This is a genomic window from Deltaproteobacteria bacterium (assembly GCA_016875395.1).
Classification (GTDB): domain Bacteria; phylum Myxococcota_A; class UBA9160; order UBA9160; family UBA6930; genus VGRF01.
The window spans coordinates 1-51,168 of sequence record VGRF01000032.1 but is presented as its reverse complement, the minus strand read 5'-3'; the positions used below and the strand labels follow the sequence as shown (position 1 = coordinate 51,168).

The window sequence follows — 51,168 nt, the reverse complement described above, 5'->3', positions numbered from 1 at the left end:
TGCAGGCCCTTGGTGAACGCGAAACGCGGCAGACCGAGATTCGTCCAGCTCATGCTCGCCCTCGTCGTGTGAGGCGCGAGTATGCACGCGTCAGTCCGCGCGCGACGAGCTCAGGGCGAGACTTGCGGCTTGCCGGGTGTGCCGAGGAGCCCGAGCAGGCGCTTCTCGTTGCTTTTCGTGCCTTCGAGGCCCGTCGGGCCGTAGGCGCTCACGACGACGAACACGGTATTCGCGTCGGGCACTTGCAGCGAGTAGCTGAACACGCCGTTCGAGGCCGTGGGCATGCCGACGTCGAGCGTGGTCTGGTAGGAGCCCGCGGCATTGCCCACGTACACCTTGAAGCCGGCCACGGTCGTCGGATCGGCGTGCTGCCAGCGCAGCAGCTCGCTGCGTGCGCTCGCGGCGGACGCAAGCGCAATCGTGAGTGCGAGTGCGGCGAGCCGCCGCGGCCACTTGTTACGGGCTGAGGTCATTCGAGCACCAAGAAGTACCAGCTCTTCGAGGCGGGTACTTCGTCGAGGGTGGCGGTTTGAGCGTCCCATTGGAAGTCGCCGTTCGCGTTGTCGCTGCCCGTGCTCTCGACGCTCGTCGCCGAGAAGCCGCTCTTGCGCACGAAGAGCAGCTCGGCGTGGCCGTCGTCGTCCACGTCCACGAGCCCGCGCCACTTCGTCTTCTTCTTCGCGATCAGCGCGATGCCTTGCGTGGGCGCGTTCATGCCGTCGACGAGCCAGACGTCCACGCGCCGCTTCTTGCCCGACTTCATCGACCAGGCGAGGTCGTCGTCGCCGTCGCCGTCCACGTCGCCCGCGCCCATCAGCAGCGCGCCGGCGCGCGGGCTCGGCAGGCTGAACACGGCGATCGGATCGGCGCCCATCATCTGCCAGGCTTCGAGCGTGTTGCCGCTCGCGGCGTGCCACACGAGATCGGGGAAGCCATCGCCATCGAGGTCCGCCACCGCGCCGAGTCGCGCCCCCGCCGGTGCGGGATCGACGGGAAGCACGGCGCTCTGCCCGCCCGCGTTCAGCGTCCACAGCACGCTGTCGCCGGTGTTGTCCGCGTGGAAGAGGATGTCCGCGAGGCCGTCATCCGAGAAGTCGCGGAGCGCCGCAACGCGGTGACTCGACGGCTGATTCGGGAGCGCGATCAGCGAGTGGTTCGAGCCGTTCATTCGCCAGATCTCGTTGTCGCCGGTGGTGGCGTTGCGCCAGAGCACGTCCGCCTGCCCGTCTCCGTCCACGTCGGCATAGCCGGCCGGTCGCAAGCCAGGGTCAGAAGGCGACCCGACGACCTGCCAAACCCGGGTGCCGTCGGACTTGACCAGCAGCGCCGAGAGCTCGCCCGTCGTCACGTTGTACGCGAGCGCATCGGATACGCCGTCGCCGTCGATGTCGCCCGCCGTGTTGCCACCGCCGCCGGGCGGAGGCGGCGGCGGAGCGGTGGAGACGAAGTTCACCTGATCCGAAGGCACGGACGGCGTGCCCATGCGTCCAGTCGAGTCGAAGGCGGCGATGCGCACGAGCACGCGGTCGCCGACCTGCCCCGACACGCGGGTCGAAGTGCCGGTGACGCGCGAGACCTCGACGTAGGCGCCGCCGTTGCGAGAGACCTGCACGGCGTAGCCAGCGACCGGGCCGGTGGCGGCGCTCCACGACGTCCCGAAGGAGCTGCCCGTGACATCGAGCCCCGCGCTCGCAGTGGCTGCGAACGTCGCCAGCAGCGCGAGCGCGCTCTTCGCGATGTGACTCCGCAGCTCCATCGGCACCTCCGAGTGCAGGTGCAGTTTCGGAACTGTTGGGACCACCCCCCGTGACGAGCCTCACCCGCCACGAGTTTTCCTTCGCGGCGAGGGAATTGAACGAGTGACTGCGTGTGTGACGCGCGTCGCATCCGAATCAGGCGCGCAGGGTCTGCGAGCCGCCTTCTGTGCGCCGTCTCACGCGCAGCGCCTCGAACGAGGCGAGCGTGTCTCGGTACGTCTCCGCGAGGGGCCGCAGCGAGACGCCGAGCTCCGCGAGGGCGCCGTCGTTCGGCAGGGGCCGCATGCGCGTCGCGTACTCCATCGCCTCGCGCGAGATCAGCGAAGCGATGGGCCGCACGCGCCGCGCGAGGTCGAGTGCGGAGCCCGCGCCCCGTAACAACCACGCAGGTGCGCGCAGGCGCGGCACCGCCCTTCCTAATAATGGCTCGAGCGCCGCGACCAACTCGTCCCAGCTGTGGAACTGGCCCCCGACCACGAAGCGCCCCGCCCGCTGCGTCTCCACGAGGCGCACGCAGAAGAGCGCGAGATCGCGCGCGTCGACCGAAGCCAGGCCGCCGCTCGTCGCGAGCGTGGTGTGCGTGAAGCCTCGGAACGCGCGCACGGCTTCACTCAGCGCGAGCGGCGCGCCGGGCTCGGCGAAGGCGAGGCCCGGATCGTCCGGCCCGATCAGTCCGCTCGGGTAGACGATCGCGAGCGGCGCGCCCGCGTCCTGGAGTGCGCGCGCGGCGCGCTCGGCCTCGCACTTGGCGAGCGCGTAGCCCGCTGTGCCCGCGCGCACCGCGCTCGCGGCGCTCGGATCGGGGCCCGGCAGCGACCAGATCGCGGTCAGGCTCGATACGTACACGGCGTGCGCGAGCCCGAGCTCGCGCGCGCCGCCGAGCACGCACGCCGTGCCCGCGACGTTCTCGCGCAGGAGACGCGTGGCGTCGCGCGGATCGAGCGACACGGCAGCGGCTGCGTGGACGACCGCGTCGCAGCCCGCGAGCGCGGCGCGCACTGCCGCGCGATCCGTCATGTCGCCCGCCGCGACCTCGACGCGCGCGCCCGCGAACAGGCGCTCGGCCTTCGCGGGCGTGCGCGCGAGCACGCGCACCTCGTGACCGCGCGCGAGGGCACAGCGCGCGATGTGAGAGCCCGCGAAGCCGGTCGCGCCCGTGACGAGCAGCTTCATCGCGCACCCGCGCGCGCGAGCGTCGCGGCGAGCGCGCGCGCGCCCGCGGCGAACTCCTCCTCGGGCGCGAGCAGACTCGCGACGAGGTGAGTGCACGACTCGTCGCCGCCGAGCTCGAACAGCGAGCCGGGATGGATCAGCACGTCGACCTCGAGCGCCGCGAGCGCGAGCGCCTCGTCGGCGCGGTCGCCCGCGACGCGCACGATCGCCGCCCATCCCGCTTCCGCGGGCAGGACGCAGGCGTTCGGCGCAGCGCGCAGCGCCTCGCACAGCGCGGCACGGTTCGCAGCGACCCGCGCGCCGATCGCGGCCCGAATCTCGTCGCGCCGCGCGAACAGTGCGGGAAGCATTCGCGCAACCAGGGGCGACACCGAGAGATAGGCGTCCGCAGCGAACTCGAGCTTCGCGAGCGCGGCCTCGCGCAGGCGCGGCGGTCCGTCCACCGCGATCCAGGCCACCTTCAGCTGCGCCACCCCCAGCACCTTCGACGCGCCCGACAGCACGCAGGTCAGCGCCTCGGGCTCCGCGCACGCGAGCGCGCTCGTCGGCGCCGGCGCCGAGTCCGCGAACACCTCGTCCGAGAGCAGCGCGAGCTCACGCTCTGCGCAGACTGCGCGCAAGCTCGCGAGATCAGCGGGCGCAACGAGCGAGCCCGTCGGGTTGTGCGGATGGATCGCCACGAGTGCGCGGCTGCGTGCGCTCAGCGTGCTCGCGAGGCCGTCGAGATCGAGCGGCCAGCGCGCTTCGCCCGCGCGCGGCGTGACGAGGCGGTAGCGCGCGGTGCGCAGCCCCTCGAGCTCGGCGAGATGCTCGAACAGCGGGTACCCAGGAGTGGGCAAGTGCACCGTGTCGCCTGGATCTGCGAGCACGCGAAACAGATGCGCGTAACCCTCGCTCGTGCCGGCCGTGAGCACGATCTGCTCCGCACCGATGCGCGCGCCCTGCCCGCGGTGGTACGCCGCGATCGCCTCGCGCGCCGCGAGATCGCCGCGCGGATCGGGCGCGTAGGCGCGCGTCTGCGGCTCGCGCGCGACACCCGCGAGTGCCTCCGCGAGCAGCGCGCCGGGCAGCGGGAGCGAGGCGGGGTTCGCGTTCGTGAGGTCGTAGAGCGTGCGGCCTTCTGCGCGCAGCGCGGCGGCGCGCGCGGCATGTGGGCTCAGCGTGAGGTCCCAGTCGGCGCGCGCGGCGAACATGCGCGCAACGTCGCGCGGCCCGCGCTGCGCCTCAAGCGTGTGTGCGAAGTTGTCGCGGTATGCCGCTGCCGCAGTTGTTGCGAACCGAGCGCCTCCTGCTGCTCCGCTGGCGCGCGAGCGATCGCGCGCCGTTCGCCGCGCTCGGCGCCGACCCGCGCGTGATGAAGCATCTCGGCACGCTCATGACCCGCGCCGAGAGCGACGCCCTCGCGGCTCGCATCGAGGCGCACTTCGCCTCGCACGATTTCGGCCTGTGGGCGCTCGAGGCGCCCGGCGACGTCGCGTTCGCGGGCTTCGTCGGCCTCGCGCACGCGCGCTTCCCGGCCGCGTTCAACCCGAGCGTCGAGATCGGCTGGCGCCTCGCGCCCGAGTACCAAGGCCGCGGCTATGCGAGCGAAGCCGCGCGCGAGGTGCTGCGCTTCGGCTTCGAGCAGCTCGGGCTCGGGGAGATCCTCGCGTTCACGACCGCGACGAACCTGGCCTCACAGCGGGTGATGGAGCGCATCGGCATGCAGCGCGATTGCGCGGGCGACTTCGAGCACCCCGCGCTGCCGGCGGGCGACGCGCTGCGAGCGCACGTGCTCTATCGAGCGCGGCCGTGACTCAGGGCTGAGCGGGCGTACTCGGCGCTGCGATCGCGTCGATGGGCGACTCGAACGCGATGAATAGCACGCATGCGTCCGCGCTCTTGCACGTTGCGAGGTGGGCCAAGCGCGCGGGTCCGTAGGCGTAGCTCCAGGCGCGCAGCGTGGCGGGCGCTTGGCCCTCGTACTCGACCTCGAGCTCGCCGGCGACGAGCACGATGTGCTCCGCCGAGGTGTGGATGTGCCGAGCCAACGTGATCCCGGGCTGAACGCGCAGGAAGACATCGGATCGTCCCGCCGCGGGATCGCCCTCCAAGACGCTGACATCACAGCCTTCGGGGAACACCGGCGGACAGGCGCCCCACTGCAGAGCCGCGTCGGTGTGATCGCGGACGAAGGCTTGGCGCGGAGCCTCTGCGAAGGCGGCGCCAGCGGCACCGAACAGTAGGAACGCCAGCAACGGCACGCGGGTCATCGAGATCTCCTCGGTTTGTTAGGACTCGAACGCCTGATCGATACGCTTGAAGCGGCGTTGAATGAACTCGCGCGCCTCGGCGTGGGGGAACAAGTAGAGCTGGTTGCGCTTGATGCCGTCGACGACGAGCTCGCCGACGCTCTCGACCGCGATCAGGCGCCCTGCCATCTGCGACTCGTCCACGTCGGGATAGTTCTGCTTCTCGGGGCCGCCGTAGTCGCGCTGCCGGTTGCGGCCCGAGGCATCGATGTTGGTCTTCACGCGCATCGGGCACAGCACCGATGCCCCGACGCCGTGCTCGCGCAGCTCGCGGTGCAGCACTTCCATGAGCGCGACGACACCGTACTTCGCGACGCAGTACGCGCCGAGCCCGACGTTCGGGACCATGCCGGCGAACGACGCGGTCGCGGCGATGTGGCCGCCCTCGCCCTGCTCCACGATGCGCTGCGCGAACGATTCGACGCCGTGGATCACGCCCCAGAGATCGACATCGATCACCCAGCGCCAGTCGTCGTGGGTCATGTTCGTGACGGGGCCGCTCACCGCGACGCCCGCGTTCAAGAACACGATGTGCACCGCGCCCATCTTCGAGAACGCGGCGTCGGCGAGCGCCTCCACGGATTTGCGCGAGGACACGTCGCACACGACGCCCTCGGCTGCGACGCCGAGCGCGCGGATCTTCTCCACCGAAGCAGTGAGCGCCTTCTCCTCGATGTCCGCGAGCACGATGCGCGTGCCCTCGCGCGCGAGCGCCTGCGCCGTCGCGAAGCCGATCCCGCTCGCGCCGCCCGTAATCACCGCCACCCGGTTGCGTAGCTGCTCCATGTCGCCTCCTCGCCCGCGAGCGTATGCCACTCGCGCCGCGATGCGCGGGTCTGCCCGGTGCTGCACCGCGGGGATTCGGGCCGCGATACGTTCGCGCCCCATGCGCGAAGGCCTGCTCGTTCTCGGCGATCACCTCCCGAACCCGCACACCGGGGTCAAGACGACCGCCGCGCAGCGGCATCGCCAGATCGTGGAGCTGGCAGTGCGCTGCGAGGCGCTGGGCTTCGACTCGGTGTGGCTCGGCGAGCACCACCTCTGCGACTACATCCTCTCGTCGCCGCCGGTCGTGCTCGCTGCGATCGCGGAGCGCACGACGCGCATGCGGCTGGGCACGGGGGTCACACTGCTCGGCTCGCTCGATCCCGTCCGCGCGGCGGAGGATTACGCCACGGTGGACGTGCTCTCGAACGGGCGCGTCGAGGTGGTCGCGGGCCGCGGCGTGCTGCGCCGCACGTACAGCGACTTCGGCTTCGATCCCGACCAGTCGCGCGAGCTCTACGACGAGAACGTCGCGCTGCTGCTGGCGGCGTGGACCGGCGAGCCCGCGCAGCTCGAGGCGAAGCACCGCCCCTCACTGCGCGACGTGACGGTGCATCCGCGCCCGGTGCAGCGTCCGCACCCGCCGCTCTGGATCGGCGGTGGTAGCTCGTTCGGTTCGATCGACCTCGCGGCGCGCCTCGGGCTGCCCCTCATGCTGCCGAGCGTGCTCGCACCGCCCGCCGCGTTCGCGCCGTACGTCGCGCGCTATCGCGAACAGTTCGTCGCGAACGGGCCGGGCCGCGAGAAGCCTGTGGTCGGCGCGTGCAGTCACGTGCACGTCGCACGCGATTCGCAGACGGCGCGTGCGCGCTGGCGCCCGTTTCACCTGCAGTACATCACCTGGGTGACGCAGGTGCTGATCCCGTGGGGCGGCGTGAACCTCGCGCAGCGTGAGCAGCGCTCCACGCCGCCGCCGACCGCGGCGCCCGACTACGACGCGCTGCTGCGCGGGCCCTCGGTCTGCGGCAGCCCCGCGGAGGTCGCCGATCGCATCGGCGAGATGCGCGACGCGCTCGGGCTCGACGTGCACATCGCGATGTTCGACCACGGCGGCATCGACGACGACACGCTCGCCGACGCGACCGAGTTGTTCGGGGTGAAGGTGATTCCCGAAGTGACGCGCGGCTGAACAACGCTACCAACGCGCGCATCTGCCGGAGGATCTCGCATGGCCCGCGTCGTGAAGCTCGGCATCAAGCGCCCCGTCACGCAGCCGCTGCTGCCCGACCCTGCGCCGCGCGAGGAGAAGTACACGCTAATCTCGGTGGACGATCACCTGATGGAGCCGCCGCACACCTTCGAGGGCCGGCTGCCCAACAAGTTCGCCGACCAGGCGCCGCAGGTGGTGGAGACCGAGGAAGGTCACGAGGTTTGGGTTTTCGAGGACACGCCCTACTTCCAGGTCGGCTTCATGTGCGTCGCGGGCCGCGCCAAGGAAGATCAGCGCTACGAGCCCGCGCGCTTCGACGAGATCCGTCCCGGCGCGTTCGACGCGAAAGCGCGCGTGAAGGACATGGACATCAACGGCGTGTACGCCTCGGTGAACTACCCGTCGGGTGTCACGGGCTTCGGCGGCACGCTCTTCGCGGAGGCGAAGGATCCCGCGCTCGGCCACGCTTGCATCGAGGCGTGGAACGACTGGATCCACGAGGAGTGGGCCACGCCCTTCCCCGCGCGCTTCATTCCGCTCGCGATCACGAACCTGCGCGACCCCGAGCGCGGCGCCGCCGAGATTCGGCGCAACGCGAAGCGCGGCTTCAAGGCCGTGACGATTCCGGAGCAGCCGCACAACCAGGGCCTGCCGTCGGTCTTCCAGCCGCACTGGGAGCCGATCGTGCGTGCGTGCGCCGAGACGGAGACGGTGCTCTCGCTGCACGTCGGCAGCTCTGGCTTCGGCAAGATGCCGCCCGGTGCGCCCATGCTCGAGCTCGGCGCGACGAAGTTCGGGCCGATGGCGATCGACACCTGCGCCGAGTGGCTGTGGAGCGGCTGGCCCGCGCGGTACCCCACGCTGAAGATCGCGATCGCCGAGTCCGGCATCGGCTGGGTCGCGATGCTCGCCGACCGCCTCGACAACATCATGGCGCGCTCGGGCTACGGCGCGGGCTGGCCCGACCGGCACAACACGCCCTCGCAGGTGTTACGGCGCAACTTCTGGTTCTGCATGATCGACGACCCCTCGACGATCTCGACGCTCGAGCACGTCGGCATCGACCACGTCGTGGCCGAGAGCGACTACCCGCACGGCGACGGCACCTGGCCGGACACGCAGGCCGTGATGGAGCGCATGCTCGGGAAGCTCCCGAAGGAATGGATCCGCAAGATCACCCACGAGAACGCGGCGAAGCTGTATCGGCACCCGCTGCCACACGTGTGCAAGCCGTGAGTCATTAGGGGCGCCGTGATCGAGACACGGCGCCTCCGCTTGCGCCCGTGGCGCGAGGACGATCGCGAGGCGCTGATCGCGCTGTGCGTCGATCCCGAAGTGATGTGGGACTACGGCGGCCCCATCTCCCGAGCGGCAGCCGAGCAGAAGCTCGCGCGCTACGTCGCGTCGTTCTCGGACCGCGGCTTTACGCGCTGGCTCGTGGAGTCGCCCGCGCGCGAGTTCCTCGGATACGTGGGCGTGCTCGAGCATGGCGCTGAGCACGCGCTCGGTGCGCACTTTGACATCGGTTGGCGGCTCGCACGCAAGGCTTGGGGTCACGGGTTCGCCAGCGAAGCGGCGGCCGCGTCGCTCGCGGATTTCTTCGCGCGCATCGGCGCGCGCGAGGTGCTCGCCTACACCGGTCCCGACAACGCGCGCTCGCAAGCCGTGATGGCGCGCCTCCACATGCGCCGCGACTCCGCTCGCGACTACATCACGCACGACGCGAAGCTGGGTGCAGTGCCGAGCCTCGTGTGGGTCGCTGTCGCGCCGCGTTAGCTCGTCCGCACGCTCCCGTCGTCCTTCGCCGCCTGCTGCTGCGCGCGCCGCCGCTCGCCCGCGCGCTTCAGCGCTTCGATTCGCTCCGCGTCGACGCGCGCGTAGCGCTGCTTCCACGCCTCGTCCTCGCTCCAGCGCAGCGGCGTCTGCACCGTCGTGCGCGGGAGGCGCGCGCTCTCGAGCAGATCGAGCGCGTAGCCGACGATCGTGCGCTGCATCGCCGCGTCGTAAGGGCGGCCGCACGGGCTGCCGAGCGGGAAGTCGCTAAACAGGAAGCGCGCGACGCCGCACTCTTCCACGATGTCGTGCGCGCTGCCGATCACCACGGTGGGGATGCCGTTCGCTTCGAGGTGGCGGCTGACCAGACTCACGGTCTGGTGGCAGACGGGTCAAAGCGGCACGAGGAGCGCGACGTCGACCGCGTCTTCGCGGCAGCGCTTCAGCACCTCCGGTGCGTCCTGCTCGATCGTGCGCCGCTGTGAGTAGTCGGTGGGCACGCCGTGGAAGCGCGGCGCGAGCGCGCCGATTCGTCCCGCAGCGACGTACTCGGCGAGGCGCCGCAGCGGAACGTACGACTCCACGTCGCGCGTGTGCGTCGCCTCCTTGTCCCAGGCGAGATCGTCCGTGAACAGGCGCTCCGGCGGGGTTGCGGTCGCGCCCGACCACACCTGCTTGCCGCCGCGCAGCACGCCGTCGACGGGCTTCCACTCGCGCCACGGGCTCGCGGTCGTAACAACCGCGACGCGGCTTTCGGCGAGCGGCTTCGCGAGGCGCGCGAACGGCGCGTCGACGTTGCGCGCCCACACGTACGGCTTCGCATAGCCCTGCGCGGCGTAGAACTCGCGCGTGCGATCGATGTAGCTGACGAAACTGCGGTGCGTGATCCCGGCCATTCCGCTCTCCCGATGCGCGGAGGCTATCGCGCCCGCATCATGCGCTGCAGAGGAGACTCCATGCGCATTCACCACACCGCGATCTCGACGCCGAACCTCGACCGCCTCGTCGACTTCTACGAGCGCGTCTTCCACTTCAAGCGCGTCCACGGCATGGGCTGGCCGCGCGGCGTGAAGTCGATCAACGCCGTGCTCGGGCTCCCGGACTCTGCGGCCCGCGCGGCGATGCTGCGCAGCGGCGACTCGATGCTGGAGCTGTTCGAGTTCGCGCAGCCGGCGCCGACGCCGCAGAACCAGAACCGGCCCGTCAGCGATCACGGCTATACGCACATCTGCCTGCTCGTGGACGACGTGGACCAGGAGCAAGCCCGCTGCGAGGCGCTCGGCATGAAGTTCCACTGCCCCGCGCAGAAGACGGACGAGCTGTGGTTCGCGTACGGCCGCGATCCCGACGGCAACGTGATCGAGCTGCTGAAGGTGCTGAAGCCCGAGCACCCGATGGCGATTCGCGCGCAGTGAGCGTCGTCCTCGTCACCGGCGCGAGCACCGGCATCGGTCGCGCCGCGGCGCTCGCGCTCGCGCGCCGCGGGCATCGCGTGGTGGCGACGATGCGCGCCTTCGCGCGCGGTGAACAGCTGCGCGAGAGCGCGCAGCGCGAGTCGCTGCCGGTCTCGCTCGCGCAGCTCGATGTGACCGACGACGCGTCGGTCGCGCGCGCGATTGCCGACGCGATCGCGGCGCACGGCCGCATCGATGCGCTCGTCGCGAACGCGGGCTTCCACGCGGGTGCGGCGTTCGAGGAGACGCCGCTCGCGACGTTCCGCGCGCTCTACGAGACGAACGTGCTCGGCATCGTGCGCTGCGCGCAGGCCGTGCTGCCGCATTTTCGCGCGCGCGGCAGCGGCGCGGTCGTTGCGGTGACGTCCCAATCGGGGCGCATCGTGCACCCCACGAACGCGGCCTACTCGGCCTCCAAGTTCGCAGCGGAAGCCGCGCTCGAAGCGCTCGCCCTCGAGCTGGCGCCGCTCGGGATTCGCGTCGCGATCGTGGAGCCCGGACTCACGTTCACCGCGGCGCAGGAAAAGTCGACGCCGTGGCCGCGCGGCACGAGTTATCAGGGGCTGTATGCGCGCACTGGCGCCGTCTTCACTCGCGATGCCGAGGTGGGCTCGAGCGCGGAGCTCGTGGGCGAAGTGGTGGCCGACGCCGTGGAGTCGCGCGAGGCGCGGCTGCGTTGGCCAGTCGGCCGCGACGCCGCGCGCAATCTCGCGGGACGAGCCGCACTCTCGGACGACGAGTGGGTGCGGCTGCATGCGGAGCCTGACGCCGAGCGCTTCCTCGCGCGCTGGCGAACGGTGATGGGTGACCGCGACTAGCGCGCGATACGCAACGCAGTAGCCGAGCGCCAGCCAGCATTCCTGGAGCGCGCAGCCCCCGCGCATGCGCGCTGCGCGCAACTCACACACGGCCTTCGGCGCGCTCCCTCACATCGCGCCGCGACGCCCCCACCGATGTCTTGGCCATGCCGCACACGATGTGCGGCGCACCGCCAGGAGGGCGTCATGCGACGCATCGCTCGCTTCGTCTCCGTGCTCGCACTCGCGAGCGCACTGCTCGCACCGGCCAGGAGCGGCGCGCTGACGCTGCAAGATCTGAACGCCGGCGCGAGCTTCACCACGACCGGGGGAGAGCTCACGTTCGAGTTCGCCGCGGGCAGCATCGGATTGTCGGGCACGCTGCCCGTCGATCTCTCGCAGTACACCGTCGTGCCCACCGCGACGGGCTTCATCGTAAGCGGGCCGCTCGCAGTGATCGGGCCCGCTGCGTTCGGCGGCGTGTCGCTCGCTTATCAGGTCAGTGCGGGCGCGGGACTCGCGCTGAACGCGGCGACGCTGCAGACGAGTGGGATCGCATTCGGTCCAGGCGCCATCGCGATCGCAACGACCGGCATGTCGAACGGCGCGAACCTCGGGGTGCTGCTCACTCAGGCGGGGGGCACGGGCTCGAACGCGAACGCAAGCTTCGTCGCGACGCAGTTGCTGAGCACACTCGCCGGGCTGCAGCTGTTCGGGATGACGCCGGGCGACGTCGCGGGCTTCGGCTCGGTCCAGCACGGCTTCAGCTGGGTCGCTCTGCCCGAGCCGGGCGTGATGTTGTTACTGGCTGCGGGCCTCGGCGGACTCGCGCTGTTCGCGCGGCGCCTGCGCGCCGCGTAGCTCAGGAGATCCGCGCCGCGCGCTGCACGAGCACGTCGATCGCGACGCCGTGGGGGCACGCGCTCGCGCACGGCGTGCCGTCGCAGCCGAGGCACGCGCCGAGGTTCCCCGCCTCGGCGCGTGCTTCGCTCGCGAGCTCGGGCGCGCCGTAGTCCTCGGCGTACATGCGTAGCCGCAGTGCGTCGGGGATCGAGACGCCGAGCGGGCACGCACTCGCGCAGTCGCTGCAGCCGTACCGGCACTGCGTGGTCTCGCTGCGCTTCGCGTAGCGCCGTAACAACGCGGCGTCTTCAGCGTGAAGCGCCGTGAACCCCGAAGCTCCGAGAAACTCGTCGAGCTGCGCCGTGCTGCTCATCGTGACCACGAGCGCATCGGCGAGCCCGCTCGCGAGCACCCAGCGGAAGGCGGCCTGCGCGAAGGTGGCGCCGCCGCGCTCGTACGGGCGCATGTCGTTGAGGCGTGCCCCGCGCAGCGTCTTCATCGCGACGACGCCGATGCCGCTCGCCTTCGCCTTCTTCAGCACGCGCGGCAGCTCGGGCTGCGTCGCGATGAAGTCGAAGCTGCCCGTGAAGCGCTCGTAGAACGCGGGGTCTTGCCCGAAGTTGAACGCGACGAGCAGGACGTCGACGAGCTTCTCCGCCACTGCGAGGTCGAGGCACTCGACGAGGTTCCCGCCGTGGCCCGAGATGCCGGTGAAGCGGATCTTGCCCGCCTGCTTCGCGCGAGACGCGAACTCGAACCACTCCTCGTTGCGCAGCCGATCCGTGCCGTTCACGGCGTGGTTGAAGAAGACCTCGACGCGATCCGTGCGCAGCCGCGCGAGGCTCGCATCGAGCGACGCCATCAGCTCCGCGCGCGACGTGTGCGCGCCGCCGTGAGTCTTCGTCGCGAGCACCACCTCGTCGCGCCGCCCCGCGAGCGCGCGGCCGAGCGTCGACTCGGACTCGCTGCCTGCGTAGCTCTCCGCCGTGTCGTAGTAGGTGATGCCGCGCGCGAGCGCGTGCTGCACGAGCGCAACGTCGCCCGAGAGGCGCGAGGCGCCGAAGCCGATGTCAGGGATCAGGAGCCCCGTTCGCCCTAGCGGGACTTTGCGACGCACCTGCGGCGCGAGCGGCGGCTGCGCTGCGCCCGCCGCGTCGACGCCGAGCGTCGCGACGAGAGGGACTGCACCGAGTGCGGCGCTGCGGAAGAGGAATTCGCGGCGGTCGTACATGCAGGCGGCCTCCTCGATGGAGGCACTCTGACCCGCGTGGGCGCGCGCTGCAAACCAAGGCGCCCTCCGACTACAACCCGACGTGCTTCGCCAGCTCCTCGCGGTGATGCGCGGCATCGCCGAACAGGAGCTCGCTCGCCTTCGCGCGCTTGAAGTAGAGATGCGGCGCGGCTTCCCACGTGAAGCCCATGCCGCCGTGGATCTGGATGTTGTCGGCGGCAGCGCGGAAGTACACCTCGCTGCAGTAGGCCTTCGCGAGCGCGGCGGCCTCCACGAAGTCGGGCTCGTTCGAGGCGTAGCTGAAGAGCGCGTTGTAAGCGGCGCTCTTCGCCATCTCCACGTTCACGAGCATCTCGGCGAGCTTGTGCTTGATGCCCTGGTAGCTGCCGATCGGGCGGCCGAATTGGAGACGCGTCTTCGCGTATTCCGTGCCCATGTCGAGGACCTTCTGCGCGCCGCCCACCTGCTCCGCCGCGAGCGCCGAGCACACCAGCGCGAGCACGCGCCCCAAGTTCGCGGTCTGGTCGCCGCTCGAGATGCGCGTCGCCGGCGTGTTCGCGAACGACACGCGCGCGAGCTTGCGCGTGAGGTCGAGCGGCGGGATCGCGCTGCGCGTCACGCCCGCGGAGTTCGCGTCGACACGCAGCAGCTCGAGCCCCGCGTCGGTGCGCGCCACCACGAGCAGCACGTTCGCGACGTGGCCGTCGAGCACGAGCGTCTTCTCGCCCGTGAGCGTCACGGTCGCGCCCGAGCCGCTGGCCCGCAGCGTGACGCCGGCGAGGTCCCAGCGCCCGTTCGGCTCGGCGTGCGCCACCGACGCGATGCACGCGCCCGACGCGATCTTCGGCAGCAGCTCCTTTTGCGCCACCTCGTTCGCGCAGGTGAGCAGCGCGCTCGCCGCGAACACCGACGTGCCGAGATACGGCGCGCACAGGAGCGAGCGCCCTATCTCTTCCATCGCGATCAGCAGCTCGACCGCGCCGAAGCCGGCGCCGCCGTGCTGCTCGGGAATGATCAGCCCCACGAGGCCGAGCTCTTCCGCGAGCTGTTTCCAGACCTCAGGGTCGTAGCCCCGCTCGCTCGTCATCGTCGCGCGCACGGCCTTCTCGTCCGAACGCTTGTCGAGAAACGCGCGCACCGTCTTGCGCAGCTCTTGGTGCTCGTCGGTGAAAACGAAATCCGCAGGCATGACAACGTCCTTTTCGAACTCCGCTCGGCTTCGCCTCGCTGCGCGCGGCCTGCACGGCTTCGCCGTGCTGGACCGCTTGCGCTTCACGAGCCGCGTTCGGTCGCGGCGGAGTGGTTTGCTCTTTCAGTGAGGTTTGAGGTTCGCGTGGGAAGCTCCGCGCTCGTCACGAGCGCGGGATGTCCTTCCACGGCACGTCCTTGTCGACGCGCGGGTCGCCCGGCAGGCCCAGCACGCGCTCGCCGAGGATGTTTTTCATGATCTCGCTCGTGCCGCCTTCGATCGAGTTCGCGCGCGAGCGCAGGAACATGTACTTCGCGGCGGACTCGAGCGAGCGCGACTCGAAGCCGCTCTGGCGCAGCTGGTAGCCGGCCTCGAACGCGAGCGCGTCCTGGCCGAGCACGTCCATCGCGAGCTCCCACATGTGCTTGTTGATGTCGGCCTGCGCGAGCTTCATCACCGAGCCCTCCGGGCCCGGGTTGCCCTGCTTCTGCGCCGCGCGCGCGCGCTGCGAGGTGATCCGTAACAACTCGTTGTCCATGTACGAGCGCGTCACGCGATCGCGCAGCATCGCCTCCTGCGCCGGCGAGAGCGCGCCGGCCTTGCGGTCCTTCCACAGCTTCACGAGCTGCGCCGAGCCCGCGCCTTTGCGCTTGGCGCCGCCGCCGCCGATCGCGACGCGCTCGTTCATCAGCGTCGTGATCGCGACGCGCCAGCCCTGGCCTTCCTTGCCGAGCATGTTCTCGTGCGGGATGCGCACGTTGTCGAAGAACACTTCGTTGAACTCGGCCTCGGCGGTGATCTGGTAGAGCGGGCGCACCGTCACCCCGGGGGTCTTCATGTCGAGGATGAAGTACGAGAGGCCGTCGTGCTTCGGCACGTCGGGGTTCGTGCGCACGACGAGCATGCCCCAGCTCGAGAGGTGCGCGACCGAGGTCCACACCTTCTGGCCGTTCACGACCCAGTGGTCGCCGTCGCTAACCGCGCGCGACGCGAGGCCCGCGACGTCCGAGCCCGCGCTCGGCTCGCTGAACATCTGACACCAGATGTCCTCGCCCGAGAAGATGCGCGGCAGGTGGTACTTCTTCTGCTTCTCGCTCCCGTAGGTGAGCACCGTCGGCATGCCCATGCCGATGCCGATCGTTCCCGCCGGCGGGTCGTGGTGCACGACCTTGGAGTGCTTCTGGATCTCGTCGAGCACCGTGAGCTGTTGCTTCGGGCTGATGCCGAGGCCGCCGTGGCCCTCGGGGAAGTGAACCAGCGCGAGGCCGTGCTCGAACTGCTTGCGCCGGAACGTGATCGAGTCGGTGCGCTCGGGATGCGCTTCCGCGAGCAGCTTGCGCACGCGCGCACGCAGCTCGGCTTCGTCCATCTCGCGTAGATCGGCCATCGGCGGCTCCTTCGGAAAAGACGCCGATTCTACGCGGGTGCGCGCCGAATTTCGCGGGCCGTGCCGGGGAATCTGGCCCTGCTCAGCGCCCGCCCAGCTGATCGCGCACGGCCGCGAGCAGCTCGGCCGCGCGGAAGGGTTTGCGCAGCAGCTCCGTGCGCGACGGCAGCTCCGCGAGCTCGCCCGGGTGCCCCGAGAGCAACACGGCCCGCAGCGCGGGGCGCTTCTCGCGGAGCGCCTTCACCAACTCGATCCCGTTCATGCTCGGCATCACGACATCCGAGACCACGAGGTCGATTGCACCCGCGCCGCCGAGCGCGAGCGCCTCGATGCCATCCGCCGCGAGCGTGACGCTGTAGCCGGCCTCGACCAGCGTCGCGTTCACGATGGCGCGCACGTCCGGCCGATCTTCCGCGACGAGGATTCGCTCGCCGCGTCCATTCCCGAGTGATTCCTGCGGCGAGGGCACGATGCTGACGGCGCGCGCGGCGAGCGGAAAATCGAGCGTGAAGCGCGTGCCGGCGCCCGGCTCCGAAGTGACGTGAATCTCGCCGCCGAGGCTCGTCACCACGGAGTAGACCACGAAGAGCCCGAGGCCCGCGCCGAAGCCCGGCGGCTTCGTCGTGAAGAACGGCTCGAAGATGCGTTCGCGCGTGGCCGGGTCGATGCCCGCGCCGTTGTCGTGCACCACCAACGTGACGCGCTCACCGCGCGCCACGGTGGCGATGCGCAGCGTTCCGCCCGCGCGCATCGCATCGCGCGCGTTGGCCGCGAGGTTCACGAGCACTTGCTCGAGCTCGCCGGGGTTGGCGCGAATCGGCGCCGTGCTGGGGCTCAGCTCGAGGAGCAAGCTGCAGCTCTCACCGACGAGCGTGCGCAGCATGCGCTCGTTGTCGCGCACGATCGCGTTCACGTCGATCGACGCGCGCGCTCCTTGCGCGGGCCGGGCGAGCGAGACGAGGCGGCGGGTAATCGCCGCGCTCTGGTCCGTGGCGCGCAGGATTTCCGCAACCGCCGCCTCCGCGGCTGGCTCGCCCCGTGCGCGCTCCGCCAAGGCCTCCGCGTAGCCGGAGATCACCATCAGCGAGTTGTTCACGTCGTGCGCCATCCCGCTCGCGAGCTGCCCGACCGCCTGCATCTTCTGGGAGTGGCGCAGCTGCTCCTCGAGCTCGACGCGCTGGGTGACGTCCCGCGCCACCACCAGAGTTCGCGTCTGGCCGTCCACGACCACGCGCGTGAGCGAGGCCTCGAACCACATCACCGCGCCGCGGGAGGCGAGCCAGCGCAGCGGGCCCACGCGCACGGAGGACTGCCCTGCGAGCTGCGCCACGGCCGCGACCAGCGCCGCCCGATCATCGCGGTGGATACGGCGGAACGCCGCGACGCCGATCCGGTCGGCGGGCAAGCCCTCGGCCCGCCCCGTGCTGTAGAGGATCCGCCCTTGCCCATCGAGCTCCGCGATCAGGTCGGGGCCGTAGTCCGCGATCGCGCGGTAGCGCCGCTCGCTATCCGCGCCGTCGCGCTGCGTGGCGTTGCGCAGCGTCTCGTAGGCGGCGACCAGCGCAGCCATCGCGAGCACGAACACCACCGCGCCGCGCATCGCGGACGAGATCGCGATCTCGGGGTCGATCGCGATCGGCGGCGCAATGCCGGCCGAGCGCGCGCCATAACAAGCAGCCGCGACGGCGATCGTCGCGAGCGCGAAGCCGACCGCGTGGCGCACCCCGAGCGTCGCGCCCGCGAGCGCTGACGCGAAGATCAGGTAGTAGAGCGACGAGACGAGCACGCCTCCGGTCAGCGCGGCCACCGAAAATGCCGCGATCCAGATCACCCCCGAAAGCGACACAGCGGCGAGGCGCCAGCGCCCGCTGCTGCGCACGATCAGCGGAGGGCCGCACATCGCCAGCGCCGTCACGCTGCACACGGCGGCCGACTGCCAGATCCCCCAAGCGGCCTGCATGGCCGCGATCACGAGCGCGATCGCCGCCGCGATCCCCGAGGCTGCGACGACGAGGAGCGCGCGCCGCATCTCGTCGCGATCGCGAATCGAGGGGTGGAGGAACCAGTGGAGGGTCGCGCGCATGGGGCGACTCTAGTCCAAGCGTGATTGCGGGACGCGGTTGTCAGGCGCCCAAGACGACGTGCGGGCGCGTGAGCACGAATGGCGGTGGGCCAGGTGCCATGAATGCGTCCCCGTCGGCGCGTGCGCGGGCGTTTGGCGCGCGCAGGCCGGCCTCATCGTCGAACCAGAGCAGTGCGACGCCGTCGTAGGCCGGCGCGCGCCCGCCCGCATAACCGCCGAGGCGAGCGTGAGACTGCACGTAGCGGCGCACGGCGGGCGGGGCCGCGACGAGCGGCGCATGTACCTCGCGCCAGTGCTGCTGAAACGCTTCGGGTGTTAGACCCGGTTTGCGCGTGAGGAACGAGATCAGCTTGAGTGCGCCAGCGCTCTCGGGGCCGTCCTTCGCCACGAACTCGTCGGCGAGCACGACCTTCATCGCGGGCACGTCGAGAAAGTGCGGCTCGTCGTCCCGCACCGCGCGGTACTCCGCGCTCGGCGCGAGCCTGCGCATTGCGTCTACGTCATCGAACCACGCCTCGGCGACTCCATCGAAAGCAGGCTCGCCCATCGCGTAGCTCTCGGGTGCGACGTGATTCTGCACGTAACGCCGCAGCCCCTCCTGGCGCACGACGATCTCCGCATGCTGCGTGCGCCAGTGGCGCTGAGACTGCTCCACGCTCACGCCGGGCTTTCGCTTGAGGCAAGCGATCAGCTTGACCATCGCAGGCTCCCTAACAGCTCAACGCCCTTCGGGCCGGTACAGCTTGATCGGCCGCGGCGTGGTGATCCATTCGCCCTGCCGGCTCCACGGCCTCCCCGCGAACGCGCCGCCATCCACGACCTGTGCGTGGCCCGTCACGAAGCTCGACTCGTCGCTCGCGAGCCAGAGCGCCGCGCGCGCGATGTCCTCCGGATCGCCGATGCGCCCGATCGGCTGATTCTTGCCGAGCGCCTTCTTCATCTTCGCGAGCCCGTCGTCCGTGACTTTGGTGGAGCCCGCGGCGAGCGGCGTCGCGATCACGCCGGGACAGATGCAGTTCACGCGGATGCCGTGCTCACCCAGCTCGAGCGCCACCGACTTCGTCAGGTGGATCACCGCCGCCTTCGCGACGCTGTAGAGATGCGGCGAGTGCCCGGTCTGGAGGCCGGCGACGGATGCGGTGCTGAGGATCGAGCCGCTGCGCTGTCGCTTCATCACGGGCGCCGCGTGCTTGATGCCGAGAAAGACGCCCTTCACGAGCACGTCGAAGGTGATGTCGAAGTCTTCGACGCTCGTTTGCTCGATCGGGCCGAGCGCGCCGCCGAATCCGGCGTTGTTGTAGATGACGTCGAGGCGACCCCAGCGCGCGACCACGTCGTCGACCGCGCCCTTCACGTCTGCCTCGCGCGTTACGTCCACTTTGCGGAACACGGCTGCGCCGCCGAGCTCCTTCGCGAGCGCTTCGCCGCGCTCGCGCTGCATGTCCGCGATCAGCACGCGCGCGCCCTCTTCGGCGAACACGCGCACGCTCGCGGCGCCGATGCCGCTCGCGCCGCCCGTGATGATGGCGGTGCGTCCCTCGAGTCGTTTCATGGGCGCGCCTCCGCGAGCAGGACGCCCGCCTGTGTGAGTGCATCGATCTCGCTCGCGCTCGCGCCCAGCCAGTCCGCGAGCACCGCGGCGTTGTCTTCTCCGCGGTAGCGCGCGGTGCCAGCGACACCGCTCGCTGCGTTCGAGAAGCGATAGGGCGACTGCACCACGCGCCGTTCGCCGCCCGCGCGATCGTCCACGAGCGCAGCCGTGCCGCGGGCGCGCGCCGTCGGCGAGTCGAAGGCCTGCGCGACGGAGCGCACGTCGCCCCACGGAATCGCGACGCGATCGAGCTCGGCGGTCAGGGCTTCGCGCGTCGCGAAGCCCGCGTAGAACTTCGCAGCCGCCTCGCGCCGCGCGCGAATCTTCTCCGCGAGCGGCGCGCCTTCGGGCGTGGGATCGACGACGCCGCACTTCGCGGTGAGCACGCGCCACAGGTTGCGGAACTCGCCCGTCACGAGGATCGGCCCGCCGGGCGCGTCCCACACTTCGCCGCCGCCCCGCGTGATCGGGTGCTCGTCGAGCGCGAAGTGCGCGTAGTCGTCGGTCGCGAGCATCGCGTCGAGCATCGCGAGGTCGATGTGCTGGCCCTCGCCCGTGCGTTCGCGCAGATGCAGCGCCGCGAGCACCGCGACGAGCCCGTGCAGGCCCGCGTTCGTGTCCGCGTTCGAGAGCACGAAGTCGGTGATGCGCGGCGCGCGGTCGAGCTCCGCCTGCCGTGCGAGCGCGCCCGTCTCGGCGTGAAGCACGGGCGCGTAGGCGGGGCGATGCGCTTCGGGGGAGCTCGCGCCGAAGCCCGAGATCGAGAGCATCACGAGGCGTGGGTTCAGCGCGCGCAGCGCGTTCCAGCCGAGGCCGTACTGCGCCATCACGTGGGGGCGAAAGTTCTCCAACAACACGTCGGCCTTTGCCGCTAGCCGCTTCACGAGGTCTGGGGCGCCGGGCTTGCCGAGATCCACGCACATCGCACGCTTGCCCACGTTCTGCTGCACGTAATAACCGCCGAGGCCGTGCCGGAGCTGCCCCCAGCCGCGCGTGATGTCCCCCTCCGGCGGCTCCACCTTCACCACGTCCGCTCCGAGGTCCGCGAGCATGCGCCCCGCGATCGGCCCCGCGAGCACGCGCGAGAGGTCGAGCACGCGCAGACCGGCGAGCGGCTTCGGGGCGCTCATGGCCGGCCGGCTCGCCAAGGATTCGCGAGCACCGCACAGCGAGGCTTCGGCGCGCGCGCAGGCCACTGTCCGATCTCCGCTCGGCTTCGCCTCGCTGCGCGCTGCGCTTGCACTACGCGCCGCGAATCGTCTCGCGCTCGCCGCCGGGCGCGATCGTCGGGCGCGCCATGTTGGCGCGCGTGTAGGCGGAGACGTCCACCTCGGGCAGCTCGATTTCGCGCGCGAGCACCTTGCGCTTCCACGCCTGGTGCTCCGGCTCGCGCGCGTGGAACTCCGGCATCACCTCGCGCGCGAACAGCTCGAGGCTCGAGCAGATGTCCTCGTGCGTGTTGTTGCCCGCTTGGTTGAGCAGGATCACCTGGTCGATGTTCGACTCTTCGAACTTGCGCAGCTTCTGGCGGATCGTCTCGGGCGAACCGATCAGGCCCGAGCGGCGCGCCTTCTTGCCCGCGTCGCTCTCCTTCCACGCCTGATACTCGTTCCAGAGGTTCACCGTGCCCGGCTCGACCGGGCCGTGCGTCGAGTAGAAGCGCAGCGCGAACTGGAAGAAGGTCCAGCCGTCGGCGCGCCGCATCGCCTCCTCGTCGGTCGCGGCGCACATGAAGCCGCTCACCAGCGCGATGTTCGGATTCGTCGCGTAGTCCACGAGTTTCTCCTGCCGCTTCACGAACTCGTTGTAATAAGTCGCGACCCACGCGTGCGCGGCTTCCGCCGACACGAACTGGAAGCCGAGCGCGCCCATGCCGCGCTTGCCCGCCATCGCGATCGTGTCGAGCTGCGAGCACGCGACCCAGAGCGGTGGATGCGGCTTCTGATACGGCTTCGGCAGCACGTTGCGCAGCGGGAAGTCGAAGTAGGTGCCGTGATGCTCGACCGCGGCGTCGCCGAACATCGGAATCACCGTGCGCACGGCCTCTTCCCAGACGAGGCGCTTGTCGCGGAAGCGGCGGTCGAACGGGTGCAGCTCCGTGATCGACGAGCCCTCGCCGATCCCGAACTCGACGCGGCCGTGCGAGAGCAAGTCGAGCGTGCTGACCCGCTCCGCGACGCGCGCGGGATGATTCGTCGTGAGCTGAACGATCCCGTGCGCGAGGCGAATGTTCTTCGTGCGCTGGCTCGCTGCGGCGAGGAACACCTCGGGCGCCGACGAGTGCGAGTACTCCTCGAGGAAGTGGTGCTCGACTTCCCACGCGTAGTCGTATCCGAGCTTGTCGGCGAGCTCGACCTGCGCGAGCGAGTTGTTGAGCAGCTCGTACTCCGAGCGCTCGTGCCACGGCCGCGGCAGCTGGTGCTCGTAGAAGATCCCGAACTTCATGTTGCGAACCTCAGTGCTCGCTCGTGGCGAGAGTTCGTGGCTTCGAGACGGCGCCGGCTGGAACCCGGTCGCAGGTGCTTCTCGCTTGGCGAATGCAGCTGCCGACGTTTCGCGTCGCAGCTGATCCGCTCTCCTCCAGCTTGTGGTTGGTGCTCCCGTTCGTTGCGCCTAGAAAATCGTGTACCCGCCATCCACGGTGAGCGAGTCGCCGGTGTGGAACGTCAGGCTCGGGTCGCACAGGTAGGCGCCCACCGCCTCGAACTCGCTCGGCTCTGCCCAGCGCCGCACCGGCGTGCGGTTCGTGGTCACGGTGCGGAACTTCTCGTTCTGGTACCCGCCCATCGCCATCTCGGTGATCGTCCAGCCCGGCAGGATCGCGTTGACGCGAATCTTGTGACGCGCGAGCTCGACCGCGAGCGCCCTTGTTAGGCCGAGCAGGCCCGTCTTCGAGCTGGCGTAGGCGTGATTGCGCTGCGCGCCGTGAATCGCCGACGTGGAGGAGACCGCGACCAGCGCCCCGCCCTCGCCGCGCTCGATCATTGCGCGCGCGCACTCGCGAAATGTGAGGAAGAGCCCGTCGAAGCTGACGCGCGTGACGCCATGCCAGTCGGCGAGGGTCGTATCGAGCAGCGACTTCGAGTAGCCGGGCGCGCCGGCGGAGGCGACGCACGCGTCGATGCGCCCGAGCACCGCGAGCGTGTCCTTCGTCGCCGACACGATGCTCGCCTCGCTCCCGACGTCGCACACCATGCCGACCGCGCGCACCCCGTGCTTCGCGAGCTTCGCGCACGCCTCGGCGTTGCGATCCGCGCGGCGGCTCCACACGGCGATGTCCGCGCCCGCCTTCGCGCAGCCATCGGCCATGCCGAAGCCGATGCCGGAGTTGCCTCCGGTTACCACCACCACTTTGCCGGTCAGGTTGTTCATGAGCGGCACGGTACATCGGGACTTTGACAGGCGGGCAACTCCGGTCCGCCGACGCGTGCTGGTTGTCGAGGTCGTCGCACGCTTCGAGGCGCGTCGGCGGATTTTCCCGGTTTACTTCGCATCGGGCTCGAAGACTCGCCCGGTGCTGCGCGCTTCGCTTGCGGCCTCGGCCGACCTGCGGTGAGGAGAGCTCGTCAGCGAGGTCGCTCTGGCGGTGCCTGCCTACGGCGCGGTCGGTCTAGGCTTCGACGTGGAAGAGAAATGGAGGGCGCGCGTGATGGAGTACCGGACTTTCGGGGGGACGGGCGTTCAGGTCAGCAAGCTTTGCCTCGGCGCGATGATGTTCGGGCCGATGGGGAATGCGGATCACGCGGATTGCGTGCGGATCGCGCAGCGCGCGCTCGATGCGGGGATCAACTTCGTCGACACGGCGGATGCGTACTCGCGCGGCGAGTCGGAGCAGATCCTCGCGAAGGCGCTGAAGGGGCGGCGCGACTCGGTGGTGCTCGCGACCAAGTGCTTCATTCCGATGAGCGGCGATCCCAACCATGGCGGCGGCTCGCGGCGCTGGATCCTGCGCGCGGTCGAGGACAGCTTGCGCCGCCTCGAGACCGACTACATCGACTTGTATCAGCTCCACCGCCGCGATTACCGCGCCGACCTCGAGGAGCCGCTCGCGGCGCTGACCGATCTTCAGCGCGCGGGGAAGATCCGCATGCTCGGCATGTCGGCGACGCCGCCGAACGTGCTGATGGAGGCGCACGGCGTCGCCGAGCGCCGCGCCCTCGCGCGCGTGCGCGGCGAGCAGTGCCTCTACTCCGCGATGGCGCGCGGCGTGGAGGAGTTCGTGCTGCCGACGTGCCAGCAATTAGGGATCGGCGTGCTCACGTACGCGCCGCTGAATGGCGGCTGGCTCTCGGGCAAATACCAGCGCGGCGCCGCGCCGCCCGCGGGCAGCCGCGCCTCGAGCCCGCTCGGCCGCACCGGACGCTGGGACGAGGCGCGCCCGGAAGTCGCGCGCAAGCACGAGGTGGTCGCGCAGCTCGCCGCGCTCGCCGCCGACGCGGGCCTCCCGCTCACGCACCTCGCCACCGCGTTCGCCGCGGAGCACCCCGCGGTCTCGAGCGTGATCATCGGCCCGCGCACGATGCCGCAGCTCGAGGACAGCCTCGCCGCCGCGAGCGTGCGCCTCACGCCCGATGTGCTCGACCGCATCGACGCGATCGTGCCGCCCGGCGAGAGCCTCGATCGCCGCGACACCGCGGTCGCGAACCCCGGGCTCGACGATCTCACGCGCCGCCGGCGCCCGCGCTGACGGGGCCGCAAGCGTCGCTCCGGCGCGAAGAACCACGAGGACCTGACGGGATGACTGACGACCGCACCCAAATCGTCGAGACGATCTACTGCTACGCGACCGGCATCGACTCGCGCGACTGGCCGCTCTACCGCTCGATCTTCACGGACGAGATCGACGTCGACTTCTCCTCCTACGACGGCATCCCGCCGCGCCGCGTGCGCGCCGACGACTGGGTGAAGGGCGTGCAGCCGCTTTTCGAAGGACTCGACGCCACGCAGCACACCATGACCAACCCGCGCGTCCGCATCGAAGGCGATCGCGCCACGTGCGTGATGTACATGCAGGCCGCGCACTTCCTCCATAACAAGCAAGGCGACGCCGAGTTCACGCTCGGCGGGTACTACACGGATGAGCTCGTGAAGACGTCGAGCGGCTGGAAGCTGTGCGGCGTGAGGCTGACCGTGCTGTGGAGCCGGGGGAATCGGGCGATCATGGGGATGGCGGTGGGGCCCCGCGGGCACTCGCCTCGGAGCTAAGGCTCGAATCGGATGGGTCTTGAATGTAACAGCAGGTCTTCATCTCCTACTCGGGGCACAACGCGGCTGAAGCAAGCCTGCTCCAATACGCGCTCGAGAGCGTGCTCCGTGATCAGCGTGTGAAGGGATGGACGTTCCAACGTGACCAAGGTTCCGACGAACGTGAGATCGCAACGCGCCTGCGTGCCCAAGTCGAGCACTCCGTGGCGACCATCTTCCTGATCTCACCTGCGACTCTCGATGGCGGAGCGACGCAATGGATGGAGTTGGCCTACGCAGATGCTTTCCGCGTCCCGACGTTTGTCATGCTGCATCACATTTCGTTCGCCGACTTGGAGACAGCGACGAAAAATGTCCCTCCCCTCGTACTCTCAGGCCAATGCAGCCCTTCGACCGAGTGGCGTCGCGTGATCGACGAAATCGGGGCCATTGTCACGGAGCGTAAGAACCATGAGAGATAGGGTCTTTTTCTCCTATTCGCGCAACGACCAAAAGCTTGTTGAGTCCATTGCGCGGTTTCTGAGGAAGCGCGGACTCCTGAAGGGCGACGCATTCACGTTCGACCCAGCAAAGGACCTGTCGCCTGGTGATGACGTCCGAAGTGCAATTCGAGAGCAGATCGAGAGCGCGAATACTGTCGTGGTGATTGCGACTGAGAACTCGATGCGATCCTCTTGGGTACACTACGAGGCCGGTCTAGCTGGTGCGTTGGGTAAGCGAGTTCTTGTTGTAGGACCAAGGGGCGCGGGCAAGAGTGCTCTTATGCAGCGCTTCCCTAAATCCCTGGTGGTCGACGTGCCGATCGATGAAGAGACGTTGTCCGCAATGCAACGCCAGCGCCTCTAAGTCGTCCGCACGGCCCCCAACACCTTCTCCCCCATCACCCGAAGCGACTCCAGCACCTTCGCCTGCGGCATGTGCCAGCCGATCACAGGCACCACGACGAGCTGATCGAAGCCCACCGCGGCGAAGCGCTTCATCGTCGCGATCACTTCCTTCGGGCTGCCGACGCAGATTCCGTTCTCGTGCAGGAACTGCGGGTCGATGCTGCCGCGCGCGACGACGGTGTCGGCGTTCGGCTGCGCGCGGCGCTCGCGGATGATCTCGCGTAGGCGCGACTGCGGGATCGGGTGCGGCTCGCCGCGCAGCTTCTCCGCGTTCGCGGGGATCGTGTCGAAGTACGTGGCGAAGTGCGGCTCGGCGAAGGTCTCGTACTTCGCGTAGAGGGCGCGCGCCTCGTCGCCGTCTTCGAGGCAGAACGCGGGGGCGATCGTCATGACCTTGTCATGGACGAAGGCGCCGACGGGCTCGGCCTTCGCGACCGCGTCCTTGTATCGCGCGACCAGCGGCCGCGACTGCTCGGGGTCCGCGAAGTTGAACATCGCGGCGCCGATGCCCATGCGGCCCGCGGTTTCGAGCGTGCCAGGGTTCGACGCGGTCACCCACAGCGGCGGGTGCGGCTTCTGCACGGGCTTCGGGAGGATCGTGCGCTCGGGCACGTTGAAGTAGCGCCCGTCCCAGCGGAACAAGTCCTGCGTCCACATCTGCGGGATCGCGCGCAGCGCCTCCTCCCACATCGCGCGCGTCTCGTCGGGGCTCACGCCGAACGTCTCGACCTCGGTGCTGCCGCTGCCGCGCCCCGTGCCGAGCTCGACACGGCCGTTCGTGAGCACGTCGATCAGGGCGATCTGCTCCGCCACGCGCACGGGGTGATTGACGGGCGGGCACAGGTTCATGATGCCCGTAACAACTCGGATGCGGCTCGTCTGTACGCCCACCGCGAGGCACGAGAGGTGCGAGGAGGAGCTGTGCGAGTACTCCTCGAGCGCGTGGTGCTCGGGCGCCCAAAACGTGTCGAAGCCGGCGCGATCGGCCGCAATGCCGACCTCGATGTCGCCGCGCAGGCGCGCGGGCTCGGACGCGTCCCACGGCTTCGGCCCGATCGAGGCGCCCTGAAAGACTCCCACCTCCATCGCCTGCACCTCCGCGTCGCCGCCGAGGTAGCCCAGCGCCGAAGATTTCTGTCGCGCGGACGAGGCGTTGCGCGTCAGCATGGAGGCGACGCCCGAGGAGGAACCCGATGGCGAGCAGCGACTTCGAGGGGCACCGTGCGGTGTCACGGGATGCTTGGCTGAACGCGCGCAAAGCCCTCATGGCGCAGGAGAAAGCGCACACGCGCGAGCGCGACCGGCTGGCGGAGGCGCGGCGCGCGCTGCCGTGGCTGCGCGTCGAGAAGGAGTACGCGTTCGACACGGCGGGCGGGCGCGAATCGCTCGCGCAGCTGTTCGAGGGCCGGAGCCAGCTGCTCGTTTACCACTTCATGTTTCCCGCGAGCTGGGAGGCGGGTTGCAAGAGCTGCTCGTTCTGGGCTGACGGCTACGACGGCATCGTCCCGCACCTCGCCGCGCGCGACGTCGCGCAGGTGACCGTCTCGATCGCGCCGCTCGCGAAGCTGCGCGCTTATCAGGCGCGCATGGGCTGGCGCTTCAAGTGGGTCTCGTCCGCGGGCAGCACCTTCAACCGCGACTTCGGCGTCTCGATCACGCCCGAGGAGATCGCGAGCCGCGCGCCCGTCTACAACTTCGGGACCGCGCCATTCATGGTGGAGGAAGCGCCCGGCATCTCGGTGTTCGCGAAGAACGCCGCGGGCGAGATCTTCCTCACTTATCAATGTTTCACACGCGGCCTCGATGCGCTGAACCCCGCGTATCAGCTGCTCGACCTCGTGCCGAAGGGTCGCGATGAAGACGGCAAAGGCATGGCGTGGCTGAAGCGGCGCGACGAGTACTGAGAGGCGTCGGGCGGATGCACGGGTCCGCGCACCGAGGCTCCGATGCCGCTTCGCTTGCCGCGCTCAGCCCAGCACGAGCACCGCGTCCACCTCGACTGCGGCACCTCGCGGCAGGTCCTTCACGCCCACGGTCGCGCGCGCCGGGAACGGCGGGCGGAAGACGCGCGCCATCACCTCGTTCACGGCGCCGAAGCTCGCGAGGTCGGTGAGGTAGATCGTCAGCTTCACCGCGTTCGCGAGCGAGCCGCCCGCGGCTTCGGCTACGGCCGCGAGGTTCGCGAACACGCGCTCGGCTTCGGCGGCGACGCTGCCGGCGACGAGTTGGCCCGTCGCGGGGTCGAGCGCGATCTGGCCCGACAGGTACACGGTGTCGCCCGCGCGCACGGCCTGCGAGTAGGGGCCGATCGGCGCAGGTGCGCTCTTCGTGGTCACGGTCGTCGCGCTCATGTCCGCCTCCGTTCGCTCGTGCACGGTATCGCTCGCTCGCGTGCGCTCCCGCACTACTGTGCGCGCTCTTCGGGGAGGATCTCGCGTGGCGACTGCTTCGAACGAGCTCGCGGGGCGCGTCGCGCTCGTCACGGGCGCGAGCCGCGGCATCGGCGCGGCGATCGCGGAGCGCCTCGCCGCCGCGGGCGCGCGCGTCGCCTGCACCGCGCGCAGCCTCGATGCGCCGCTCGGCTCGGAGCCCGGCTCGCTGCGCGAAACCGCCCTGCGCATCGCGGCCGCGGGCGGACACGCGGTCGCGATTCAAGGCGACGTGACGAGCGCCGAGTCGCGCGCGGCGATGATCGAGGCGTGCCGCAAGGAGCTGGGCGCGGTCGACATCCTGGTGAACAACGCAGCGGGTGGTCCCTACCGCCCGTTCGAGAAGTTCAACGCGCGGCACTTCGCGCTGACGTTCGGGTCCAACGTCGAGGCGCCGCTGCACCTGTGTCAGCTCGTCGCGCCCGAGATGCGCGCGAAGGGTCGCGGCTGGATCGTGAACATCTCCTCCGCGACGGCCGAGCTGCCGCAGGCGCCCTACAACGCGTTCCTGCAGACCGGCGGCGCTCACCTGTATGCCGCGAGCAAGGCCGCGCTGAATCGCCTGAGCCTCGGCATCGCGGCGGAGCTCTCGAACGCCGGCATCGCGGTGAACACGCTCGCTCCCGTCGCGGCAGTGATTACGGCCGCCGTGCGGCTCACGGGCGCGGACAAGTGGATCGAGCCCGAGATGATCGAGCCCGTCGAGGCGATGGCGGAGGCTGCGCTCGCGCTCGCGACCTGCGACGCGCGCTTCACCGGCCGCGTCACGTACAGCGTCGAGTTGTTACGGGAGCTGGGGCGCGAGATCCGCACGCTCGACGGTCGAGAGGTGCTTACGAAAGAGAACGCGCAGTCGCGCTGAGGCCGCCGGCGGCACGAGTGCGTGGCACGTCAAGCATCCCCGCCGCCGTGCCGAAAGGGCCGTCAAGCGAGGCGGAGTCTCCCGATGATCGACAAGCGTCAAGACGACCGCCTGCGCGTGCGCTTCGACGTCAAGCTCGCCGCGGGGGTCGAGTCCCGCGAAGGCACGCTCCTCGACGTCTCGCGAGGCTGGGCCAAGGTGCTGGCCACCGGCGCAGGCGTGCAGCCGGGCGACGAGGTGCGCCTGAGCGTCGTTCGCCGCGCGGGAAAACCCGTCGACCTGACGGGCCACGTCGTGTGGAGCGACGCGAAGCAGTTCGCACTTCAGTTCGGCGGACTGAGCGAGGCTGCACAGCGCTGGCTGTCTTCGCTGCTCGAGGAAGAAACCACCGCCATCCGCTGACCGGCGAGCGCCGCAGGCGCAGGCGCCGCTACGCCGCCCCACGAGCGATCAGCTTGCCCAGCGCACGCAGCTGCGTCGTCGCGCCGCCGAGCGTGAGCTCGAGCTGGCGCGCCGTCGTGTAGTAGCGGTGCAGCGGGTACTCGCGGTCGACGCCGACGCCGCCGTGGAGGTGCTGCGCGGCGCGCGTCACGCGCGAGCCGCCCTGTGCGGCCCAGATCTTCGCCGTCGCGACGGCGGCTTCGGCAGGGAGATCGCGGTCGATGCGCCACGCCGCCTGGAGCGCCGTGAGTCGCACCGCCTCGGTGTCGATGAAGGCGTCGGCAGCCCGCTGCGCGACTGCCTGAAACGTCGCGATGGGTTGATCGAACTGCTTGCGCGTCTTGGTGTACTCCGCGGTGAGGCGCAGCGCTTCCTGTGTCACCCCCGCGGCCATCGCGCACAGCGCGGCCGTCGCGCGCAGCTGCATCCACGCCACGATCTCGGCGCCCTGCTCCGCCGTCCCTAACAGCTCCGCGTCCGCGCCGCGCAGCACGAGCTCCGACTCGGGCGCGCGGCTCGTCGTCGTGAGCGGCGTTTGCGACACGCCCGCTGCGCGCGTCTCTACGAGAAACACGCCCACCGCGCCGTTCGCGAGCGCCGCCGGCACGAGCACCGCGTCCGAGATCTCGCACGCGGGCACGGCGAGCTTCTCGCCCGTGAGCGCGAAGCGCGCGCCCTTGGCCTCCGCGCGCGTGCCGGGATTCGCGGGCTCGCGGTGCGGCTCGACGAGCGCGGCGGTGAGCACCGCCTCTCCGCGTGCGGCGCGCCGGAGCCAGCGCTCCTTCTGCACCGCGCTCCCGAACTGCGCGATCGGCAGCGCGCCGAGCACCGCGGTCTCGAGCAGCGGCACCGGCGCGACGCTGCGCCCCGCTTCTTCGAGGATGCCCGCGAGCGCGAGGAAGCCGAGCCCGCCGCCGCCGAGCGCCTCCGGGATCGCTGCGCCCACGAGCCCGGCTTCGGCGAGCTGCTTCCACAACCCGCGATCGAAGCGCACGCTGCCTGATAACTCGAGCGCGCGCAGCGCCTTCGGCGTCGCCCCGTCGCTCAGGATCTTGCGCGCGAGCTCGATGACCGCCTGTTCTTCGTCCGAGAAGGCAAAGTCCACGTTCAACCTCGAGTCAGTGGCGCGGGATGCGCGGGAGGCGCAGGCCGAAGAGCGCTATCAAGTCGCGCTGCACTTCGTTCACGCCGCCGCCGAAAGTGAGAATCATGAGCCCGCGATAGAGGCTCTCGAGCGTGCCCGCGGCGGCGGCGCCGTGCGAGCTGCGCGTCAGGTATCCGCGCGGGCCGAGGATCTCCATCAGCAGCTGGAACGAGTCCAGGTAGAACTCGGTGCCGAATACCTTCGTGGCGGAGGCATCGGCGGGCGAGAGCGATCCCTTCGACGCCGACCACGCGACCTTCCAGTTGATGAGGCGCAGGAACTCGAGGCCCGCGTACACCTTCGCGAGGTTCACCTGCACCCACTCCTCGTCGATCACGCGCCGGCCGTCGGGGAGCTTCGTCTCCTCCGCGTACGTCTTCACCGCCTGATAAGCGCCCTCGAGCACGCCCGAGCTGCAGAGCGTGACGCGCTCGTGGTTCAGCTGATTCGTGATCAGCTTCCAGCCCTTGTTCTCGCCGCCGACCAGCCGGTTCGCGGGTACGCGCACGTCGTCGAAGAAGACTTGGTTGATGTTGTGCTCGACGAGCAGGTCGAGCGGATCGACGCGAATGCCCGGCGTGTTCATGTCGACGAGCATCATCGAGATGCCCGCGTGCTTCGCGGCGTTCGGATCGGTGCGCACCGCGAGCCAGATGAAGTCCGCGTCCTTCGCGAGGCTGGTCCAAGTCTTCTGGCCGTTGATCACGTAGTGATCGCCGTCGCGAATCGCGGTCGTCTTGAGCGACGCAAGGTCGGTGCCCGCGCCGGGCTCCGAGTAGCCGATGCAGAACTCGCTCTCGCCCGACGCGATCTTCGGCAAGAAGAACGCCCTCTGCTCCTCCGTGCCGTAACGCATGAGCGTCGGCCCGACCGTGTTGACGCTGAGCATCGGAACCGGCGCGCCCGCGCGCATCGCTTCGTCGAAGAAGATGAAGTGATCGATCTCGCTCGCGCCCTTGCCGCCGTACTCGACGGGCCAGCCGAAGCAGAACCAGCCGTCGCGCGCCATCTGCATGCGCACCGCCTTTGTGCGCGGGCCGGTGCCGTGCTCCGCGACGAGCGCGGCGCGCACCTCCGGCGTGAGCAGCTTGTCGAAGTACTCGCGCAGCTCTTTGCGCAGCGCCTCCTGCTCGGGACTGAGACCGATGAACATGCGCACCTCCGGCGAGGCGCGCTGGGTAGCGCGGCCAGCGGGAGGCGTCAGCGCATCAACTGCCTGAGCGCTCCACGCTCATCACTTCGAACATCACGCCGCCCGCCTTCGCGAAGAAGAAGCGCACCTGCTGCCCAGGGCTCCACGGCGTCACTTCGATCGGCGACGCCTCGAAGCCGTGCTCGAGGCACAGCCGGTGCGCGCGCGCGACATCGCGGGTGCCGATCGCGAGGCCCCAGATGCGCGAGGCGTTGCCGCGCAGAATCTGGAACTGGCGCGACTTCTCGTCGCCGACGATGAAGCCGTTCGTCTCGCTCGCGCCGCGGAACTTGAACACCTCGTCGTTCGTGAGCGTGGCGATCGCGAGCGACGGACTCGGCGGCGACGGCGCGCGCTTGCCCTGATCGCCGAGCGGCCAGCCCGCGGGCACTTCGGCGACGAGCCGCAGGAAGCGGTCCACGGCCTCCGGGTCGGTGGACACGATCTTCACGTGGTTGAGGCGATTCACTTGCCTAACTCCTTCAGGGCGGACTCGAGGAGCCGCGGGATCAGCGCAGCGGTGCGCGCTGCGTCGACGCCTGGCTTCGCGAGCTTGCGCGTGTTTTTCGCGATCAGCGCGCTCGCGGCGGCCTGCTTGTACCGCACGAGCGCGCCGAACCAGCCGAGATCGCGCGCTCGCGAGCCCGTCGCCTCTTCGTACGCGGCGACCAACGCGGCCTGCGCCGGCGCCGGGGCGTTCGCTCGCGAGCAACTCGGGTGCGCCGGATTCGAGTTCCACAGGAACCACGCCAGATCGAGTCGCGGGTCGCCGAGCGACCAGATCTCCCAGTCGATTAGCGCACCGATGCGCTCGCCCTCGCACTGCATGTTCCCGAGCCGGTAGTCGCCGTGGAGGATGCGCGCGGGCGCCTCCTCTGGCAGCGCGCTCGCGAGCGCGGCGTGCACCTCGTTCTCGTTCGCGCGCAGGTCGTCCTCACACGAGGCGAACGCCTTCTGCCAGCGCGCGAGCTCGCTGGCGAGGTCCTGCACCGGCTCGCTCGCGATGCGCGCGTCGCTCGGCGCGACGGCGTGCAGCGCCGCGAGCATGGGCGCCGCCGCGAAGTAGCGCGCTTCGAGCTGGGCGCGTGTCGCGCTCGGCTCCGCGCTCGTGAGGCACGGCTCGTAGGACTCGCCCGGCACGAACGACATCACGAACAGCGGCGGAATCGCGACCGGCGCGCCCGCGTCTTCCCCTAACACCTCGGGCGCAGCCACTCCGCGTGCGCCGACGAGCGCGTGAAGCACGCGGGCCTGCCGCAGCACGTCGCGATTGCGCACGGGGGGAACCCCGGGCGGCGCGACCTTGATCACGACGCGGCGATCGCCGCTCGCGTGCTGAAGCTCTGCCGAGTACGTGAGGCTCGACGTGCCGCCGAGCAGTGGCGTCACGCCGCCGACGCGCGCACGCGCGAAGCGCGCCTGCACGGCCGCAGTCGCGCGCTGCGCGAGCTCTTCGAGACTCGGTGCGCGCGCTGCCTCGGCCACGTGGCCCTCCCCGCTACTTCGGCCCCTGCCCGTCGTCGATCTTGATCGTGGTGCCCGTAACGGCTTCCGACGACGGGGCGACGAGATACAGCAGCGTCGAGTCCATCAGCGCGGGATCGAGCACGCGCTTGCGCGGGAAGCCCTTCGAGATGTCACCGATGCGCGAGAGCATCCCGTCCATCATCTCGGACTGGAAGGCGCCCGGCGCGATGCAGTTCACGTTGATGCCGAAGCCCGCCCACTCTGCCGACAGCGCTTCCGTCATGCGCACGATGCCGGCCTTCGTAATCGAGTAGAGCGCCGCGCCGCCGCCGCCCTGATAACGGAACGCGCCCATCGACGAGATGTTGACCATGCGCCCGCGCTGCTTCGCGGCGATCAGCCGCCGCGCGACCTCGCAGGAGAGGATGAACGGGCCGCGCAGGTTCGTGTCGAACACGGCGTTGACGAGATCGAGCGACATCTTCGCGGCGTGCTGCGCGTCGGGGATGCCGGCGTTGTTCACCAGAATCGTGACGAGCCCGAGCGCGCGCTCGGCTCGATCGACCGCCGCGACGATCTGCTTCGGGTCCTGCATGTCGAGCGCGATCGGCTCGCACTCGCCGCCCGCGGCGCGAATCTCCTGCGCGAGCGCTTCGAGGCGATCCTTGCGCCGCGCCGTGATCGCGACCTTCGCGCCCGCCGCCGCGAGCGCCTTCGCGAAGCGCACGCCGAGGCCGGCCGAGCAGCCCGTCACGAACGCGACTTGGCCAGTGAGGTCGAGCGAGGCGTGGGGGAGCGGATAGGTGGTCGTCATGCAGTCTCCGTGAATCGTGGAAACACCGGGGCCTGACCCCTTCGTCTCCGGGTTGAGGTCAGCCGCGCGCGAGCTGCGGTCTCACTTCGTTCTCCAGGAACTCGATCACCGCGCTCGAGAACGCGTCGTTCTGGTCGCCGGCGACCATGTGCGCGGCGTCGCTCACGTCGGCGAGCTTCGAGCCGGGAATCTTCGCGAGGAAGTCCTGGACGCCTTCTTCCGTAACAACATCCGAGAGCTTCCCGCGCACGAGCAGCGTGGGTACGCGAATGCGCGCGAGCGCGAGCTCGAAGACATCGCCGAAGTCCGGCGCGGGCACCTCGACGCCCTTGCGCTGCATGAACGCCTGGTCCCAGTGCCAATGCCAGCGGCCCTCGCGCTGGCGCAGCACCTTCTTCAAGCCCTCGGGATTCGGGCTGCGCCGCCGGTGCGGCGTGTACGCGGCGATCGCGGCGGCGGCTTCTTCGAGCGACGCGAAGCCGCCGAGGCCCGACATCATGAAGTGCTTGATCTTGTCGATGCCCTCGGGGTTGTTGCGGTGCGTGACGTCGACGATCACGAGCCCGCACGAGACGACGCGGTCGCTGTTGCCCTCCGCGAGGATCGCCGAGACGCCACCGAGGGAGGCTCCCACGAGCACGGGCGGCTTCCCCAGCGCATCGCACACCGCGATGCAGTCCGCGCCGAAGCTCGTGAACGAGTAGTCGCCATTCTTCGCCCACGCGCTGTCGCCGTGGCCGCGCAGATCGAGCGACACCGCGCGCCAACCCGCGCGCGCGAGCAGCTCCGCGGTGTTGCCCCAGGCGTGCCGCGTCTGGCCGCCGCCGTGCATCATGAGAACGGGCCATGCCGCGTCGTCGCCGTAGACGTCTGCCGCGAGCGAGATGCCCTCGAAGCCCGTGAACGTGACCCGTTTGTGCATCGCGACCCCGAGTGATCAGGACTTCGGCAGCGGGAACATCTTGGAAGCCGCGACCGCGCCGTCCACGCTCACGCGGCGGCGCGCGAAACGCCAGCGGCCGTCGCGCTCCAGCACGAGCTCATCCGCATAGCGGCCCCAGTGATCATGCCCGTGCGGCGGCACGAACACCGCGAAGTACGAGAACGCGCGGGCGCGCTCGCGGCCGTCGAGCTCGATGCGAATCGACGAGACGTGGTGGCGCATCACGGCGGGCGCGCCACTCGTTACGGGCGCCAGCTCGCGCGTGCGGTCGCGCACGCCCGTGATCATCGAGACGACGCCGTCGCGCCCGTGATACGTCGCGCCGTCTTTGATCTCGAGGACCGCGTCCGCGGTGAAGCAATCCGCGAAGCCCGCGCTGTCCATGAACTCGCTGCACCACGTGTAGCGCGAGATCGTGTCGCGGATGCCCTCGCGGGCGATGAGCTGCCAAGTCTCCACGCAGCGGTCCCCAGAGCTCAGAGCATCGTCAGGCCGCCGCTCACCGAGAGCGACTGGCCGGTGACGTAGGAAGCCGCCTCGCTCGCGAGGTACGCGACCGCGCCGGCGACGTCCTCGGGCTGGCCGACGCGCCGCAGCGGGATGCTGCGCGTCAGGCCGGCGTGGAGCTTCGGGTTGAAGTCGCCGAGCAGCGCGAGCAGCGCGGTGTCGGTCGCGCCCGGGCAGACCGCGTTCACCGTGATCTCGTGGCGCGCGACTTCGCGCGCGAGCGCCTTCGTGAAGGCGAGCACGGCGCCCTTCGTCGCGCTGTAGACCGCTTCGCCGCCGGCGCCCACGCGCCCCGCGTCCGACGCGATGTTGATCACGCGCCCGTGCTTGCGCTCGATCATGCTCGGCAGCACGCGCTGCGTGCAGTGCAGCACGCCCTTCACGTTGACGGCCCAGAGGCGATCCCAGTCCACTTCTTTCGAGTCGATGAAGAACGCGGGCACGTCGATGCCCGCGTTGTTCACGAGCACGTCGATCGGGCCGAGCTTCGCCTCGAACGCGTCGGCGCACGTGGCGACCGAGCGCGCGTCCGACACGTCGACGCCGCAGCTCGCGCTGCGCGCACCACTCTCGGCGATGTCGCGAGCCGTCACCGCCGCGCCCTCGCCGTTCAGGTCGCACACGCCCACCGCGAATCCGTCGGCAGCGAGCTTGCGCGCGATTGCCGCGCCGATGCCGCGCGCGGAGCCGGTAATCATCGCAACGGGCATCAGCGGCCCTTCCAGATTGGCTTCCGCTTCTCCACGAACGCGAGGCTGCCCTCCTTCGCGTCCTCCGAGGCGAACACTCTCGGCTGCAGCACGCGCTGGCGCGCTTCGGCCTCCGCGAGCGTCGACGCGACTGCGAGGCGCATCAACTCCTTCGTCGCCTGCACGCCGAGCGGGCCGTTCTCCGCGATGCGGTCTGCGAGCGCGAGCGCCTCGGCGATCACTTGGTCCGGCGCGACGACCTTGTTGATGAGGCCGAGCTCGAGTGCGCGCTGCGCGGAGATCACGTCGCCGGTCATGCCCAGCTCGAGGGCGAGCGCGAGCGGAATGCGCTTGCTGAGAAACACGCCGCCGCCGGCCGCGAACAGGCCGCGCTTCGCCTCGGGGATTCCGAACTGCGCGGCCGACGAGGCCACGATCAGGTCGCACGCCATCAGCAACTCGAAGCCGCCCGCGACCGCGGTCGCCTGCGCGGCGCCGATGATCGGCTTCGGGATGCTGTCGCGAATGAACTTCCCGAACGCCGCCATCGGATCCGGGCCGCCCGCGATCCGCGCGGTGCGTCCCTCCGCGAACGCGCGCAGATCCATGCCTGCGCAGAACGCGCGGTCGCCGGTGCCCGTGAGAATCACGGCGCGCACCGCGTCGTCCTTCACCGCGTCGTCGAGCGCCGCGCCGAGCTCGCCGATCAGCTCCGGCGAGAGCGAGTTGCGCGCCTCGGGGCGATTGAGGCGCAAGATGCGCGTCGCCCCGCGCTGCTCCGTCACGACGAGATTGCCCACGCGGATCTCCTGATGAGCCGCGCATGATGCGCCGGATGCGGGAGGCGCGCATCGTCGCGAGTAAGCTGCTCCGATGCATCCCTCGATTCCCAGCGACGCCTGGAACGAGATCGTGGACCGGCTCGCCGCGATCGAGCGCGCCAACGAGGTGCGCGTCGTGTTCGCATGCGAGTCGGGCAGTCGCGCATGGGGCTTCGCGTCCGCCGACTCCGACTTCGACGTGCGCTTCCTCTACCTGCGCCCGCGCGAGTTCTATCTGCGAGTGGACCTCGAGGATCAGCGCGACGTGATCGAGGCCCCGATCGAGGGCGTCTGGGACGTGAATGGTTGGGACCTGCGCAAAGCGCTTCAGTTGTTACGGAAGTCGAACCCGCCCCTGTTCGAGTGGGTCCAGTCGCCGATCGTGTACCGCGAGGAAGGCACGCTCGCGGCGCAGCTGCGTACGGCGCTCGCGGAGTACTTCCGTGCGGACTCGGCGACGTACCACTACCTGCACATGGCTCGCGGCAACTTTCGCGAACACCTCCGCGGCGAGCGCGTGTGGACGAAGAAGTACTTCTACGTGCTCCGCCCGCTGCTCGCCGTGCGCTGGATCGAGGCTGGCCTCGGTCCCGTGCCGATGGAGTTCGGCGCACTCGTCGAAGCGACCGTTGGCGATGTGCCAGTGCGCGCGGCGATCGATGCGCTGCTCGCCGACAAGCGCGCGGGCCGCGAGCTCAGCGATGGACCGCGCATTCCAGCGATCAGCGCGTTCATCGAGAGCGAGCTCGCGCGTCACGAAGCTCTGCGTCCTCTCTACGAGCGCAGGCCGAGCGACATCGCGCCGCTGAACGCGCTCTTTATGCGTGCGCTCGATGAAGTATGGGGTCGCTTAAATCGCGGGGCCCTCGCTCTAGCCTCGCTCCCCATGCCCACCCACCGCTACGACCGTGAGCTCGCACCGCTGATCGCGAACATGCCCACGCTCTCGAACCTCTCGACGGTCGAGTCGATCCGCGAGATTCGCGCGGCGCGGCTCGCGATGTTTCCGCCGCCGCCCGATCGCGCGGACGTCGTGAAGCGCGACGCGCTCGTGCCCGGCCCCACAGGCGCGCCGCAGGTGCCCGTGCGCATCTACACACCGCGCGCCGCCGCGAGCGGGCCGCGCGGCTGCGTGTTCGAGATTCACGGCGGCGGTTTCTTGATGGGCTCGATCGACATGATGGACGCGTGGTGCCAGGTCACCGCTGCCGCGCTCGATGCGGTCGTCGTCTCGGTCGAGTACCGGCTCGCACCCGAGCATCCGTTTCCGGCAGGCGTCGAGGATTGTTACGCCGCGCTGTGCTGGACCGCGCGGCACGCGGCGGACCTCGGCGTCGACTCGGCGCGCATCGCGATCGCGGGCCAGAGCGCGGGAGGTGGGCTGGCGGCGGGCACGGCACTGATCGCGCGCGATCGCGGCTTTCCCGCGCTGTGCTTCCAGCTGCTCGAGATCCCCGAGCTCGACGACCGGCTCGACACGCCCTCGATGCTCGCCTTCACCGACACGCCGCTTTGGAATCGCCCCAACGCGGTGTGGAGCTGGAAGCACTACCTCGGGCCGAACCACGCGGGCGAGGTCTCGCCCTACGCAGCGCCCGCGCGCGCGAAGGACCTAACAGGTCTGCCGCCGGCGTACGTCTCCACCATGGAGTTCGACCCGCTGCGCGACGAGGGCATCCTCTACGCGCTGCGGCTGCTCCAGGCCGGCGTGCCCGTCGAGCTGCACAACTTCCCGGGCACCTTCCACGGCTCGGCCTTGATCGCGAGCGCCGAGGTCTCCCAGCGCGGAGCGCGCGAGGCGCAGGACGCGCTGCGGCGCGCGCTCGCGAAGTCGTGAAGGAGTGGGAATTTCCTTGCGCCTCCACCGAACAGCGGAGAGGATTGACGTTGTGAAATTGTCTTCACGGCGGATCTGCTGCTCGGCTCTCGCCCTGTTCATTGCGGGCGCGGCAGTCGCACAAGACCAGCCCGCGGCCGTGGATGTACCGCTGCTCATCGAGACGGCCATCGAGGTCAACCCGCCCACCGCTGAGTTGACTCTTCCGGCGGGCAACGAAGTCCGCGTCCGACTGTAGCAAGAAATCGGTTCCCACCTCAGTCAGCGCGGCGACAAGTTTCGACTCACCGTGCTGTCGCCCGTCACCGTTGACGGTCACGTCGTGATTCCGGCCGGCACGAGCGCGGAAGGCGAGATCGTGCATGCCGAGAAGGCCGGGTGGATCGGGAAAGCGGGTGAGCTGATCGCAACCGCGCGGCGCGCCTCGGTGGGCGATCGAGAGGTCCCGCTGCGCAGCTTCATCGCGGACAACGGAAAGAGCCGAACTGACATCGCGGGAGCAGTCTCGATTGCGATCGGCCTCCCCGGGATCTTCATTCGCGGTGGGAACATCGTGATTGCCGCAGGCACCGAGATGGTCGCGATCGTTGCGGACGATGTGCGCCTACCACCCATCCCCTCAGCCCCGCCGGAGAACACGTCTGATGACGATGAGTAAGGGCAACGCCCACACGCTGCTGATCGCAGCCATTGCAGCGAGCTTTGCGTGCGCAACGCCGAGCCCCGCGCCGGCTCCCGCGGAACCCGCGGCTACAACGACCCAAGAAGAGCCGGCTGCGGCCACGGCGGAAGTGCCTACTCCCGCCCCTCCGGCCTTCGACTTCGAGTCTCTCGCGGGGCCGAACCAAGGGGTGGTGGTGTTCTTCCGCCCGCGCAACTTCATGGGCGGCGCGATTCGATTCATCGTGCGCGAGGGGGAACGCGAACTCGGCAAGCTCACCGTTGGCAGCTACTTCGCCGTTGCGTTCGATGCCGGCCCGCACAAGTTCACCGTTCACTCCGAGGCGAAGGACGAACTTCACCTCGAGGTTGCAGCTGGGGACGTCTACTACGTACAGGGAACGATCACGATGGGCGTGATGGTTGGTCGTCCGAACATCGCGCCCTCCAACGCCGAGACGTTCGACGCGATGCGAGCCAAGCTCAAGGAGTCGCCGCCGCTTCGCTGAACGCGCGGTCCTTACGTTGCGACGAACAGCGCGAGCCGATGCGTGCTCGCGACCGCGGGCTCGAAGTGCGCCGCACGCACGCGTTGATACGCGGGGTCCGCGTAGAACGCGGCGCGCTTCTCCGCGTCAGGGAACGAGTGCGCGAAGACGCGGTTGATGCGCTCGCTCGCGCTCGACTGCAGCACGCGCGCGATCGCGAAGTCGTGCTCGAAGCGGCCGCCGTAGCGCTCGCGGATCGGCGTCATCGCCGCGCGATAGCGGGCGTACTCCGCTTCGTCGCGCACCTCGAGGCCGAGCCACGTGACCACGCGGCCGGGCTCCACGCGGCTACTTCCGCTTCTCGATGCGCGGCCCGTTCGGCTCGCGCACGGGGTCGCGCCCGTCCCAGCCTTCGTGCGCCGTCTGCCAACCCGAGAAGATCTCGCGGATGATCTTCGAGTCGCCGTGCATCTCGACGAAGCAGCCGATCTGCTTGCGCGCGTCGAAGTAACAAACGTCGGCGCCGCTCCACATCTCGACGGCGAGGTCGAGGCCGCGATCGAGGAAGTGCTGCTTGTCCGCGGCGAAGTTCTCGCTGAGGATGCCGACGTGATGGAAGCCCTCCTCGCCGGGCTTGAACATCTCGCGGAAGATCGACGGCGTTTCGTCGTGCAGCTGAATGAGCTGGATCTGCACGGGCCCGCAGTAGGCGAAGGCGTAGGAGAGCTCGCACTCCTCGGGCTTGCCGCGATAACGGAAGTAGCCCTCCGCCTTGTGGCGGCGCGCAGTGAAGAACGGGCCCGCGCCGAACAGCTCGGCCCAGCGCCTCGCGCCGGCGTCGAGGTCGTTCACCACCCAGGCGTACTGAAAGATGGGGCGCTGCAAGAAGCTCGTGAGCATGCTGCGGCTCCTCGGATCGACGTACTACGGGTAGCGCGCTTCCGCTAATCACGGCGCGTGCGCGAGCCCAGCTACGAAGTGATGCGGCCCGAGGGCGGCGTTCCGATCAAGTCTTGGACGCGAGGCGTGCCCTTCGAAGCCGAGGCGCGCGCGCAGCTCGAGAACGTGGCGCGGCTGCCGTTCATCCACGGCTGGGTCGCCGCGATGCCGGACGTGCACTGGGGCATCGGCGCGACCGTCGGCTCCGTGATTCCGACGCGCGGCGCGATCGTGCCGGCCGCGGTCGGCGTCGACATCGGCTGCGGAATGATGGCGGTGCAGACCACGCTCGTGGCGAGCGATCTGCCTGACCACCTGTTCGGCGTGCGCGACGCGATCGAGCGCGCGGTGCCGCACGGGCTCTCGCGCTCGCGCGGCGGTCGCGACAAGGGCTCGTGGGCGAAGCGCCGGACGCGGTGAACGAGGCGTGGGCGCAGCTCGCGCCCGCGTTCGAGCGCATCGCGGAGAAGCACCCCGCGGTGAAGAGCTCGAACCATCGCGTGCACCTCGCGACGCTCGGCACGGGCAACCACTTCATCGAGGTGTGCCTCGACGAGGCGCAGCGCGTGTGGGTGATGCTCCACTCGGGCTCGCGCGGCGTCGGCAACCGCATCGGCTCCTACTTCATCGAGCTCGCGCGCAAGGACATGGAGCGCTGGTTCATCCAGCTGCCCGATCGCAACCTCGCCTACTTCCCCGAAGGCACGGAGCCCTTCGACGACTACGTGGAAGCGGTGAGCTGGGCGCAGGAGTTCGCGATGACGAACCGGCGCCTGATGATGAGCCACGTGCTCGCGGCGCTCGGCGCGGCTGGGCTGCGGCCGTTCGCGGCGACCGACGTCGCGGTGAACTGCCACCACAACTACGTCGCGCGCGAGAGTCATTACGGAGAGAACGTGCTCGTGACGCGCAAGGGCGCGGTGCGCGCTCGCGAAGGCGAGCTCGGAATCATCCCCGGCTCGATGGGCGCGCGCTCGTACATCGTGCGCGGCAAGGGCAACGCCGAGAGCTTCCACAGCTGCTCGCACGGCGCGGGCCGCGCGATGTCGCGCGCGGAAGCGAAGCGGCGCTTCTCGCTCGAGGACCACGCGGCGGCGACCGCGGGCGTCGAGTGCCGCAAGGACGCGGACGTGATCGACGAGACGCCGGCGGCATACAAGCCGATCGACGCGGTGATGGAAGCGCAGCGCGACCTCGTCGAGGTGGTGCACGAGCTGCGCCAGGTGGTGTGCGTGAAGGGTTGAGCGGAGGCGAGATACCGTGCGCGGCGAAGGAGCCCGCGCATGGACCTCGCACGCCCCGAAGAAGTCGGACTCTCCTCGGCACGCCTCGCGCGCATCGAGGAGCATCTTGAGCGGCGCTATCTCGCGGACAAGAAGATCGCGGGCGCGCTCACGCTCGTGCAGCGGCGCGGGCGCATCGCGTACCTGAAGGCGCAGGGCCTCGCGGACCGCGAGCGCGGCGTGCCGATGCGCGACGACACGATCTTCCGCATCTACTCCATGTCGAAGCCGGTCACGAGCGTCGCCCTGATGACGCTCTACGAGCGCGGCGCGTTCCAACTCGAAGATCCGGTGCACCGCTTCATCCCCGCGTGGCGCGACCTGCGCGTGTTCGACGGTGGCAATCACCCCACCTTCGCAACTCGCCCGTGCGAGCGCGCGATGAGCGTGCGCGACCTGTTCACGCACATGTCGGGGCTCACGTACGGCTTCATGGAGCGCACCAACGTCGACCGCGCGTATCGGCGGCTCGGCATCGGCGAGCGCGACAAGTCGCTCGACGAGATGATCGCCACGCTCGCGAAGCTGCCGCTCGAGTTCTCGCCGGGCACGCGCTGGAACTACTCGGTCTCGACCGACGTGTTAGGGCACCTGATCGATCGCATCTCCGGCAAACGCCTCGACGTGTTCCTGCGCGAGGAGATCTTCGAGCCCCTCGGCATGGTCGACACCGCGTTCTTCGTGCCGGCGGAGAAGCTCGATCGCTTCAGCACGAACTACACGCGCATGCCGGACAAGTCGCTGCGCGTGGAAGACGACCGCATGAAGAGCATCTTCGCCGAGCCGCCCGCGTTCCTCTCGGGCGGCGGCGGGCTCGTCTCGACCGCGCGCGACTACGCGCGCTTCTGCCAGATGCTGCTGAACGGCGGCGCGCTGGGCGGCGCGCGCATCCTCGGCCGCAAGACGATCGAGCTGATGTCGATGAACCACCTGCCCGAGGGCCGCGACATCACGCGGATGAACGTCGGCGGTCAGTTCAGCCAGATCGCCTACGACGGCGTCGGCTTCGGCCTCGGCTTCTCCGTGACGATGGACCTCGCCAAGGCGCAGACCATCGGCTCCGCGGGCGAATACGCCTGGGGCGGCGCAGCGAGCACCGCGTTCTGGGTCGACCCCAAGGAAGACCTCGCCGTGATCTTCATGGTGCAGCTGATGCCGAGCGGCACGTTCAACTTCCGCGGGCAGCTGAAGAGCATCGTGTATCCAGCGATCGTGGATTGAGCTCGTGGTGTTGCTCGATCGCGTCCTCTCCCCCATCGCGATCAACGGCGTCGTCATCAAGAACCGCGTCGTGCGGACGGCACACGGCACGAACCTCGGCGGGGGCGCGCTGAGCGACGATCTCATCGCGTACCACGAAGCCCGCGCGCGCGGCGGCGTCGGGCTGTCGATGCTCGAGGCGTCGGGCATCCATCCTTCGGGCCCGATGACGCTGAACGCATGGGACGACTCGATCATTCCCCGGTACGAGTTGTTGATGCGCGCCGTGCGGCCGCATGGGATGCGCGTCTTCTCACAGCTGAATCATCTCGGGAGTGATCTCGGAGCGCCAGGCGAGAAGCCGTGGTCTGCTTCGGAGCTCGTGAATCCCAACAACAACGCGCAAACCCACGCGATGACCCTCGGCGAGATCGCCGCGATGGTCGAGGCGTTCGCGGCCGCGGCGCGGCGCGCGGTGGCCGGCGGCCTCGATGGCGTCGAGGTGCACTGCGCGCACGGCTACCTGATCCAGCAGTTTCTTTCGCCGCACACGAATCGGCGCGAGGACGCCTACGGCGGCTCGTTCGAGAACCGCATGCGCTTCTACCTCGAAGTGCTGCGCGCGGTGCGCAATGCGATCGGCCCGCGCGTTCCACTCGGCACGCGCGTCGGACCGCACAATCGCCCGGGTGGCCTCAACGTGGAGGAGCACCGCGCGATCGTGGAGCGCGTCCTTCGCGAGGGTGTCGTCGACTACCTGAACGTCTCGCACGGCAGTAGCGAGAACCCGCACAAGATCATCGGCGCGATGCACGAGCCCAGCGGCTACGAGCTCGCACACGCGGCGCCGCTCACCGCCCTGACGACGCTGCCGCGCATCGTGACGGGGCGCTTCCGCACGCTCGCGGAGGCGGAGCGCGTGCTCGAGGACGGCGTCGCGGACTTGGTCGGCATGACGCGCGCGCACATCGCGGACGCCGAGATCGTGCGGAAGACCGTCTCGGGACGCGCGTCCGAGGTGCGGCCGTGCATCGGCTGCAATCAGGGATGTGTCGGCGGCCTCGCGACGGGCCGCCTCGGCTGCACCGTCAACGTCGCTGCCGGGCGCGAGCTCACGCTTTCGGAGGACCTCCTCGAACGCGCAGCGCAGCCCAAGCGCGTGCTCGTGATCGGAGGCGGGCCCGCCGGCTTGGAAGCGGCGCGCATCGCTGCGCTGCGCGGGCATCGCGTCGTGCTCGCGGAGGCGAGCGACGCGCTCGGCGGCACGCTGCGCATCGCGCGGCGCGCACCGCACCACGAGAGCATCGGCGACATCGCGGACTGGCTCGCGCGCGAGATCGCGCGCCTCGGCGTGGACGTGAAGCTCGGCGTTCGCGTCGATGCTGCGTACGTGCGCGGCTTCGCGGCTGACGCGGTGATCGTGGCGACCGGCGCCCTGCCCGCGCTGACCGACATCCCCGGCGCGCAGCTTCCCCACGTCGTCGCGGCGAAGGACCTCGTGGCGAGCGGTCCGGTCGAGGGCATGGGCGCGCACGCGCTCGTGTACGACGAGGTCGGCGCGTACGAAGCGATCGGTGCTGCGGAGCTCCTCGCGGCGCACGGCTTGAACGTCACGTTCGCGACGCCGCACTCGCGCTTCGCGCCGCTGATGGAGAGCGCGCTCGTGGCGCGGCCTGCGCGCGAGCGCCTCGAGGCGAGCGGGCGCTTCACGCTGCGCACGCGCGCGACGCTGCGCGCGATCGAGCGGGAGCGCTGCTTGTTAGGCACTACGCGCGGCGCGAGCCCGCAGGAGCCCGTGAGCGCAAGCGTGGTGGTGACCTCGCTCGCGAAGCGACCCAACCGCGCGCTCGCCGGCGAGATCGAGGCGCTCGGCATCAGCGCGGTGGTCGTCGGCGATGCGTGCGAGGCGGGACTGCTCCCGGGGGCGATTGCGCAGGGACATCGCGCGGGGCGAGAGATCTGAAGCACGCAGGCGCGACTCGGCCGCGGTGGGTCGCCGTATGCTCGCGTCCCTGAGGAGCCGTCATGCCCACCGGCGCCAGCGATCCCGTCCAGCGCGCGCGTGATCTCCAGCCCCTCGTGCGCGCGCACGCAGACGAAGCTGAGCGCGAGCGGCGCCTGCCGCGCGCCGTTGCGCTCGCGCTCGCAGAAGCCGGGCTCTACCGGCTCGGCGCGCCGAAAGAGTTTCACGGCGAAGACTCCGATCCGATGCAGCAGATCGCGGTGATCGAGGCGATCTCTACCGCGGACGGCAGCGCCGGCTGGAACCTGATGATCGGCATCGAGTCGTTCGGGCTGATCGCGCCGGCGTTCACGACTTGCCCGGAGCTGATCGCCGACCCGCGCGCGATCTTCTGCAGCTCGACCGCGGCAGTTGGTCGCGCCGAGCGCGAGAGCGGCGGCTACCGCGTGACGGGCCAGTGGCAGTTCGTGAGCGGGTGCCACAACAGCTCGGCGTTCGGCGGACTCGTGCTGCCACACGAGAACGGCGCGCCGAAGCCCGGCGCGATTCCGGTGTACGCGATGGTCGAAGCGCCGCACTTCGAGATCCTCGATACATGGCATGTGGGCGGCCTGCGCGGCTCAGGCTCACACGACGTGCGGCTCAGCGGCGTCTTCGTGCCGGACGCGCGCATCGTGTCGCCGATCGGCGCGACGCGCGGCGACTCGCCGTTCCTGCGTTTCCCGCTCGGCTCGCGCCTCGCGTACAACAAAGTCGGCGTGTGCCTCGGCATCGCGCGCGCGGGCATCGACGCTTTCGTCGCGCTCGCCGAAGGCAAGGTGCCGCGCTTCAGCTCGGCGACGCTGCGCACGCGCGGCGCCGCGCACCGCGCGGTCGCCCTCGCCGAGGTGCGCGTGCGTGCGGCGCGCGCGCTCGTGTTCGAGCTGGTCGCGGAGCTGTGGGAGCGCGTGCGCATGGGGGCGCACGTCACGACGCGAGAGCGCGCGCTGTTCCAGATCGCGTGCTCGGACGCTGCGCGCGGCTGCGCGGAGGCCGTCGACCTCGTATGCGACGCCGCCGGCACGACCGCGAACCAACTCGGCCATCCGCTCGAGCGCATCGCGCGCGACGTGCGCGTGGTACGCCAGCACACGACGGTCGCCTCGCACCACATCGACGACGCGGGGCGCGCATTGTTGGGGCTCGAGCCCGAGGGGTTGATGCTGCGAGGCCGGTGAGGCGCTACTCGACGTAGCCGAGCGCGCGCAGCCGCTCGATCGTCTCGTCCTGCAGCTCCGCGCTGCCCGCGCGCTCGATCGCAGCGCCGTCAAGCGACGCGTAGGCGTGCGGCTTGCGCTGCGACCAGCGCGCGGCGACGCCCGCGGGCAGCGCCTCTTCGATCGCGCGACCCGGCATGTCGGCGCTCGGCGGAAGGCCGAGCAGCGCGAGCACGGTGGGCGCGACGTCGCGCACGTGAGGAAGCCGACCCAGCTCGCCCGCCGTGATGTCCGGGCCGGAGAGCATGAACACGCCGGGGGGCGCTTCCGCGTGGCCGTAGCCGGCATCGGTGTAGACCCAGCCGTGATCCGACACGATCAGAATGCGCGCGTCCTGCGGCGTCGCCGCGAGCAGCTCCCCTAACAAGGCGTCCACGCGCTCGTAGTAGCGGTCGATCACCGTGGGGCCGAGCACCTTGCGGTGGCTCAGGTTGTCGACGCCGGTCGCGTACATCACCGCGAGCTGCGGGCGCTCGCTCGCGATCAAGTCGCGCGTCGCGCGGAACATGAACTCGTCCGAGCGCACGATGATCGGGAGCACCGTCATCTGCTCGCCGACCCCCACGAGCTTCGCCTTCGCCTCCGGCGTCAAGTCGCGAAACAGATCGCCGGCGAGCATCTCGGCCTCGCTCGGCAACGCGACCTGGAGCTTGCTGAGCCGATCCAGCAGCTCGGGCGGCTCGGTGATGCCGATGTCCTCGAGATTCCCGTGGCCCTCGGTGTTCTGATAGGCGGCGCGCGCCGGGTTGTTGTCCGAAACGAGCTGGCCGCGAACCGGATACGCCGGCCAGCTCGCCCACCAGTTCACGACCGCGACGCTGCCGCCCGCCGCGGAGACCATGTCCCAGAACGCGGGCACCTTGCGGTTGCAGCCCGTGATCGGCAGCTCCTGCATCAAGCCCGCGTCGTAGGCGAGCGTGAACAGGCGTCGCAGACCGCCGAACTCGGGCGTGAGCGCCGAGTCCGAGCGCAGCCGCTGCGCGCCGCAGCGCATGCCGGGGAACCGCTGCTCGGCGAAGTGCAGGATGTGGTGGCGCTGCGCGTACTGCCCGGTCGAGATCGTGTTCCAGATGATCGGTGACCAGGTGGGCTCGAACGTCTCGAGGTGCGATCGCAGCGAGCGCTCCACCACGCGCTGAAAGTTCGCCAGCGTGCCCGCCGCGATGCCCGCGTTCAGCTTGTCCCACTCGAGCCCGTCGAGGCCGATCACCACGAGCGGGTGTTCGCTCGCTTCCCGCGCGGGAGGTGCCGACGTCGTGACCGGGATCGAGTTCGCGTCGATGCGCGCCACCGCGCGCGCGTTCAGCGCGAGCGCGAGCGCGACGACACTGAGTGCGAGCACGGCTTCGAGCGCGCGCGGCAGCTCGCGGCGCACGCGCGTGACCGCGAACGCCGCGCCAGCAGCGATGGCTGCGCGAATCAGCCAGCGCACGGCTCCCGATTCGATCGACGCGGTCGCCGCCAGCGCAATGCCGACGATCGCGACCCAGAGCAGGCCGAGCGCGAACGAGCTCTCGCGCCGGCCGCCCGAGAGGCGCGCGACCGCGGCCAGCTGCAGCGGGATCGCGAGCGCGCACGCGGCGCCGAGCCCGGAGATCCATGCGAGCAGCACGCGGCCGTGTGCGTCCGAGACGGACGTATTCATCTCGGCCAGCGCGAAGCCGAGCCAGCCTCCCCACGCCGCTCCGACGAAGAGCTACGGGAGCGCGCTCACGACTGCGAACATCGGAACCTCGACTCGGGTGCAAGTGTGCCCCGGCGCATGCGCGACGTGACACCGTCGCGCCGCGTTGGACCCGCGGCCTGCGCGCGCGCTGCCGCGAAACTGCCGCGCCGGGCCGAAGACCCGCCGTGAGACCAGCGGATGCGCTGGCGGTCGCTGTCGTGGTGCGCCCGCTCGAATCACCGGTGCCACCGATGTAGTTCGTTTGGCGCGGGCCCTCTTCGCCTGCTCCGTAGCGGTTCCGGTCAGGCGGGTCCGATCTTCTCTTCGATCGGTGTATCCATCGTCTGATGAAGCGCGCGAAGATTCGCGACGTGCTTGTCGCGGTCGATGCCGTAGCGAGACACGATGAGCAGTGCCGTTACGAACAGGCCGAGATAGGCCGGCAGGAAGATCGAAGCGATGTCGACGCGGATGGCGTGAGTCACCTGCGCGGCGCTCGTGATGTCATCCAGCCCCACCAGCGACACGATGGTGCCGGCGCCGATGATGCCGCCGGCGGATACCGCCTTGGCGGCGAATCCCCGCGCCGCGAAGAACAGCCCCTCGGAACGTCTCTTGGTCGCCAACTCACTGTCTTCGACCACATCCGCCATCATCGAATCGAGCATCACGCCACCGATGATCACACCCACCACTTCGAGCACGATGAACACGGAGTAGATGGCGAGGCTCTCCCAGCTCCCGATCGCTGGCCAGTTGCCACTCAGCAACAGGAGATAGGGCATCGGGTACAACACGAGGCGGCCCGAGAACGCGACGATGGCGGCCTTCTTCTTGCCGAAGAGCCGGCCGACGTGGGGCCCGAGGAAGTACGCGATCCAGGGTGACAGCAGCACACACACGCCGGTGGTTGCGATCTGTGGACCACTGAAGCCGAAGAAATAGGTGGTGTTGTAGAGGTACAACGCGGTGCCGAGCCCGGTGGCGACGCCAACGGTCAGGCCGAAACCGAACAGCGCCGCGAAATGGCGATTGTGCAGGGACTGCAGGATCTGGCGGATCTCTCGGGAGATCTCGTTCCACCGCAGCACTTCGGTGGGTCGCGGCAGTGCCGCCGCGGCCTTCTGCGTACCCAGGGCGGAAACGATGATGGCGGCGGCGATCACCAGTGCGCCCACCACGCCGTAGATCGCATAACCGGTCCCCACGGTGACGCCGTAGGCACCGACCCAGAAGAAGAAGTTGAGGGTGTGGATGCCATTGCCGCCATACCAGCCAAAGGCATGACGCAGCGCCAGCCACTTGTTGCGTCGGTCGTAGTCCTTTTCGAGATCGGGTAACAAGGACGTAGACGGGATTTCAAAGAGGGTCGTTCCGGTGCGAATCAGGAGCGCCATCACCAGCACGTACCAGAACGCGTTTTCCGGCGTGATGTCGATGACCGGATTAAAGAGTGAATAGAAACACGCCGGCAATACCAGCAGCGCTGCATACATGAACGGGTGGCGTCGGCCGTAACGGCTGCTGGTCTTGTCAGACCAGTGCCCGAGCAGAAGATCCGAGGCTGCATCCCACAACATGGCGATGGCGAGAGCGATGGACGCGAGGTAACCCGGTACATGCAGCACCTGGTTGGCGAAGATCAGCAGTAGATAGCTGAAGGCATTGTCCTTGATGCCATAGGCAACCGAAGCACAGCCGTAGAACCAAAAAATCGGTTGTCGTTCGAGCGGTTTGTCCAGTGCCGCCACACTCAAGGTCTGCACAGCGGTCGCTCTCCCCTTACATCACACGCCAGGCCCTACGGTTGCTCTGATCAGCTCCGCCTATAGGCGACGAAGCGGTCTCGTCGGGACTCGACTTGTCACGACGTTCGTTCGCAAGCCGGCGGGAAATCGCGTTTGCTCTTCCTACCCCCGCCAGCGTGCGGCCCATGCCGCTGGCCGCGCCCGTAACAAACTGCTGTTCGCCCGCGAGATCCCAACATGCCGTGCTCCGCGTGGAAGCGCGACGATCCCACGGCGGCGCGCGCGCAGCCAGCCGAGCTCGGCGCGCCGGCGTAGCGCGTGAGCGTGGTGAGGAGCCGCTGGCGGATCGACGCAGCGCGCTCTCGGCTCACAGGCCGGCCTCGATCTACGGCCGGATCACGCGTGCGCCGCGGCACAAGTCGGCCATGCGCCAAGGAGCGTCGAGGCTGCCGCGCGCGCGGCGGTAGTCGCGCAGTTCCTCGATCGCGACGTCGAGACCGGTCTTGTTCCGGTACTTGAAGGTGGCGGCGATGGCGGACTCGCAAACCTCCCGCCGCGCGTGAGCACTCCGCTCGACCCTGCGAAGCGCATCGTCGAACTCGCGGAGTCCGGTGGAGCGCACAACCGTGCGGGGACAGGAAGAACAAGCTCGAGTTCCCGCTGAGTCGCGAACGGACGTTGTCACAAATCCCCACCGAGACCGTTTCGTCACCTACAGGCGGGCTGGAGTTGCCCCGTTTTCGTGGACACCTGAACACTTGGGTTCGAGGAGTTCACGATGGCGAAAGGGAATCACGGGCCGTGCCCGGTCGAGCTTCGGGCTCGGCTGGTGGAGCTGGTTCGCTCGGGCAAGACGCCCGAGGAGCTGTCTCGTCAGTACGAGCCGACGGCTCAGGCGATCCGCAACTGGGTTGCGCAAGCCGATCGCGATGCGAAGCGTCGTAGCGACGGCCTGACGACCGACGACAAGCAGGAGCTCGCGCGGCTGCGGCGTGAGAACAAGGCGCTCCGCGAGGAGCGCGAGATTCTGAAAACAGCCGCGGCCTGGTTCGCGCGGGAGACCGGCTCGGTGCCGTCCGGGTCTTCGAATTCGTGAGCGCGCATCGGGCCCAACATCGAGTGATCACGCTCTGCCGCGTCTTGGGTGTCTCCCCCAGCGGCTACTACGCGTGGTGCAAACGAC

The 51,168-nt window shown here is 69.7% G+C and carries 52 protein-coding genes and 1 pseudogene; 21 read left to right on the top strand and 32 right to left on the bottom strand.

The window, feature by feature from the left end:
* Positions 1 to 110: 110 nt before the first annotated feature.
* The 4 genes from FJ091_19135 to FJ091_19120 form a co-directional block, all read right to left on the bottom strand.
* Positions 111 to 473: a hypothetical protein gene (locus tag FJ091_19135; protein ID MBM4385474.1), complete on the bottom strand. Its 363-nt coding sequence runs from the start codon at positions 471 to 473 to the stop codon at positions 111 to 113.
* Positions 470 to 1,756 carry a VCBS repeat-containing protein gene (locus FJ091_19130; GenBank protein ID MBM4385473.1) on the bottom strand — a complete coding sequence of 429 codons (1,287 nt, stop codon included), beginning with the start codon at positions 1,754 to 1,756 and terminating at the stop codon, positions 470 to 472. The genes FJ091_19135 and FJ091_19130 overlap by 4 nt, the downstream gene beginning before the upstream one ends.
* Positions 1,757 to 1,892: 136 nt before the next feature.
* A complete protein-coding gene (locus tag FJ091_19125) occupies positions 1,893 to 2,930 on the bottom strand; it encodes an NAD-dependent epimerase/dehydratase family protein (GenBank protein MBM4385472.1) in 1,038 nt (345 codons plus the stop codon).
* Positions 2,927 to 4,123, bottom strand: coding sequence for a pyridoxal phosphate-dependent aminotransferase (locus FJ091_19120; protein MBM4385471.1), 1,197 nt, complete (start codon positions 4,121 to 4,123; stop codon positions 2,927 to 2,929). Before FJ091_19120 ends, FJ091_19125 begins: the two co-directional genes overlap by 4 nt.
* A 59-nt stretch (positions 4,124 to 4,182) precedes the next feature.
* Between FJ091_19120 and FJ091_19115 the strand changes: the two genes are divergently transcribed.
* On the top strand, positions 4,183 to 4,725 hold the full coding sequence (locus tag FJ091_19115; GenBank protein ID MBM4385470.1) for a GNAT family N-acetyltransferase: 543 nt from the start codon (positions 4,183 to 4,185) through the stop codon (positions 4,723 to 4,725).
* 1 nt (position 4,726) lies between these two features.
* Here FJ091_19115 and FJ091_19110 read toward each other — a convergent pair whose 3' ends face one another.
* A complete protein-coding gene (locus FJ091_19110; protein MBM4385469.1) occupies positions 4,727 to 5,182 on the bottom strand; it encodes a DUF4437 domain-containing protein in 456 nt (151 codons plus the stop codon).
* An 18-nt stretch (positions 5,183 to 5,200) separates the two neighbouring features.
* Positions 5,201 to 6,007 (bottom strand): SDR family NAD(P)-dependent oxidoreductase, encoded by an 807-nt coding sequence (locus tag FJ091_19105; GenBank protein MBM4385468.1) that lies wholly within the window; start codon positions 6,005 to 6,007, stop codon positions 5,201 to 5,203.
* Positions 6,008 to 6,107: 100 nt separating this feature from the next.
* Between FJ091_19105 and FJ091_19100 the strand changes: the two genes are divergently transcribed.
* The 3 genes from FJ091_19100 to FJ091_19090 are packed head-to-tail and all read left to right on the top strand — an operon-like array spanning position 6,108 to position 8,972.
* Positions 6,108 to 7,175 carry an LLM class flavin-dependent oxidoreductase gene (locus tag FJ091_19100; protein MBM4385467.1) on the top strand — a complete coding sequence of 356 codons (1,068 nt, stop codon included), beginning with the start codon at positions 6,108 to 6,110 and terminating at the stop codon, positions 7,173 to 7,175.
* Between the two features lie 39 nt (positions 7,176 to 7,214).
* Positions 7,215 to 8,432 (top strand): amidohydrolase, encoded by a 1,218-nt coding sequence (locus tag FJ091_19095; protein ID MBM4385466.1) that lies wholly within the window; start codon positions 7,215 to 7,217, stop codon positions 8,430 to 8,432.
* A 15-nt stretch (positions 8,433 to 8,447) separates the two neighbouring features.
* A complete protein-coding gene (locus FJ091_19090) occupies positions 8,448 to 8,972 on the top strand; it encodes a GNAT family N-acetyltransferase (GenBank protein ID MBM4385465.1) in 525 nt (174 codons plus the stop codon).
* On the opposite strand, the gene FJ091_19085 is transcribed toward FJ091_19090, so the two are convergent.
* The gene (locus FJ091_19085; GenBank protein MBM4385464.1) at positions 8,969 to 9,343 is read right to left on the bottom strand and encodes a hypothetical protein; all 375 of its coding nucleotides are present in this window, start codon (positions 9,341 to 9,343) and stop codon (positions 8,969 to 8,971) included. The two genes, FJ091_19090 and FJ091_19085, sit on opposite strands and share 4 nt — an antisense overlap.
* An 18-nt stretch (positions 9,344 to 9,361) precedes the next feature.
* Entirely contained in the window at positions 9,362 to 9,865 is a 504-nt protein-coding gene (locus FJ091_19080) for a hypothetical protein (GenBank protein ID MBM4385463.1), read from the bottom strand.
* A gap of 60 nt (positions 9,866 to 9,925) precedes the next feature.
* On the opposite strand from FJ091_19080, the gene FJ091_19075 reads away from it, so the two are divergent.
* From FJ091_19075 to FJ091_19065, 3 genes are all read left to right on the top strand, one after another.
* Positions 9,926 to 10,384: a VOC family protein gene (locus FJ091_19075; GenBank protein MBM4385462.1), complete on the top strand. Its 459-nt coding sequence runs from the start codon at positions 9,926 to 9,928 to the stop codon at positions 10,382 to 10,384.
* Entirely contained in the window at positions 10,381 to 11,241 is an 861-nt protein-coding gene (locus FJ091_19070) for an SDR family NAD(P)-dependent oxidoreductase (protein MBM4385461.1), read from the top strand. Before FJ091_19075 ends, FJ091_19070 begins: the two co-directional genes overlap by 4 nt.
* Before the next feature lie 186 nt (positions 11,242 to 11,427).
* A complete protein-coding gene (locus FJ091_19065; GenBank protein MBM4385460.1) occupies positions 11,428 to 12,081 on the top strand; it encodes a hypothetical protein in 654 nt (217 codons plus the stop codon).
* A gap of 1 nt (position 12,082) precedes the next feature.
* Here the strand turns inward: FJ091_19065 and FJ091_19060 are convergent, their stop codons facing one another.
* From FJ091_19060 to FJ091_19020, 9 genes are all read right to left on the bottom strand, one after another.
* The gene (locus FJ091_19060; protein ID MBM4385459.1) at positions 12,083 to 13,294 is read right to left on the bottom strand and encodes an aldo/keto reductase; all 1,212 of its coding nucleotides are present in this window, start codon (positions 13,292 to 13,294) and stop codon (positions 12,083 to 12,085) included.
* Positions 13,295 to 13,364: 70 nt separating this feature from the next.
* Positions 13,365 to 14,483, bottom strand: a complete 1,119-nt coding sequence (locus tag FJ091_19055) for an acyl-CoA dehydrogenase family protein (protein MBM4385458.1) — start codon at positions 14,481 to 14,483, stop codon at positions 13,365 to 13,367.
* A gap of 163 nt (positions 14,484 to 14,646) precedes the next feature.
* Positions 14,647 to 15,852: an acyl-CoA dehydrogenase family protein gene (locus FJ091_19050; protein ID MBM4385457.1), complete on the bottom strand. Its 1,206-nt coding sequence runs from the start codon at positions 15,850 to 15,852 to the stop codon at positions 14,647 to 14,649.
* Positions 15,853 to 15,952: 100 nt separating this feature from the next.
* Positions 15,953 to 17,953 (bottom strand): response regulator, encoded by a 2,001-nt coding sequence (locus tag FJ091_19045; protein ID MBM4385456.1) that lies wholly within the window; start codon positions 17,951 to 17,953, stop codon positions 15,953 to 15,955.
* A gap of 40 nt (positions 17,954 to 17,993) precedes the next feature.
* Complete coding sequence (locus tag FJ091_19040) at positions 17,994 to 18,653, bottom strand: EthD family reductase (protein ID MBM4385455.1); 660 nt, start codon at positions 18,651 to 18,653, stop codon at positions 17,994 to 17,996.
* 18 nt (positions 18,654 to 18,671) lie between these two features.
* Positions 18,672 to 19,505, bottom strand: a complete 834-nt coding sequence (locus tag FJ091_19035) for a glucose 1-dehydrogenase (protein ID MBM4385454.1) — start codon at positions 19,503 to 19,505, stop codon at positions 18,672 to 18,674.
* On the bottom strand, positions 19,502 to 20,674 hold the full coding sequence (locus FJ091_19030) for a CoA transferase (GenBank protein MBM4385453.1): 1,173 nt from the start codon (positions 20,672 to 20,674) through the stop codon (positions 19,502 to 19,504). The genes FJ091_19035 and FJ091_19030 overlap by 4 nt, the downstream gene beginning before the upstream one ends.
* Before the next feature lie 112 nt (positions 20,675 to 20,786).
* Positions 20,787 to 21,989: an LLM class flavin-dependent oxidoreductase gene (locus FJ091_19025; protein MBM4385452.1), complete on the bottom strand. Its 1,203-nt coding sequence runs from the start codon at positions 21,987 to 21,989 to the stop codon at positions 20,787 to 20,789.
* Between the two features lie 168 nt (positions 21,990 to 22,157).
* Positions 22,158 to 22,916, bottom strand: coding sequence for an SDR family oxidoreductase (locus FJ091_19020; protein MBM4385451.1), 759 nt, complete (start codon positions 22,914 to 22,916; stop codon positions 22,158 to 22,160).
* Positions 22,917 to 23,193: 277 nt separating this feature from the next.
* On the opposite strand from FJ091_19020, the gene FJ091_19015 reads away from it, so the two are divergent.
* The 3 genes from FJ091_19015 to FJ091_19005 all read left to right on the top strand — a co-directional run bounded on the left by FJ091_19015 (position 23,194) and on the right by FJ091_19005 (position 25,595).
* Positions 23,194 to 24,231 carry an aldo/keto reductase gene (locus tag FJ091_19015; protein MBM4385450.1) on the top strand — a complete coding sequence of 346 codons (1,038 nt, stop codon included), beginning with the start codon at positions 23,194 to 23,196 and terminating at the stop codon, positions 24,229 to 24,231.
* Between the two features lie 50 nt (positions 24,232 to 24,281).
* A complete protein-coding gene (locus FJ091_19010) occupies positions 24,282 to 24,749 on the top strand; it encodes a nuclear transport factor 2 family protein (protein ID MBM4385449.1) in 468 nt (155 codons plus the stop codon).
* A 450-nt stretch (positions 24,750 to 25,199) separates the two neighbouring features.
* A complete protein-coding gene (locus FJ091_19005; protein ID MBM4385448.1) occupies positions 25,200 to 25,595 on the top strand; it encodes a TIR domain-containing protein in 396 nt (131 codons plus the stop codon).
* Here the strand turns inward: FJ091_19005 and FJ091_19000 are convergent.
* On the bottom strand, positions 25,592 to 26,803 hold the full coding sequence (locus FJ091_19000; protein ID MBM4385447.1) for an LLM class flavin-dependent oxidoreductase: 1,212 nt from the start codon (positions 26,801 to 26,803) through the stop codon (positions 25,592 to 25,594). The two genes, FJ091_19005 and FJ091_19000, sit on opposite strands and share 4 nt — an antisense overlap.
* Positions 26,804 to 26,829: 26 nt before the next feature.
* On the opposite strand from FJ091_19000, the gene FJ091_18995 reads away from it, so the two are divergent.
* Entirely contained in the window at positions 26,830 to 27,540 is a 711-nt protein-coding gene (locus FJ091_18995) for a DUF899 domain-containing protein (GenBank protein ID MBM4385446.1), read from the top strand.
* Between the two features lie 63 nt (positions 27,541 to 27,603).
* On the opposite strand, the gene FJ091_18990 is transcribed toward FJ091_18995, so the two are convergent.
* Positions 27,604 to 27,987, bottom strand: coding sequence for a RidA family protein (locus FJ091_18990; protein ID MBM4385445.1), 384 nt, complete (start codon positions 27,985 to 27,987; stop codon positions 27,604 to 27,606).
* Here FJ091_18990 and FJ091_18985 point away from each other — a divergent pair.
* Entirely contained in the window at positions 27,986 to 28,927 is a 942-nt protein-coding gene (locus FJ091_18985; protein MBM4385444.1) for an SDR family NAD(P)-dependent oxidoreductase, read from the top strand. The two genes, FJ091_18990 and FJ091_18985, sit on opposite strands and share 2 nt — an antisense overlap.
* A gap of 84 nt (positions 28,928 to 29,011) precedes the next feature.
* Entirely contained in the window at positions 29,012 to 29,329 is a 318-nt protein-coding gene (locus FJ091_18980) for a PilZ domain-containing protein (protein MBM4385443.1), read from the top strand.
* A 28-nt stretch (positions 29,330 to 29,357) separates the two neighbouring features.
* Here the strand turns inward: FJ091_18980 and FJ091_18975 are convergent, their stop codons facing one another.
* The 9 genes from FJ091_18975 to FJ091_18935 are packed head-to-tail and all read right to left on the bottom strand — an operon-like array spanning position 29,358 to position 36,930.
* On the bottom strand, positions 29,358 to 30,473 hold the full coding sequence (locus FJ091_18975; GenBank protein ID MBM4385442.1) for an acyl-CoA/acyl-ACP dehydrogenase: 1,116 nt from the start codon (positions 30,471 to 30,473) through the stop codon (positions 29,358 to 29,360).
* Between the two features lie 13 nt (positions 30,474 to 30,486).
* Complete coding sequence (locus tag FJ091_18970) at positions 30,487 to 31,665, bottom strand: acyl-CoA dehydrogenase family protein (GenBank protein ID MBM4385441.1); 1,179 nt, start codon at positions 31,663 to 31,665, stop codon at positions 30,487 to 30,489.
* Between the two features lie 55 nt (positions 31,666 to 31,720).
* Positions 31,721 to 32,173, bottom strand: coding sequence for a hypothetical protein (locus FJ091_18965; GenBank protein ID MBM4385440.1), 453 nt, complete (start codon positions 32,171 to 32,173; stop codon positions 31,721 to 31,723).
* Positions 32,170 to 33,189 (bottom strand): phosphotransferase family protein, encoded by a 1,020-nt coding sequence (locus FJ091_18960; protein ID MBM4385439.1) that lies wholly within the window; start codon positions 33,187 to 33,189, stop codon positions 32,170 to 32,172. The genes FJ091_18965 and FJ091_18960 overlap by 4 nt, the downstream gene beginning before the upstream one ends.
* Before the next feature lie 13 nt (positions 33,190 to 33,202).
* Positions 33,203 to 33,985 (bottom strand): SDR family NAD(P)-dependent oxidoreductase, encoded by a 783-nt coding sequence (locus tag FJ091_18955; protein MBM4385438.1) that lies wholly within the window; start codon positions 33,983 to 33,985, stop codon positions 33,203 to 33,205.
* A gap of 58 nt (positions 33,986 to 34,043) precedes the next feature.
* Positions 34,044 to 34,907: an alpha/beta hydrolase gene (locus tag FJ091_18950; GenBank protein MBM4385437.1), complete on the bottom strand. Its 864-nt coding sequence runs from the start codon at positions 34,905 to 34,907 to the stop codon at positions 34,044 to 34,046.
* Between the two features lie 15 nt (positions 34,908 to 34,922).
* A complete protein-coding gene (locus FJ091_18945) occupies positions 34,923 to 35,387 on the bottom strand; it encodes a nuclear transport factor 2 family protein (GenBank protein ID MBM4385436.1) in 465 nt (154 codons plus the stop codon).
* A 17-nt stretch (positions 35,388 to 35,404) separates the two neighbouring features.
* Entirely contained in the window at positions 35,405 to 36,145 is a 741-nt protein-coding gene (locus FJ091_18940; protein ID MBM4385435.1) for a glucose 1-dehydrogenase, read from the bottom strand.
* Positions 36,145 to 36,930: an enoyl-CoA hydratase/isomerase family protein gene (locus tag FJ091_18935; protein MBM4385434.1), complete on the bottom strand. Its 786-nt coding sequence runs from the start codon at positions 36,928 to 36,930 to the stop codon at positions 36,145 to 36,147. The genes FJ091_18940 and FJ091_18935 overlap by 1 nt, the downstream gene beginning before the upstream one ends.
* Positions 36,931 to 36,997: 67 nt before the next feature.
* Here FJ091_18935 and FJ091_18930 point away from each other — a divergent pair, with 67 nt between their 5' ends.
* From FJ091_18930 to FJ091_18920, 3 genes are all read left to right on the top strand, one after another.
* Positions 36,998 to 38,782, top strand: a complete 1,785-nt coding sequence (locus FJ091_18930) for a nucleotidyltransferase domain-containing protein (protein MBM4385433.1) — start codon at positions 36,998 to 37,000, stop codon at positions 38,780 to 38,782.
* Between the two features lie 289 nt (positions 38,783 to 39,071).
* On the top strand, positions 39,072 to 39,440 hold the full coding sequence (locus FJ091_18925; GenBank protein ID MBM4385432.1) for a hypothetical protein: 369 nt from the start codon (positions 39,072 to 39,074) through the stop codon (positions 39,438 to 39,440).
* The gene (locus tag FJ091_18920; GenBank protein MBM4385431.1) at positions 39,427 to 39,951 is read left to right on the top strand and encodes a DUF2846 domain-containing protein; all 525 of its coding nucleotides are present in this window, start codon (positions 39,427 to 39,429) and stop codon (positions 39,949 to 39,951) included. Before FJ091_18925 ends, FJ091_18920 begins: the two co-directional genes overlap by 14 nt.
* Before the next feature lie 11 nt (positions 39,952 to 39,962).
* Here FJ091_18920 and FJ091_18915 read toward each other — a convergent pair whose 3' ends face one another.
* A complete protein-coding gene (locus FJ091_18915; protein ID MBM4385430.1) occupies positions 39,963 to 40,196 on the bottom strand; it encodes a DUF1330 domain-containing protein in 234 nt (77 codons plus the stop codon).
* A gap of 82 nt (positions 40,197 to 40,278) precedes the next feature.
* A complete protein-coding gene (locus tag FJ091_18910; protein ID MBM4385429.1) occupies positions 40,279 to 40,830 on the bottom strand; it encodes a VOC family protein in 552 nt (183 codons plus the stop codon).
* 81 nt (positions 40,831 to 40,911) lie between these two features.
* Between FJ091_18910 and FJ091_18905 the strand changes: the two are divergent.
* The 4 genes and pseudogenes from FJ091_18905 (at position 40,912) to FJ091_18890 (ending at position 46,532) form a co-directional block, all read left to right on the top strand.
* A pseudogene (locus FJ091_18905) lies at positions 40,912 to 42,113 on the top strand (RtcB family protein).
* Between the two features lie 39 nt (positions 42,114 to 42,152).
* Entirely contained in the window at positions 42,153 to 43,373 is a 1,221-nt protein-coding gene (locus tag FJ091_18900) for a beta-lactamase family protein (GenBank protein ID MBM4385428.1), read from the top strand.
* A gap of 7 nt (positions 43,374 to 43,380) precedes the next feature.
* Positions 43,381 to 45,315, top strand: a complete 1,935-nt coding sequence (locus FJ091_18895) for an FAD-dependent oxidoreductase (protein ID MBM4385427.1) — start codon at positions 43,381 to 43,383, stop codon at positions 45,313 to 45,315.
* Positions 45,316 to 45,377: 62 nt separating this feature from the next.
* Positions 45,378 to 46,532, top strand: a complete 1,155-nt coding sequence (locus tag FJ091_18890; GenBank protein MBM4385426.1) for an acyl-CoA dehydrogenase family protein — start codon at positions 45,378 to 45,380, stop codon at positions 46,530 to 46,532.
* Between the two features lie 4 nt (positions 46,533 to 46,536).
* On the opposite strand, the gene FJ091_18885 is transcribed toward FJ091_18890, so the two are convergent.
* Complete coding sequence (locus FJ091_18885; GenBank protein ID MBM4385425.1) at positions 46,537 to 48,216, bottom strand: alkaline phosphatase family protein; 1,680 nt, start codon at positions 48,214 to 48,216, stop codon at positions 46,537 to 46,539.
* Between the two features lie 323 nt (positions 48,217 to 48,539).
* Entirely contained in the window at positions 48,540 to 50,003 is a 1,464-nt protein-coding gene (locus tag FJ091_18880) for an MFS transporter (protein ID MBM4385424.1), read from the bottom strand.
* Between the two features lie 811 nt (positions 50,004 to 50,814).
* Between FJ091_18880 and FJ091_18875 the strand changes: the two genes are divergently transcribed.
* Entirely contained in the window at positions 50,815 to 51,081 is a 267-nt protein-coding gene (locus tag FJ091_18875; GenBank protein ID MBM4385423.1) for a hypothetical protein, read from the top strand.
* The last annotated feature ends 87 nt before the right edge of the window (positions 51,082 to 51,168 follow it).

Excerpts from the sequence above, each read along its gene's own strand:
- FJ091_19135 (MBM4385474.1), bottom strand. The coding sequence starts at position 473 with ATGACCTCAGCCCGTAACAAGTGGCCGCGGCGGCTCGCCGCACTCGCA.
- FJ091_19130 (MBM4385473.1), bottom strand. The coding sequence starts at position 1,756 with ATGGAGCTGCGGAGTCACATCGCGAAGAGCGCGCTCGCGCTGCTGGCG.
- FJ091_19125 (MBM4385472.1), bottom strand. The coding sequence starts at position 2,930 with ATGAAGCTGCTCGTCACGGGCGCGACCGGCTTCGCGGGCTCTCACATC.
- FJ091_19120 (MBM4385471.1), bottom strand. The coding sequence starts at position 4,123 with ATGTTCGCCGCGCGCGCCGACTGGGACCTCACGCTGAGCCCACATGCC.
- FJ091_19115 (MBM4385470.1), top strand. The coding sequence starts at position 4,183 with ATGCCGCTGCCGCAGTTGTTGCGAACCGAGCGCCTCCTGCTGCTCCGC.
- FJ091_19110 (MBM4385469.1), bottom strand. The coding sequence starts at position 5,182 with ATGACCCGCGTGCCGTTGCTGGCGTTCCTACTGTTCGGTGCCGCTGGC.
- FJ091_19105 (MBM4385468.1), bottom strand. The coding sequence starts at position 6,007 with ATGGAGCAGCTACGCAACCGGGTGGCGGTGATTACGGGCGGCGCGAGC.
- FJ091_19100 (MBM4385467.1), top strand. The coding sequence starts at position 6,108 with ATGCGCGAAGGCCTGCTCGTTCTCGGCGATCACCTCCCGAACCCGCAC.
- FJ091_19095 (MBM4385466.1), top strand. The coding sequence starts at position 7,215 with ATGGCCCGCGTCGTGAAGCTCGGCATCAAGCGCCCCGTCACGCAGCCG.
- FJ091_19080 (MBM4385463.1), bottom strand. The coding sequence starts at position 9,865 with ATGGCCGGGATCACGCACCGCAGTTTCGTCAGCTACATCGATCGCACG.
- FJ091_19075 (MBM4385462.1), top strand. The coding sequence starts at position 9,926 with ATGCGCATTCACCACACCGCGATCTCGACGCCGAACCTCGACCGCCTC.
- FJ091_19065 (MBM4385460.1), top strand. The coding sequence starts at position 11,428 with ATGCGACGCATCGCTCGCTTCGTCTCCGTGCTCGCACTCGCGAGCGCA.
- FJ091_19060 (MBM4385459.1), bottom strand. The coding sequence starts at position 13,294 with ATGTACGACCGCCGCGAATTCCTCTTCCGCAGCGCCGCACTCGGTGCA.
- FJ091_19055 (MBM4385458.1), bottom strand. The coding sequence starts at position 14,483 with ATGCCTGCGGATTTCGTTTTCACCGACGAGCACCAAGAGCTGCGCAAG.
- FJ091_19050 (MBM4385457.1), bottom strand. The coding sequence starts at position 15,852 with ATGGACGAAGCCGAGCTGCGTGCGCGCGTGCGCAAGCTGCTCGCGGAA.
- FJ091_19045 (MBM4385456.1), bottom strand. The coding sequence starts at position 17,953 with ATGCGCGCGACCCTCCACTGGTTCCTCCACCCCTCGATTCGCGATCGC.
- FJ091_19040 (MBM4385455.1), bottom strand. The coding sequence starts at position 18,653 with ATGGTCAAGCTGATCGCTTGCCTCAAGCGAAAGCCCGGCGTGAGCGTG.
- FJ091_19035 (MBM4385454.1), bottom strand. The coding sequence starts at position 19,505 with ATGAAACGACTCGAGGGACGCACCGCCATCATCACGGGCGGCGCGAGC.
- FJ091_19030 (MBM4385453.1), bottom strand. The coding sequence starts at position 20,674 with ATGAGCGCCCCGAAGCCGCTCGCCGGTCTGCGCGTGCTCGACCTCTCG.
- FJ091_19025 (MBM4385452.1), bottom strand. The coding sequence starts at position 21,989 with ATGAAGTTCGGGATCTTCTACGAGCACCAGCTGCCGCGGCCGTGGCAC.
- FJ091_19020 (MBM4385451.1), bottom strand. The coding sequence starts at position 22,916 with ATGAACAACCTGACCGGCAAAGTGGTGGTGGTAACCGGAGGCAACTCC.
- FJ091_19015 (MBM4385450.1), top strand. The coding sequence starts at position 23,194 with ATGGAGTACCGGACTTTCGGGGGGACGGGCGTTCAGGTCAGCAAGCTT.
- FJ091_19010 (MBM4385449.1), top strand. The coding sequence starts at position 24,282 with ATGACTGACGACCGCACCCAAATCGTCGAGACGATCTACTGCTACGCG.
- FJ091_19005 (MBM4385448.1), top strand. The coding sequence starts at position 25,200 with ATGAGAGATAGGGTCTTTTTCTCCTATTCGCGCAACGACCAAAAGCTT.
- FJ091_19000 (MBM4385447.1), bottom strand. The coding sequence starts at position 26,803 with ATGCTGACGCGCAACGCCTCGTCCGCGCGACAGAAATCTTCGGCGCTG.
- FJ091_18995 (MBM4385446.1), top strand. The coding sequence starts at position 26,830 with ATGGCGAGCAGCGACTTCGAGGGGCACCGTGCGGTGTCACGGGATGCT.
- FJ091_18985 (MBM4385444.1), top strand. The coding sequence starts at position 27,986 with ATGTCCGCCTCCGTTCGCTCGTGCACGGTATCGCTCGCTCGCGTGCGC.
- FJ091_18990 (MBM4385445.1), bottom strand. The coding sequence starts at position 27,987 with ATGAGCGCGACGACCGTGACCACGAAGAGCGCACCTGCGCCGATCGGC.
- FJ091_18980 (MBM4385443.1), top strand. The coding sequence starts at position 29,012 with ATGATCGACAAGCGTCAAGACGACCGCCTGCGCGTGCGCTTCGACGTC.
- FJ091_18970 (MBM4385441.1), bottom strand. The coding sequence starts at position 31,665 with ATGTTCATCGGTCTCAGTCCCGAGCAGGAGGCGCTGCGCAAAGAGCTG.
- FJ091_18955 (MBM4385438.1), bottom strand. The coding sequence starts at position 33,985 with ATGACGACCACCTATCCGCTCCCCCACGCCTCGCTCGACCTCACTGGC.
- FJ091_18950 (MBM4385437.1), bottom strand. The coding sequence starts at position 34,907 with ATGCACAAACGGGTCACGTTCACGGGCTTCGAGGGCATCTCGCTCGCG.
- FJ091_18940 (MBM4385435.1), bottom strand. The coding sequence starts at position 36,145 with ATGCCCGTTGCGATGATTACCGGCTCCGCGCGCGGCATCGGCGCGGCA.
- FJ091_18930 (MBM4385433.1), top strand. The coding sequence starts at position 36,998 with ATGCATCCCTCGATTCCCAGCGACGCCTGGAACGAGATCGTGGACCGG.
- FJ091_18920 (MBM4385431.1), top strand. The coding sequence starts at position 39,427 with ATGACGATGAGTAAGGGCAACGCCCACACGCTGCTGATCGCAGCCATT.
- FJ091_18915 (MBM4385430.1), bottom strand. The coding sequence starts at position 40,196 with ATGACGCCGATCCGCGAGCGCTACGGCGGCCGCTTCGAGCACGACTTC.
- FJ091_18910 (MBM4385429.1), bottom strand. The coding sequence starts at position 40,830 with ATGCTCACGAGCTTCTTGCAGCGCCCCATCTTTCAGTACGCCTGGGTG.
- FJ091_18900 (MBM4385428.1), top strand. The coding sequence starts at position 42,153 with ATGGACCTCGCACGCCCCGAAGAAGTCGGACTCTCCTCGGCACGCCTC.
- FJ091_18890 (MBM4385426.1), top strand. The coding sequence starts at position 45,378 with ATGCCCACCGGCGCCAGCGATCCCGTCCAGCGCGCGCGTGATCTCCAG.
- FJ091_18885 (MBM4385425.1), bottom strand. The coding sequence starts at position 48,216 with ATGAATACGTCCGTCTCGGACGCACACGGCCGCGTGCTGCTCGCATGG.